Source organism: Mycobacterium triplex, assembly GCF_000689255.1.
Lineage (GTDB): Bacteria > Actinomycetota > Actinomycetes > Mycobacteriales > Mycobacteriaceae > Mycobacterium > Mycobacterium triplex.
In genome coordinates this window covers 1,493,381-1,550,515 of the sequence record NZ_HG964446.1, presented here as the reverse complement: position 1 = coordinate 1,550,515, position 57,135 = coordinate 1,493,381, and the positions used below count along the sequence as shown (strand labels likewise).

General features: G+C 67.4%; 59 protein-coding genes (2 of these 59 only partly in view). 14 read left to right on the top strand and 45 right to left on the bottom strand.

Features of this window, described 5'->3' with window-relative positions:
* On the bottom strand, positions 1–608 hold the 5' portion of the coding sequence (locus BN973_RS07305; RefSeq protein WP_036466912.1) for an alpha/beta hydrolase. Its footprint begins 322 nt before the window's first position; the window shows 608 of its 930 coding nt (coding positions 1–608); the start codon lies at positions 606–608; its stop codon lies off the left edge, out of view.
* A gap of 468 nt (positions 609–1,076) precedes the next feature.
* Between BN973_RS07305 and BN973_RS32170 the strand changes: the two genes are divergently transcribed.
* A complete protein-coding gene (locus BN973_RS32170; protein ID WP_139830209.1) occupies positions 1,077–1,250 on the top strand; it encodes a hypothetical protein in 174 nt (57 codons plus the stop codon).
* A gap of 233 nt (positions 1,251–1,483) precedes the next feature.
* Here BN973_RS32170 and BN973_RS07300 read toward each other — a convergent pair whose 3' ends face one another.
* The 10 genes from BN973_RS07300 to BN973_RS07255 all read right to left on the bottom strand — a co-directional run bounded on the left by BN973_RS07300 (position 1,484) and on the right by BN973_RS07255 (position 11,261).
* Positions 1,484–3,793 (bottom strand): ATP-binding protein, encoded by a 2,310-nt coding sequence (locus BN973_RS07300; protein WP_036466911.1) that lies wholly within the window; start codon positions 3,791–3,793, stop codon positions 1,484–1,486.
* Positions 3,794–3,885: 92 nt separating this feature from the next.
* A complete protein-coding gene (locus BN973_RS07295; protein WP_036466908.1) occupies positions 3,886–5,091 on the bottom strand; it encodes an NAD(P)/FAD-dependent oxidoreductase in 1,206 nt (401 codons plus the stop codon).
* 36 nt (positions 5,092–5,127) lie between these two features.
* Positions 5,128–5,475, bottom strand: coding sequence for a non-heme iron oxygenase ferredoxin subunit (locus tag BN973_RS07290; protein ID WP_036466906.1), 348 nt, complete (start codon positions 5,473–5,475; stop codon positions 5,128–5,130).
* Between the two features lie 41 nt (positions 5,476–5,516).
* Positions 5,517–6,341: a DODA-type extradiol aromatic ring-opening family dioxygenase gene (locus BN973_RS29870; protein WP_051641153.1), complete on the bottom strand. Its 825-nt coding sequence runs from the start codon at positions 6,339–6,341 to the stop codon at positions 5,517–5,519.
* Positions 6,341–6,616 (bottom strand): hypothetical protein, encoded by a 276-nt coding sequence (locus BN973_RS07280; RefSeq protein WP_036466904.1) that lies wholly within the window; start codon positions 6,614–6,616, stop codon positions 6,341–6,343. Before BN973_RS07280 ends, BN973_RS29870 begins: the two co-directional genes overlap by 1 nt.
* The gene (locus BN973_RS07275; RefSeq protein WP_051641152.1) at positions 6,603–7,454 is read right to left on the bottom strand and encodes an alpha/beta fold hydrolase; all 852 of its coding nucleotides are present in this window, start codon (positions 7,452–7,454) and stop codon (positions 6,603–6,605) included. Before BN973_RS07275 ends, BN973_RS07280 begins: the two co-directional genes overlap by 14 nt.
* A 164-nt stretch (positions 7,455–7,618) precedes the next feature.
* On the bottom strand, positions 7,619–8,098 hold the full coding sequence (locus tag BN973_RS07270) for a hypothetical protein (protein WP_139830206.1): 480 nt from the start codon (positions 8,096–8,098) through the stop codon (positions 7,619–7,621).
* A 20-nt stretch (positions 8,099–8,118) separates the two neighbouring features.
* On the bottom strand, positions 8,119–8,931 hold the full coding sequence (locus BN973_RS29865; RefSeq protein ID WP_051641151.1) for a class I SAM-dependent methyltransferase: 813 nt from the start codon (positions 8,929–8,931) through the stop codon (positions 8,119–8,121).
* 110 nt (positions 8,932–9,041) lie between these two features.
* Complete coding sequence (locus tag BN973_RS07260) at positions 9,042–9,908, bottom strand: LLM class F420-dependent oxidoreductase (protein ID WP_407067576.1); 867 nt, start codon at positions 9,906–9,908, stop codon at positions 9,042–9,044.
* A gap of 144 nt (positions 9,909–10,052) precedes the next feature.
* Positions 10,053–11,261, bottom strand: a complete 1,209-nt coding sequence (locus BN973_RS07255) for an FAD-dependent oxidoreductase (protein WP_084163323.1) — start codon at positions 11,259–11,261, stop codon at positions 10,053–10,055.
* A 78-nt stretch (positions 11,262–11,339) separates the two neighbouring features.
* On the opposite strand from BN973_RS07255, the gene BN973_RS07250 reads away from it, so the two are divergent.
* Positions 11,340–12,140 carry a TetR family transcriptional regulator gene (locus BN973_RS07250; RefSeq protein WP_036466896.1) on the top strand — a complete coding sequence of 267 codons (801 nt, stop codon included), beginning with the start codon at positions 11,340–11,342 and terminating at the stop codon, positions 12,138–12,140.
* Here the strand turns inward: BN973_RS07250 and BN973_RS07245 are convergent.
* Positions 12,137–12,787, bottom strand: a complete 651-nt coding sequence (locus BN973_RS07245; protein ID WP_036466894.1) for a class I SAM-dependent methyltransferase — start codon at positions 12,785–12,787, stop codon at positions 12,137–12,139. The two genes, BN973_RS07250 and BN973_RS07245, sit on opposite strands and share 4 nt — an antisense overlap.
* A 59-nt stretch (positions 12,788–12,846) precedes the next feature.
* On the opposite strand from BN973_RS07245, the gene BN973_RS07240 reads away from it, so the two are divergent.
* The gene (locus BN973_RS07240; protein ID WP_036466891.1) at positions 12,847–13,248 is read left to right on the top strand and encodes a hypothetical protein; all 402 of its coding nucleotides are present in this window, start codon (positions 12,847–12,849) and stop codon (positions 13,246–13,248) included.
* Between the two features lie 3 nt (positions 13,249–13,251).
* Here BN973_RS07240 and BN973_RS07235 read toward each other — a convergent pair whose 3' ends face one another.
* From BN973_RS07235 to BN973_RS07185, 11 genes are all read right to left on the bottom strand, one after another.
* Positions 13,252–14,010, bottom strand: a complete 759-nt coding sequence (locus BN973_RS07235; RefSeq protein ID WP_232232034.1) for a hypothetical protein — start codon at positions 14,008–14,010, stop codon at positions 13,252–13,254.
* Between the two features lie 116 nt (positions 14,011–14,126).
* Positions 14,127–15,749: a chaperonin GroEL gene (gene groL, locus BN973_RS07230; RefSeq protein WP_036466888.1), complete on the bottom strand. Its 1,623-nt coding sequence runs from the start codon at positions 15,747–15,749 to the stop codon at positions 14,127–14,129.
* A gap of 89 nt (positions 15,750–15,838) precedes the next feature.
* Positions 15,839–16,141, bottom strand: a complete 303-nt coding sequence (gene groES / locus BN973_RS07225; RefSeq protein ID WP_036466886.1) for a co-chaperone GroES — start codon at positions 16,139–16,141, stop codon at positions 15,839–15,841.
* 239 nt (positions 16,142–16,380) lie between these two features.
* Positions 16,381–17,415, bottom strand: coding sequence for a tRNA (adenosine(37)-N6)-threonylcarbamoyltransferase complex transferase subunit TsaD (tsaD, locus tag BN973_RS07220; protein WP_036466884.1), 1,035 nt, complete (start codon positions 17,413–17,415; stop codon positions 16,381–16,383).
* Complete coding sequence (gene rimI / locus BN973_RS07215) at positions 17,412–17,879, bottom strand: ribosomal protein S18-alanine N-acetyltransferase (RefSeq protein WP_036466882.1); 468 nt, start codon at positions 17,877–17,879, stop codon at positions 17,412–17,414. The genes tsaD and rimI overlap by 4 nt, the downstream gene beginning before the upstream one ends.
* On the bottom strand, positions 17,876–18,571 hold the full coding sequence (gene tsaB, locus BN973_RS07210) for a tRNA (adenosine(37)-N6)-threonylcarbamoyltransferase complex dimerization subunit type 1 TsaB (protein ID WP_198048899.1): 696 nt from the start codon (positions 18,569–18,571) through the stop codon (positions 17,876–17,878). Before tsaB ends, rimI begins: the two co-directional genes overlap by 4 nt.
* Positions 18,556–19,029 (bottom strand): tRNA (adenosine(37)-N6)-threonylcarbamoyltransferase complex ATPase subunit type 1 TsaE, encoded by a 474-nt coding sequence (tsaE, locus tag BN973_RS07205; protein ID WP_036466879.1) that lies wholly within the window; start codon positions 19,027–19,029, stop codon positions 18,556–18,558. Before tsaE ends, tsaB begins: the two co-directional genes overlap by 16 nt.
* Positions 19,022–20,074, bottom strand: coding sequence for an alpha/beta fold hydrolase (locus tag BN973_RS31600; protein WP_084163584.1), 1,053 nt, complete (start codon positions 20,072–20,074; stop codon positions 19,022–19,024). Before BN973_RS31600 ends, tsaE begins: the two co-directional genes overlap by 8 nt.
* A 52-nt stretch (positions 20,075–20,126) precedes the next feature.
* Positions 20,127–21,293: an alanine racemase gene (gene alr / locus BN973_RS07195; protein WP_036466873.1), complete on the bottom strand. Its 1,167-nt coding sequence runs from the start codon at positions 21,291–21,293 to the stop codon at positions 20,127–20,129.
* A 104-nt stretch (positions 21,294–21,397) separates the two neighbouring features.
* Positions 21,398–22,795: a glutamate decarboxylase gene (locus BN973_RS07190; protein WP_036466871.1), complete on the bottom strand. Its 1,398-nt coding sequence runs from the start codon at positions 22,793–22,795 to the stop codon at positions 21,398–21,400.
* A gap of 16 nt (positions 22,796–22,811) precedes the next feature.
* Positions 22,812–24,233: a bifunctional ADP-dependent NAD(P)H-hydrate dehydratase/NAD(P)H-hydrate epimerase gene (locus BN973_RS07185; RefSeq protein ID WP_036472120.1), complete on the bottom strand. Its 1,422-nt coding sequence runs from the start codon at positions 24,231–24,233 to the stop codon at positions 22,812–22,814.
* Positions 24,234–24,303: 70 nt separating this feature from the next.
* Here BN973_RS07185 and BN973_RS07180 point away from each other — a divergent pair, with 70 nt between their 5' ends.
* Positions 24,304–25,227, top strand: a complete 924-nt coding sequence (locus BN973_RS07180; protein WP_036466868.1) for a class I SAM-dependent methyltransferase — start codon at positions 24,304–24,306, stop codon at positions 25,225–25,227.
* On the opposite strand, the gene BN973_RS07175 is transcribed toward BN973_RS07180, so the two are convergent.
* The 4 genes from BN973_RS07175 to glmS form a co-directional block, all read right to left on the bottom strand.
* Positions 25,224–25,937 (bottom strand): rhomboid-like protein, encoded by a 714-nt coding sequence (locus BN973_RS07175; RefSeq protein WP_084163583.1) that lies wholly within the window; start codon positions 25,935–25,937, stop codon positions 25,224–25,226. The genes BN973_RS07180 and BN973_RS07175 overlap by 4 nt on opposite strands.
* Before the next feature lie 39 nt (positions 25,938–25,976).
* Positions 25,977–26,816 (bottom strand): DUF4436 domain-containing protein, encoded by an 840-nt coding sequence (locus BN973_RS07170; protein WP_036466865.1) that lies wholly within the window; start codon positions 26,814–26,816, stop codon positions 25,977–25,979.
* Positions 26,817–26,965: 149 nt separating this feature from the next.
* Positions 26,966–27,889 carry a DUF4436 domain-containing protein gene (locus BN973_RS07165; RefSeq protein ID WP_084163322.1) on the bottom strand — a complete coding sequence of 308 codons (924 nt, stop codon included), beginning with the start codon at positions 27,887–27,889 and terminating at the stop codon, positions 26,966–26,968.
* Positions 27,840–29,708, bottom strand: coding sequence for a glutamine--fructose-6-phosphate transaminase (isomerizing) (gene glmS, locus BN973_RS07160; protein WP_036466864.1), 1,869 nt, complete (start codon positions 29,706–29,708; stop codon positions 27,840–27,842). Before glmS ends, BN973_RS07165 begins: the two co-directional genes overlap by 50 nt.
* 191 nt (positions 29,709–29,899) lie before the next feature.
* Here glmS and BN973_RS07155 point away from each other — a divergent pair, with 191 nt between their 5' ends.
* Together BN973_RS07155 and BN973_RS07150 are read left to right on the top strand one after the other, a co-directional pair.
* A complete protein-coding gene (locus BN973_RS07155; RefSeq protein ID WP_036466862.1) occupies positions 29,900–30,739 on the top strand; it encodes a dienelactone hydrolase family protein in 840 nt (279 codons plus the stop codon).
* 68 nt (positions 30,740–30,807) lie between these two features.
* Positions 30,808–31,851, top strand: a complete 1,044-nt coding sequence (locus BN973_RS07150) for an LLM class F420-dependent oxidoreductase (protein ID WP_036466860.1) — start codon at positions 30,808–30,810, stop codon at positions 31,849–31,851.
* Positions 31,852–31,855: 4 nt separating this feature from the next.
* On the opposite strand, the gene BN973_RS07145 is transcribed toward BN973_RS07150, so the two are convergent.
* From BN973_RS07145 to BN973_RS07105, 9 genes are all read right to left on the bottom strand, one after another.
* Positions 31,856–33,253 carry a hypothetical protein gene (locus BN973_RS07145; protein ID WP_036466858.1) on the bottom strand — a complete coding sequence of 466 codons (1,398 nt, stop codon included), beginning with the start codon at positions 33,251–33,253 and terminating at the stop codon, positions 31,856–31,858.
* A gap of 2 nt (positions 33,254–33,255) precedes the next feature.
* On the bottom strand, positions 33,256–33,573 hold the full coding sequence (locus tag BN973_RS07140) for a type VII secretion target (RefSeq protein WP_051641149.1): 318 nt from the start codon (positions 33,571–33,573) through the stop codon (positions 33,256–33,258).
* A gap of 41 nt (positions 33,574–33,614) precedes the next feature.
* Positions 33,615–34,952, bottom strand: coding sequence for a phosphoglucosamine mutase (gene glmM, locus BN973_RS07135; protein WP_036466857.1), 1,338 nt, complete (start codon positions 34,950–34,952; stop codon positions 33,615–33,617).
* Positions 34,953–35,099: 147 nt separating this feature from the next.
* The gene (rpsI, locus tag BN973_RS07130; RefSeq protein ID WP_407067578.1) at positions 35,100–35,561 is read right to left on the bottom strand and encodes a 30S ribosomal protein S9; all 462 of its coding nucleotides are present in this window, start codon (positions 35,559–35,561) and stop codon (positions 35,100–35,102) included.
* A gap of 50 nt (positions 35,562–35,611) precedes the next feature.
* The gene (gene rplM, locus BN973_RS07125) at positions 35,612–36,055 is read right to left on the bottom strand and encodes a 50S ribosomal protein L13 (protein ID WP_036466853.1); all 444 of its coding nucleotides are present in this window, start codon (positions 36,053–36,055) and stop codon (positions 35,612–35,614) included.
* A 241-nt stretch (positions 36,056–36,296) separates the two neighbouring features.
* Positions 36,297–36,593, bottom strand: a complete 297-nt coding sequence (locus BN973_RS07120; RefSeq protein ID WP_036466852.1) for a WXG100 family type VII secretion target — start codon at positions 36,591–36,593, stop codon at positions 36,297–36,299.
* 12 nt (positions 36,594–36,605) lie between these two features.
* Entirely contained in the window at positions 36,606–36,932 is a 327-nt protein-coding gene (locus tag BN973_RS30350; RefSeq protein WP_139830207.1) for a WXG100 family type VII secretion target, read from the bottom strand.
* A 79-nt stretch (positions 36,933–37,011) separates the two neighbouring features.
* Positions 37,012–38,253, bottom strand: coding sequence for a type VII secretion-associated protein (locus BN973_RS07110; protein WP_036466847.1), 1,242 nt, complete (start codon positions 38,251–38,253; stop codon positions 37,012–37,014).
* On the bottom strand, positions 38,250–41,921 hold the full coding sequence (locus tag BN973_RS07105) for a type VII secretion protein EccC (protein ID WP_036466845.1): 3,672 nt from the start codon (positions 41,919–41,921) through the stop codon (positions 38,250–38,252). The genes BN973_RS07110 and BN973_RS07105 overlap by 4 nt, the downstream gene beginning before the upstream one ends.
* A gap of 161 nt (positions 41,922–42,082) precedes the next feature.
* Between BN973_RS07105 and eccD the strand changes: the two genes are divergently transcribed.
* Both eccD and mycP read left to right on the top strand, forming a co-directional pair.
* The gene (gene eccD / locus BN973_RS07100) at positions 42,083–43,426 is read left to right on the top strand and encodes a type VII secretion integral membrane protein EccD (RefSeq protein ID WP_084163320.1); all 1,344 of its coding nucleotides are present in this window, start codon (positions 42,083–42,085) and stop codon (positions 43,424–43,426) included.
* Positions 43,423–44,730, top strand: a complete 1,308-nt coding sequence (gene mycP, locus BN973_RS07095; protein ID WP_232232189.1) for a type VII secretion-associated serine protease mycosin — start codon at positions 43,423–43,425, stop codon at positions 44,728–44,730. The genes eccD and mycP overlap by 4 nt, the downstream gene beginning before the upstream one ends.
* Here mycP and eccB read toward each other — a convergent pair.
* Positions 44,695–46,059: a type VII secretion protein EccB gene (gene eccB / locus BN973_RS07090; protein WP_036466839.1), complete on the bottom strand. Its 1,365-nt coding sequence runs from the start codon at positions 46,057–46,059 to the stop codon at positions 44,695–44,697. The two genes, mycP and eccB, sit on opposite strands and share 36 nt — an antisense overlap.
* Before the next feature lie 156 nt (positions 46,060–46,215).
* Between eccB and BN973_RS07085 the strand changes: the two genes are divergently transcribed.
* The 4 genes from BN973_RS07085 to BN973_RS07070 all read left to right on the top strand — a co-directional run bounded on the left by BN973_RS07085 (position 46,216) and on the right by BN973_RS07070 (position 50,213).
* Positions 46,216–47,079: a cutinase family protein gene (locus BN973_RS07085; RefSeq protein ID WP_051641147.1), complete on the top strand. Its 864-nt coding sequence runs from the start codon at positions 46,216–46,218 to the stop codon at positions 47,077–47,079.
* Between the two features lie 30 nt (positions 47,080–47,109).
* Positions 47,110–47,772, top strand: a complete 663-nt coding sequence (locus BN973_RS07080) for a cutinase family protein (protein WP_051641146.1) — start codon at positions 47,110–47,112, stop codon at positions 47,770–47,772.
* An 84-nt stretch (positions 47,773–47,856) separates the two neighbouring features.
* Entirely contained in the window at positions 47,857–48,501 is a 645-nt protein-coding gene (locus BN973_RS07075) for a cutinase family protein (RefSeq protein ID WP_036466837.1), read from the top strand.
* A gap of 77 nt (positions 48,502–48,578) precedes the next feature.
* Positions 48,579–50,213, top strand: a complete 1,635-nt coding sequence (locus BN973_RS07070) for a purine-cytosine permease family protein (RefSeq protein ID WP_051641145.1) — start codon at positions 48,579–48,581, stop codon at positions 50,211–50,213.
* Between the two features lie 83 nt (positions 50,214–50,296).
* On the opposite strand, the gene truA is transcribed toward BN973_RS07070, so the two are convergent.
* The 8 genes from truA to infA all read right to left on the bottom strand — a co-directional run bounded on the left by truA (position 50,297) and on the right by infA (position 54,943).
* Complete coding sequence (gene truA / locus BN973_RS07065) at positions 50,297–51,157, bottom strand: tRNA pseudouridine(38-40) synthase TruA (RefSeq protein WP_169718213.1); 861 nt, start codon at positions 51,155–51,157, stop codon at positions 50,297–50,299.
* Positions 51,135–51,722 (bottom strand): 50S ribosomal protein L17, encoded by a 588-nt coding sequence (rplQ, locus tag BN973_RS07060; protein WP_036466834.1) that lies wholly within the window; start codon positions 51,720–51,722, stop codon positions 51,135–51,137. The genes truA and rplQ overlap by 23 nt, the downstream gene beginning before the upstream one ends.
* A gap of 117 nt (positions 51,723–51,839) precedes the next feature.
* Positions 51,840–52,883 (bottom strand): DNA-directed RNA polymerase subunit alpha, encoded by a 1,044-nt coding sequence (locus BN973_RS07055; protein WP_036466833.1) that lies wholly within the window; start codon positions 52,881–52,883, stop codon positions 51,840–51,842.
* Positions 52,884–52,969: 86 nt separating this feature from the next.
* A complete protein-coding gene (gene rpsD, locus BN973_RS07050; protein ID WP_036466831.1) occupies positions 52,970–53,575 on the bottom strand; it encodes a 30S ribosomal protein S4 in 606 nt (201 codons plus the stop codon).
* 10 nt (positions 53,576–53,585) lie between these two features.
* Positions 53,586–54,005, bottom strand: a complete 420-nt coding sequence (rpsK, locus tag BN973_RS07045; RefSeq protein ID WP_036466830.1) for a 30S ribosomal protein S11 — start codon at positions 54,003–54,005, stop codon at positions 53,586–53,588.
* Between the two features lie 3 nt (positions 54,006–54,008).
* On the bottom strand, positions 54,009–54,383 hold the full coding sequence (gene rpsM / locus BN973_RS07040) for a 30S ribosomal protein S13 (protein WP_036466828.1): 375 nt from the start codon (positions 54,381–54,383) through the stop codon (positions 54,009–54,011).
* 191 nt (positions 54,384–54,574) lie between these two features.
* A complete protein-coding gene (rpmJ, locus tag BN973_RS30345) occupies positions 54,575–54,688 on the bottom strand; it encodes a 50S ribosomal protein L36 (protein WP_003879483.1) in 114 nt (37 codons plus the stop codon).
* A 33-nt stretch (positions 54,689–54,721) separates the two neighbouring features.
* On the bottom strand, positions 54,722–54,943 hold the full coding sequence (infA, locus tag BN973_RS07035) for a translation initiation factor IF-1 (RefSeq protein WP_003418601.1): 222 nt from the start codon (positions 54,941–54,943) through the stop codon (positions 54,722–54,724).
* A 269-nt stretch (positions 54,944–55,212) separates the two neighbouring features.
* On the opposite strand from infA, the gene BN973_RS07030 reads away from it, so the two are divergent.
* Positions 55,213–56,898 carry an NAD(P)/FAD-dependent oxidoreductase gene (locus BN973_RS07030; protein WP_036466826.1) on the top strand — a complete coding sequence of 562 codons (1,686 nt, stop codon included), beginning with the start codon at positions 55,213–55,215 and terminating at the stop codon, positions 56,896–56,898.
* Between the two features lie 15 nt (positions 56,899–56,913).
* Positions 56,914–57,135, top strand: partial view of an ATP-binding protein gene (locus BN973_RS07025; protein WP_036466825.1) — the 5' end (the start) only. Its footprint extends 1,314 nt past the window's final position; the window shows 222 of its 1,536 coding nt (coding positions 1–222); its start codon is at positions 56,914–56,916; its stop codon lies off the right edge, out of view.

The following is a 57,135-nucleotide window of genomic DNA, read 5'->3' as shown; positions in this document are numbered from 1 at the left end:
GTGACGAAATGATCTTCCCCGTACCGTCGGTAGCTTTCAGTGGCGCCGACCGTCGCCTGCGTGACTGGGTAGACAAGGACCTGATGAACCAGACCGCGCTCGTGACGAAGCTGCTGTGAAACGACGGCGGCCAGGTTTCCCCCCGCACTGTCGCCACCGACGGCGACGCGGAACCGATCTATGCCATCGATCTCGCCCGCGAGTACTGATCGCGTTACGGCCAGCGCATCGTCGACGGCCGCTGGGTGCGGATTTTCTGGCGCGAGTCGATAGTCGACACTGATAACGACAATGTCGCCATAAATCGCGAGATCCCGAGCGGTCGTGTCAGCGAGATCGAGGTCTCCTGCCACCCAACCGCCACCGTGGAAATATATGAGGACTGGCTGATTCTCGGATTGCCGCGGCCAATATACGCGGACCTGGATTGGACCTTGCGGTGCGGCGAGGGTGGTGTCCTCGACCTTATGTACCTCTGCTGGCGTGCCGGTCAGCGCGATGGCCTGCCTCATCTCCGCTCTGCTCTGTGCTATCGATTGCGAATCGAATTCCGGGGCACCACCAACGATGGACAGAAACTCTTTGGCCTGAGGATGCAGTGGCGCCACGCTTCTCCGCCTTCTTACCTGGTCACATGCGCTTAGGCGTCAACATCGCGCAGTAGAACGTCATGCACCTATATTGACGGACGTCACTGTAACGCGATGCTCCGAAGGTGTCAACATCCCGCGAGGTCGGCGATGTCTTCAATGGACTAGAGAGCTGGTTCACCGTCGGGGACGCAAGGCGATGCCACAAACGAAGCCGCGGCTGCACACCAGCAGCACTCCGGCGGTTCCGAAAATCCATGCACCACAACCAAATCACCACCCACAGTCACACCACGCCCGACGCGTCCGTCGCCCAACAACCCCGGGCAGAGACATTCCGAAACTCCGCGACTTCGCCGATATCCGGGTGGCTCGATCGTCGAACTGTTGGATTGCCGTGTTAACGATCGCAACCGTTCCATGGCGCGGTCCGAAAATGCCCAACTCGAGCCACTCGTCGATCATTAGCGGCGCGCCGGTCGAGGTATCGGCCGTGCGGTAGCGATAGGACTTAGCTCGGAGGGGTACCGCGTCGCGCTCACCTCGCGCAGTGAAGAGCAGCTGCATGAAACAGCCATCTCGTGCTCGGGCGAGACCAGCCATTCCCCAGCTTCGGTACGGGTTTCGAATCCCCTTAGCTCCACCAGAAACTGCAGTTGAGCGGTGCAATCTGAAGTGGCGTCCAGCATTACGTAACCGACGACGGCTTAGCATTGCTGGTTGCGGCAAGCACCCACGCCCAGAAGAATCGCACCGCTACCACCTGCGCCGTCGGTGTGCGTATCGAGGTCATAGAGAGCTGCGTAACTCGGACCCGATGACAAGCGAGCAGGCGTCTGGGAGGTCGCAGCTACCGAAATATGCCGAGATCAGTGGTCGAAGGGCGGCCCGGGTCAGTGCCGGCCGGCGATCCATCCGGCAATCTGGCTGCGCGAGTTGAAGTTTAATTTGCTCAGGATGTGCTGAATATGGCTGTCTATCGTCCGGCTGGACAACACCAATTCGGCCCCGATCTCCCGGTTCTTCATGCCACGCGCTACCAGTTCCGCGACTTCCATTTCCCGTGCCGTCAAAGGGGATTGGTCGCTGGGTGGTGGCGAGACTGTGGTGTCGTCGGCGCCGATGAGGTTGGCCGTTGCCAGATCGGTGCTCAGCAGGGCCCCTCCGGCGATCAATGCGTCCGCTTCCCGCGCGCTGAGCACCGCGCGTAGCCGTGCCTCGGTACCGGCGCGGCAGTTGGCCAGGTCCGCCCCGAATGCATCCATCGAAGTACCCAGGTTGTCCCAGATTGTGCGGGCGGCTCCCAGCAGCCGCGCACTTTCGGCGTATCGCCCGTCGGAGGCAGCGATCCACGCGAAGAGCTCGATCACATGCGCAATCCCGAGATGATCGCGGAACTCGAGCTTCATGCGCAGACTTTGCCGCGCCTGCTCGGTAGCCTCGGCGTACTCCCCCGCCTTCCATTTGGTCAGCGACAGTGCCCATAACGCATAAGACGCTGCCCAGCGTTCCCCGTAACGAGCGCTCAGTTGTAGCGACTTCTCACAGGACGAGATCGCCAATTCCTGTTCGCCAGTGAACAAATAGACCACTGCGAGCTGGAACAACATCTCCAAGACCCCTGCGATGTCACCGCGTTCCTCGTGGCTCGCCATGCCATGCTCGTAGTGGATCCTGGCCTTGGCCGGCTCGCCCCCGAACAGCGCGGCCATGCCGCGCAGCTGCGCGATGTAGCCGCACAGGTCGGGTGCGTCGATCATTCCCGCGAGTTTCTCCGCGTCATCGAGCCTGGCTTGTGCCTCCCCCACCTCGCCACGCAGCAACGCAAGGTACGCGTCGACCCACATGGCATTGGCGCGGGCGCGGCAGGGAGCTTGCTCCGCATCCGGGGACAACGCCTGACGGAACCAGCGGCGCCCCTCGCCGAGGCTGCCGCCCGCGATCCAATACCACTGCAGCGCAGCGGCTAACGCACACGCCTGTTCCAACTGATCGGCTTCGACGCAGTAGTCGAAGGCGCTCCTCAAGTTGGTGTGGTCTTCCCGGAGGCGGGCCAGCCAGCTGGGTTGTTCGGGGCCGCACCACTCGGCGAAACTTCGCTCGGCCAGGCGCAGGAAGTAGTCGCGGTGCGCGAGGTGGAGCCGCGTCAACTCCTCTTTCTTGGTGAGGCGGTCCTTGCCGTACTCCCGAAGAGTTTCGAGCAGCCGATACCTCATCTGCTCGCCGGCTCGCTCGACAATGAGAATTGACTTGTGCACCAGGGCATCCACCAGATCGACTATCTCGTCGCCGGCCAGGCCGTCGCCCGCGCAAACCGCCTCGGCGGCCGCAAGTGTGAAACTGCCCGCGAACACCGACAAGCGCCCCCACAGCGCCTGTTCGTTCGCGGAGCACAAGGCATAACTCCAGTCGATGAGCGCCGCCAACGTCTGATGGCGTGGCAACGCCGAGCTGTTGCCTGCGTTGAGCAGCTGGAAACGACGGTCCAATCGTTCGAGGACTTCACCCACCGACAGTGTCCGCAAGCGAGCCGCCGCGAGTTCGATGGCGAGGGGGATGCCATCCAGGCGTTCACACAGCCGTGCCACGAGGGCGCTGTTCTCCTCGGTGACGTCGAACCCGGAGCCGCTGTCGGAGGTGCGGGCGCGCAACAGGGCGACGGAGTCGAACTCGTCCAATGAGAAGGCGTCCAGACGCGCTCCCGATCTCGGAGTCGACAACGGTGGCACCGTGAAGATGTACTCTCCCAGCACCCCCAGCGAGTGACGGCTGGTCACCAGGAACCGGAGCATCGGCGCGGCGCGGAGCAGCTCATCGACGAGTTCGGCGCAAGCAGCGCTGAGGTGTTCGCAGTTGTCGAGGATGACGAGCATCTGTTTGCCGGTTAGATGGTGATGCAGTTGCGATAGCGGCGCGCGCCGCGTTTGCTTCACCACACCGAGCGCGGTGGCGATCGTTTCGGCCAGCGCCGCGGCATCCTGCAGCGCCGCCAGCTCGACGAACCAAGCCCCGTCTGCGAAGGCTCGTCGCGAATCGGCTGCGACCTTGATCGCCATACGCGTCTTCCCGACGCCGCCGACCCCGGTCAGGGTCACCAGCCGTGACGCGGACAGCTGTGCACGTAGTTCCGCGAGTTCATGGCGACGGCCGATGAAACTCGTCACGTCTGCGGGTAGATTTCCCTCATTTCGCTTCGCGACCATGCCACTGCCTCATGCGACAGCATGATACTGAGCTGGGGTGGTACCGCACAGGAATTCGTCGCAGAGATCGCCCCGAATTGGCTCTGCTACCGCTAGCGGGCCGCGGCATCGAGAAGGTCACCTGCGGCGAACCGCCCAGCCTCGGTGCGCAACAGCTTGCGCGCGGTGCCGAGTGCCTTGCTATTGACACCGAACACCCCGATCGCTGTGCCCTGAGCGGAGTAGACGGCCACGAATTTGCGGCCCGCGACGTCACCGGCGAGTTCCACGCCGTCATGCCCCCGGATATCGCCGACACACCACATGTCAAGGTCGAGTTGCTTGGACCACACAAATGGCAAAGAGTCACAAACCGTGCTGCCACCCAACATATTTCGGGCAGCCACCGCGCCCTGATGCTGCGCGTTCGACTCGTGCTCGACACGCACGTGCCGGCCCAGTAGCGGCGAATACATCGCAGCGACATCGCCGGCGGCGAACACATGAGGATCTGAGGTGCGGCAGTGTGCGTCGACGACGATCCCCCCGTGCGACAGTTCCACGTTGGTCCCGTACAGCCACGAGGTGTCCGTGCGGCTGCCGACCCCGACCACGGCGATATCGCAAGCGATGGTCGCGCCGGAATCCAGCCGGACGGCCCGCACTGAGGAATCGCCGCATATCTCGACCGCCGTGGCGCCGAGATGCGTCTTGACTCCGGCGAGCCGGTGGCTCTCGGTGAGGATCGCCCCGACGTCGGGTCCCACGACCCGCTCCATCAGAAACGAGTCCCTTTCGACGACATGAACATCCGCGCCAAGAGAGATCGCGGTGGCGGCCACCTCGCAACCGATGAAGCCACCACCGATGACGACCACCGTCGCGGAGGCATCAATCCCCTCACGAAGACTCAGCGCGTCGTCGAGACACCGCAGAGTATGGACCCCGTCCAGCGAGAAACCCGGAATATCCAGTGGCGCGGGCGTCACGCCAGTGGCGACAAGTGCTTTCTGGTAGGCGAATTGCGTGCCGGACGACAATGTGACGACGCGGTTGTCGGTGTCCAGCCCGGTGGCGGCGTCACCCAGGACGATCTCGATCCCCTTGTCGCGGTAGTAGTCAGTCTGCTTCAGGTACACCGAGGATGGCTCGGCGTCTCCGGACAGAACCGCTTTCGATAGTGGCGGTCTGGCATACGGAAGATGATTTTCGGCGCAGACCATCGCCACAGATCCGGGAGCCTTCCGGGTCAGCGTGTCGACCGCACTCGCTGCCGCCAGGCCGCCACCGATGATCAAATACCGTGCGCTGCGGGTCATGCACGGACCTCGATGCGATGGCCAGTACCGGACACGCTAGTCGTCATCCGCGGTCGCGACGAAGACTTCACCGCCGTCGATCACGACGTCGTACTTCCGGACCGGTTCGGTACAGGGCTCCGCCGTCGGATCTCCGGTGCGCAGATCGAATTTGCCTTCGTGCAACGGACATTCGATCTCGAGAGTCTCGGGATGAAGCTGGCCCGCGTCCAACCACGCGTCGGCATGACTGCAGATGTTCGATATCGCGTAAACCGCGTCCCCGATTCGCACCAGCATCACTTCGTCGCTGCCGGCATCCACCGCGATCGGTTGTTCGTCGACCAGGTCGCAATAGTCGGCGACCTTGACCAGCTTGCAGCCGCGCGTATTTTCGACGCTCATATCCCTCGTTTCGTTCGTGTTCGATGACGCAGTGCCACGGATCAGACGTCGACTTCCGGGGGCGCGGCAAAAGCAAACGCGCTCATCCCGGTCGCCCACGGTTTGATCGGCTCGTAGTACAGGGTGGCCCCGCCCGCGTCGCCGATGGCGGCCGCCGCGAAGATCCAATTACGGATCTCCAGGCCGCCGTTGCCCGCCTGCTCGATGATGTAGTCGTTGGACCAGGCCGCGGCATAGCCGCCGTCGCCGGCCGACAACAGCGCCAGGAACTCTCGGTCGAATTGTTCGTTGATTCGGCCCATCTGGGCGGTGCCGGGCCAGTGGGACAGACCACCGCAGCCCACGACGACTACGCGTTCCTCGCGCGTCGCCACGTAGCCGGCCAGCAATCGCCCGAGCAGGTAGCAACGAGCCGCGGTCGCGGTGGCGCTCGGCGATTGGGTGCCGATGATCAGCGGTATCACCGGGATGTCGTTGGCCGGAAACATCATCAGGATCGGGATGGCCAATCCGTGGTCGGCACGAATCGTGCTCATCGAGGCGATGTCGAAACCGCGGGTAGCGGTGTAGCGCAGGAAGTTGTTCGCGAACTCTGCGTCCGACCGGATGTCTACCCGGGGGATGTCCATTTCTCCGAAGGTCTGAAACGAGTCGACGACCGGCAAGGTGAACGGCGGTTGCGGACCGCTCGGCAACAGCGTCGGACCATGTTCGGATGACACGACGATCACCAGATCCGGGCCGAGGTCGTATACCCGGCGCCCGAGTTCGCGGAAGCCGTCAACCACCTGCTGCGCTTGGTGCTCGACGCCAGCGCTGGGAAACATGGTGTGCGATGTCGCGAATGCCCCGACAACCTTGCCCATCAATGCTCTCCGTTGGTGGCGGCGAAGTATTCGCGCGCACTCATCGCTCGCTCGAAATCGGGGTTGCAGATGAACGAGCCCCACATTGCCAGCAGCGGCGGAACGCCCAACGGAGCCAACACATCTGGTGTCGGATTGTTCCGCACGATCTCCCACTCGTCGGCCGACAGCGCATACCGCCGCGACAGTGTCGGGTCGGCGGCGCGGACAGCATTCCAAGCGTCCGTGCTGGCGAGCGCATCCTCGAACATGCGGCTCAGCTCAGACGGACTCATCGCCTTCGTCCTCTGCCAGCAGGAAGTCGATCGCGATGCGGGCGAACTCCTTGGGATGCTCCAACATCGCCCAGTGGCCGCAACGGGGAATCGCGTACAGGTGAGACCGGTCGATGAGCTGGTGGAAACGAACGGACTCGAGCAGTGGGACTACCGCGTCCTCGCGGCCGGAAACAACCAGCGTCGGAACCTTGACGGCGGCGATGTCGCTTTCCTCGAAATGCAGCCCGGCTTGGTCGCGAACCCAAGCCATGGTGCGCCGGTAGGCATCCATCACCTTGTGATCGCAGGTCAGGTTGTATCGGTACTCGACGAGACCCTTTGGTGGCACGAAACTTTGGTGTGTCAGCGCGTCGACGATCCGGGCCATGCCGTCCAGGTTGGGTTCGCCGTAGTTCAAGATCGTCTGCAGCTGCGGCGAGAAGCTTCGGTTGAGCCCGGCGCTTCCCATCAGAACCAGCTTGCTGACCCGCGCCGGGTCGGCCATCGCCAGCCCCAGTGCGGTGGCACCACCCATCGAGTTGCCGATCAATGACACCCGCTCCAGCCCCATCGCGTCCAGGAAAGCCGCCAGATGGGCGACGCGGGCCGGTTGGGAATATTCGAACTCGTCGTCGCTGGGCAGGCTCTGCCCGAAACCGACCATGTCGTAAGCGATGGTGCGGAAGTGGTCGGAGAACGTCGGCATCAACGTCCCCCAGTTGCCCCACGCGTCGGCGCCCGCGCCGCCGCCGTGGATCAGCACCACCGGCGCACCGGCGCCGGCTTCCCAGTAGCGCGTGCTGAGGTCGCCGACGTCGATCGAGCTGTCTCGCGGGGTCGTGGTAGCCGCGGTCATTTGCCCACGACCGGTCTGGCGCTCGATTGGCCATCAGCGGAAATCACTGGATTCTTCTCCCCACGCGCACGGATTGCTGTCGATTAGCAAACGACTATGCCAACGCCGCGGTGGGGCGACATCCGTTGAAATACCGAGCCGACTACCGAAAACACGCCGTTGCGCTAACGCTTCAAAGATCCCGCCGCGACGTATCCGAGTGTGACTACGAGCACCGCGAACTTGATTCGCGCGGCGATGCGCGCGCGCCGCGCATTCTCGGCGATGCGGCTGCCGCTGAGCACCTTGAGCAGCGAGACGCCCTCGATCGCGTCGCCGGCGACGGCAACACCCACGACGGCGGGCAGGGCGGCCGGGTGGCCGAGCCGCCGGCGCGCGCGGTCCACGAGTTGGGCCGCGAGGATGCCGTAGGTCGTCATGTAGCCGAAATCCAGCCAGGTGGATATCCGTGCGGCCCGCTGACCGTCGGCGCCCCAGCGGGCCATGATGGCCTCGGCCCGCGAAGCAGTGCCGGCCAGCTCGAACGGGATGATGCCCGGCCCGCCGGTCGCGCGCATGCGCCGCTCCAGCACCAACATCACCGCGGTATAGGCAACGAAGGCCATGACCGATGCGCCGAGCCGGTGGGTCCTCATGACGGTCATGATTCCATCGTTGCTGACGGCTAGGGCTTTTTGGCCCACACCGCCAGGTTCGGGCTCACCATCAACACCGGGTCCGGGCCGCACTCCACCCTGACCCGCTCGGCGAAGATGTCGATGTCGAGTTCATCCTCGCTCGCGATGCCGTTGGCGGTCAGCACACCCGACAGCCCCCGCAGCAGTGTGCTCACGTGCTCCACCACGTCGGCGCCGTGAAAGACGAGCCCGGACAGCTCATACGGCGGCTGCGGGACGAGGCCGACCGAACGCAGCGCCGACGGCAACCGCGACGCGACCCGTTCCGGAACGCCGGTGGCTGCAAATCCCGCGGTCATCCACCGCGAAAGCTGTTCGATCGACGGGCTCTGCGGCGACATCATCACGCCGGCCGATGACATGTGTTCGAACTCGAGGAAGGCCATCACGCCTCCGGCCACGAGCCGGCCGGCGAGGGCACGCAGCACGGCCTCGAGGTCGGGCTGATACATCAACACCAACCGGCCGACGATCGCGTCGAACGGGCCCTGTGGCGGGACGGAGATGTCACCGGTTTCGAAGCGAACATGCGACAGCCCCATGTCGGCCACGCGGCGGTTCGCGGCCTCGACGTTGTCGGGGTCGCGGTCGATGCCCAGGACTTCGCCCGACGACGTGACGAGATCGGCAACAATCAGTGAAACATCGCCGCCGCCCGACCCGCAGTCGAGAACTCGCGCGCCGGGACCGATGCCGGCGGCGCGGAACAACTTTTCCGTGGCAGGTCGCAGCTGTTCACCTTGCCGCGCGAGCCGGTCACGTTCCCGCTCATTGTTCGACCACGCGTACTGTTTGGCCACGCGCCGAATCGTCGCACACCGGTTGTCTTTTCGCTCAACGAAGGGAAGGGTCCTCCGCTGGGTTTAGAGCGAATATCTGCCCGGGGGGCCAGTCGGCGAATGCGGGACGATTAGGCGTCGACGAGCGGCCTGAGCACTTCACCAACCTTCGTGACGACCCCAGGCGTGTAGCCGTGGGTCGGAAGGTTGACGATCACGCCGTCGACGCCTACGTCGAGCACTCGGCGCTTGATCTCGTCGGCCACCTGGTCCGGACTGCCGATGACCGCCCGGCCACCACGCGCCCCGCCGATGTCGCGAGGTGCGTCGTCCAGCACGACGGTCAGCAACGTGCTGGTCTCCAAAGTGGCTGGGTCCCGGTCGATTTCGGCACACCGCCGGCGCAGCACATGTAGCTTGTGCGGTAGCTCGTCGATGTCGGCGATGAGGTTGAGGTGATCGGCGTAGCGGGCGGCCGATCGGAACGTCTTCTTTTCACCGCTGCCGCCGAGCATGACCGGGATGTGGTCTCGGTATCGGGGCTCGTTGATGGCGCTCTCGGTGTGATACCACTTCCCGTCGAAGGTGGGTCGCTCGCCGTGCAGCATCGGCACGATGATCTGCAGCGCCTCCTCGGGCTTCTCGAACCGCTCGGTGAAGGTGTCGAAGTCGAATCCCAGCTGCCTGTGCTCGAGCTCGAACCATCCGGCGCCGATGCCCAGGACGGCCCGCCCCGCGCTGACGACGTCCAGGGTCGTGATCACCTTGGCGAGCAGGGTCGGATTGCGATAGGTGTTGCCGGTCACCAACGTCGACAGTTGCACCCGCTCGGTGGCCGTGGCCAGCGCCCCGAGCGCCGTATAAGCCTCGAGCATGGGTTCGTCGGGCTCGCCCAATCCGGGCAATTGATAGAAGTGGTCCATCAAGAGCACGGTGTCGAAGCCGGCGGCCTCGGGTTCCGCGGCCTGCGCTTTGACCGCGGGAAATAGGTCGGCCACGGGGGTGCCATAGGAAAAATTCGGGATCCGCAATCCGCAGTCTGATAGCCATGTCCTCCTACAACCGCGGGGTTAGGCGATCGCATGCCGGAGGCGAACTCCGGCGTTGCACGAGCCGGCAGATCTGCGGGGCACCCGCGGGCGTCAGGCGGCGTGCACGTCGGGAGTGCGGACGTGTTCGGGCCGGAAGCCGCGCCCGACGAAAATCGGCGGAAGCGCCTGCAGCGGGCCCCATCCGATGATCTTCGGAACCTGGATCGGGGACAGGTCACCGCTCAAATTGGGCGCGACCGCCCTGTCCTGCACCAGCACCTGACCCGCCTGAATGATCCGGGTGGGCAGTTCCCGACGGCGCTGCACCTTGGCCAGGTCGGCGTCGGTCAGCCGGCCCTCGCGCAGCGGGGCGCACAGGATGTTGGCGGCGGCCACCGCATCGGCGACGGCAAGGTTGATGCCGACCCCGCCGGCCGGTGACATCGCGTGTGCGGCATCGCCGATGCACAACAGCCCGGTGCGCCACCAGGTCTCGAGCCGGTCTACCCGCACGTCGAGCTCGCTGGTGTCGTCCCACGAGGTCAAGTCGTTGACATGCTCACGCAGCCGCGGCTGCGCGGTGACGATGCGCTCCTTGAAGTCCTCCAGCGATCCGCCCCGTGGGCTGGCTCCCTTCGGCATCAGATAGGCGACCTGCCAGTAGTCGCCCCGGTAGATCATGGCCATCAGCAGGCCCTTGCGAATTACTCCGAACAGTTCCCGAGGGTCACCGGGGCGCCACTTCAGCCGGAACCACAGCACGTCCATCGGGGAATGCGCGGCGGCGATCGGCAACCCCGCCGCCGCACGCACCGCGGACTTGCGGCCGTCGGCGGCTACCACCAACTCGGCCCGAACCTCCAGATCCGGCGTACGCACCCCGACCACCCGGTCGCCGTCGAAGATCAGATCGGTGACCTCCGCGTTCCTGATCAAGGTGAATTCCGGGTAGGCAGAAGCCTTTTCAGCGAGGAAGTCAAGAAAGTCCCACTGCGGCATCATCGCGATGTAGGGCTGCTTGAAGCCGAGCCGTTTGAGCACCTTGAAGTTGCCGAAGGTGCGAATCGAGCCGCCGGTGTCGAAGGCAAGGCGGTCGATCTTGGTGTGCGGCAGCTTCAGGAACTCGTCGATGAATCCGAGCTCGTCCATGATCCGCAGGGTGCTCGGGTGCACGGTGTCACCGCGGAAGTCGCGCAGGAAGTCGTTGTGTTTTTCCAAGACGACGACCCGGATTCCGGCCCGGGCGAGCAGCAGCGCGTGAACGAGGCCGGCGGGCCCGCCACCGGCAACACAGACCTGGGTCTGCATAACTTGCGTCATGGTGTGCTCCTGGTGAAGTTTTGGAATATACTTACATGTTACATAAAGCAATGTATCACATGGGCGGAGGAGCTGGAAATGGCCCGATCGGTATCTGCACCGGAAGTGGTGGAGGCCGCGCTGCGCGCCGCAGAAAAACTGGGCAGGGATGTGGCCGACGTTCCCGTCGCGATGATCGCCGAGGAGGCCGGCATCTCCCGCAGCACCCTGCTGCGGCGTTTTGACGGATCCCGCACCGCGCTGAACGACGCGGTTCGCGCCGCCGGCGTCGATCCCGGCGGCTTACCTCCCGTTCGCCGCCGGGCGGTGGCTGCCGCGGCAGCGCTGATCAGCGAATCTGGCCTTGCCGCAGCAACATTGGAAGCCGTCGCCGCCCGCGCGAATTGCTCGGTTTACAGCCTGCACGCGGTTTTCGGCGGCCGGGACGAGTTGATGCGAGCGGTCTTCGAACAGCACAGCCCGATCCTCGACATCGAGGAATACCTGGCGGACCCCAGCGATGACCTGCTGGAAATGGTGCGCGGTTTCTACCGGACGGTGGCGAACGCGCTGAGCCGCGAACCCCGCGTTGCGCCGGCGATTTTCGCCGAAGCTTTCGCGCGGCCCGCCAGTCCCGCCGTGCAATCCCTGGCGGCCTACGGTCCGCCGCGCCTGCTAGCCGTGCTCGGCCGGTGGTTCGAGCGCGAGATCCGTGCCGGGCGTGTCCGCGACATGCCCCTACCGCTGCTGGCCCAACAACTGTTGGGCCCCATCCTGATTCACACGCTCACCCGGCCCGTGCTGCCGAACGCCGCCGGGTGGTCGATGCCCGACGTCGACACGGTCTGTGACGTCTTCGCCGAGAACTTCACGCGCGCCGTCACGACGCCGCATCGCTAGCCGGCCCGGGCGCACAGCACGGCCCGTCGGCGCTGGCCGTCGTCGTCGACGATATGGACGTCGACGTCGGCGAATCCCGCTGCCCGCAGCGCGTCGACAATCGGGGCGGGGTCGCCGACGCCGCTGAACGGCAACGCCGCCGCCACGTCGTCGGAGTAGTGATGCGCCGCCACTTGCGTGTTCAGCGAGCAGTCGGCGACCAGCGTCCCGCCCGGTGTCAGGACACGGCGCCATTCGGCAAAGGCCTTGTCGGGTTCGACCAGGGTCCAGATGAAATGCCGGGCCGTCACGGCGTCGAAACTGGCGTCGGGAAACGGCAGTCGTTCGGTCACACCCTCCACGAAGGTGATGGCCATCGCGCGCTCGGCGGCCTTGGCGCGCGCGTGCGCCAGCATCGCCTGCGACGCGTCGTACCCGGTCACTTGGTGACCAAGCTCGGCCAGCAGCAGCGCGACGAACCCCGTGCCGGTGGCGATGTCGAGCACCCGGGAGGCGGGCGGGATCGCACCCAAGGATCCCGTCCATAGCTGACGTTCGGCCTCGGAGAAGATGCCGTGGGCGTCCTTCTGGTCATAGCGTGCGCCCTCTTCCTCCCAGAAGGCGCGGATCGCGCTGTGGGCGGCGTCCAGGGAAGCTTTCGGCGACATGGCAATTCACCCTAGTCGAATCGCTGGCGCGAGCAGCCTGGCGCTCCTACTGTTCTGGCATGCAGAAGGCGTTGTTCGCACTCGGACTGGTTCTGTTTCTGCTCGGCCTGCTGACCGGGTTCGTCGTCCCGGCATTGAAGAACCCGCGCATGGCGCTGGCGAGCCACCTCGAGGCGGTCCTCAACGGCATGTTCCTGGTGGTGCTCGGCCTGCTCTGGCCGCACATCCACTTGCCCGATGGGTGGGCGCTGGCGGCGGTCGTGCTTGTCGTCTACGCGGCCTATGCGAACTGGATCGCGTCGTTGCTTGCCGCGGCGTGGGGCGCCGGGCGCAAACTGGCGCCGATCGCGACCGGCGACCACGAGGCCACGGCGGCCAAGGAGGGGATCGTCAGTTTCCTGCTGGCGTCGCTGTCGGTCTCGATGGTCGCCGGCATCGGCATCGTGATCGCCGGGCTGTGAGAGTCACCGGTTCACGAATTCGGCCAGCTTGGCCTCGACGGCCGCATCATCCGGTTCCGCGTACGCCCTGCGATCGCGCTTGTTGACCCATACGAACATCGGGCAGCTGACTGCGGAAGCGTCGACCGTTCCCAGTTGTTCGATGCGCTTACCGGTCCTCGCCTCGCGCAGTTCCATGTCGTACCGCACGGCGTAGTAGTCGACGTTGACGTGCTCGCCGGAGTCGGTTTTGAAGTCGCAGGTGCGTGACTTCGCCTCGGTTCCGGACTTGCGGGTAAGGCAGGCAACAACATTCGTCGACCCGAAGTCGTCAGGGCTCGCCCGGTAATCGGCACGGGAGTCTAGTGTTACTTCCCTCCAGTGGGTGTTTGTTATTTCGCGCATCGGGTCCGGTTCGTCGTACGGAGCGAACGCGGCGATCTTGTACGGCTTGCCGTAGGTGGCGGCGTTGCTGATCGACCCGCCATCGCACACCGCATCGAAGTCCGTGAGGGAAGCGGCGTTCCTGGTTTCGCCCCGCCCGTCGCGGGCGATGTCGCGGATCACGAAAAAGCCGACCAACGCCGCCGGTATGAGAACGACGATCGCCGCGACTGCAAGCACGACGATCAGCGCGCGATTGGTCTTGCGTGGCGCCGGCGGCGGATAGGGCGGCCGATACGGTCCCGGCGGCGGGTAGGGCGGATACGGTACCGGCGGCGGGGGCCATTGTTGCGGATACCGCGGTTGTTGCGGCGGCGGCCACTGCTGCGGATGGTTCATGTTCGTGCCCCCCACGCCATGGTGCGGGCAGCTTAGCAATCGGCGCGTGCGCGGCGCAGACCCTGGAAACGAAGCACCCCCGGCCGAATGACCGGGGGTGCTTTCGTACTGCTCGGTTAGTGGTGGTGATGGCCGTGGCCGTGGCCGTGGCCGTCTTCCTCGGTGGCCGGCTTCTCGACGACAGCGGTCTCGGTGGTCAGCACCATGCGGGCCACCGACGCCGCGTTCAGCACCGCCGACCGGGTGACCTTCACCGGGTCGATGACGCCCTGCTTGACCAGGTCGCCGTACTCCAGCGTGGCGGCGTTCAGGCCGTGCCCGGCGGGCAGCTCACTGACCTGGTGGACCGCGACCGCACCGTCGAGCCCGGCGTTGACCGCGATCCAGTACAGCGGCGCAGACAGCGCCTCGGCGAACACGCCGACACCCGCGGCCTCGTCACCGGACAGCGATTCGCGCAGCTTCTCCAGCGACTTGCCGGCCTGAATCAGCGCCGATCCACCGCCCGCGACGATGCCCTCCTCGACGGCTGCCTTGGCGGCCGCGACGGCGTCCTCGACGCTTTCCTTGCGCTCCTTGAGCGCGGTCTCGGTGGCGGCCCCGACCTTGATGACGGCCACGCCGCCGGCCAGCTTGGCCACCCGCTCCTGCAGCTTCTCGCGATCCCATTCCGAATCGCTGGCCTCGATCTCGGCACGCAGCTGCTTGACGCGGGCTTCCACCGCGTCCTTGGAGCCGCCGCCGTCGACGATGATGGTGTCGTCCTTGCTGACCACCACGCGTCGCGCGGAGCCCAGCACGTCGGTGCCCACCTCACGCAGCAGCAGACCGGCGTCGGGGTTGATCACCTGGCCGCCCGTCACGATCGCCAGGTCCTCGAGGAAGGCCTTGCGGCGGTCGCCGAAGAACGGGGACTTGACCGCAACCGCCTTGAGCGTCTTGCGGATCGAGTTGACGACCAGGGTCGCCAATGCCTCGCCCTCGACGTCCTCGGCGACGATCAGCAGCGGCTTGCCCGACTCGGCGATCTTCTCGAGCATCGGCAGCAGATCCGGCAACGAGCTGATCTTCTCCTGGTGCAGCAGGATCAGCGGGTCGTCGAGCACGGCCTCCTGCGAGTCGAAGTCGGTCACGAAATACGCCGACAGGAAACCCTTGTCGAAGCCGACGCCCTCGGTGAATTCGAGCTCGGTGTTCAGCGTCGACGATTCCTCGACGCTGACGACGCCGTCGGCGCCGACCTTGTCCATGCCCTCACCGACCAGCGCGCCGATCTGCTCGTCACGCGAGGAGACCGTCGCGATCTGCGCGATGCCGTCGCGGCCGGCCACCGGGGTGGCCGCGGCCAGCAGCGCCTCGGACACCGCGTCGGCGGCCTTGCCGATGCCCGCGCCCAGCGCGATCGGGTTGGCACCGGCGGCGACCAACCGCAGGCCGCCCTTGACCAGCGCCTGGGCCAGCACGGTCGCGGTCGTGGTGCCGTCACCGGCGACGTCGTTGGTCTTGGTGGCCACCGACTTCACCAGCTGGGCACCCAGGTTCTCGAACGGGTCTTCCAGGTCGATGTCCCGCGCCACGGTCACGCCGTCGTTGGTGATCGCCGGCCCGCCAAACGCCTTGGCCAGCACCACATGCCGGCCGCGGGGGCCCAGCGTGACACGCACCGCGTCGGCGAGCTTGTTCACGCCCGCCTCCATCGCGCGGCGCGCGGTTTCGTCGTACTCAATCAGCTTGCTCATCAGGCTCCTTCACGCCCGCTACGAACGCATGCCGCCCCGGAAATCACCCGTGCATGCACACGGGGATCGCCGGGGCGGAACACGGTTCTTTACTTGGATACGACAGCCAGCACGTCGCGTGCGGACAGGATCAGGTACTCCTCGCCGTTGTACTTGATCTCGGTGCCGCCGTACTTGCTGTAGATGACGGTGTCACCCTCCGACACGTCGAGCGGGATCCGCTTGTCGCCGTCCTCGTCCCACCGGCCGGGGCCGACGGCGACGACGGTGCCTTCTTGCGGCTTCTCCTTGGCGGTGTCAGGAATGACCAGACCGGACGCGGTCGTGGTCTCGGCCTCGTTGGCCTGCACGAGAATCTTGTCCTCGAGTGGCTTGATCTTCACCTTCGCCACGATTGGAGCCTCCACTATTTGGATCGGGTCCGGGACGTGCGCCCGGACTGCAGTTGGCGGTCGGTTCAGGCTGGCCCGAACCGTCCATTTACCAGATGATTCGGCATTCGGCCGTGCCCTTGGGCCGTCGTCGCGGGTGCCGACACAGGGGATCGTCCGATTGCCACCTAGCACTCTATACACGAGAGTGCTAGCACTCAAGGCCACCCTCCTGCTTCCCGCGGATTTACGCTCTGAGCTCAGCGAACCTGGCCTTTTACCACCGGCAGCCCCGGATCGCTGGGCGCGTCCAGCGGGGACGGCGCCGCCCCGGCCGCCACCAGGTGCGCGGCGAATGCCGCGATCATGGCGCCGTTGTCGGTGCACAGGCGTGGCCTGGGGATACGCAGCGTCAGGCCCGCCTCGGCGCAGCGCGCGGTGGCCAGCTCCCGCAGCCGCGAGTTGGCGGCCACTCCCCCGGCGATCAGCAGGGTCCGCACGCCCAGCCCGGTCGCCGCGCGCACCGCCTTCATCGTCAGTACGTCGGCGACGGCCTCCTGGAAGCCGGCGGCGATGTCGGCCTGGGCCGCGTCCGGATTGCTCTCCACGTACCGCGCGACGGCGGTCTTGAGGCCGGAGAAGCTGAACGTGTGCGGGTCGTCGCGCGGGCCGGTCATGCCGCGCGGGAACACTGGGATCTCCGCGGCCTCCCGGCCGCAGGTGCGGGCCAGCTCGTCGAGCGCCCGGCCGCCCGGATAGCCCAGCCCCAGCAGCCGCGCCACCTTGTCATAGGCCTCGCCCGCCGCGTCGTCGACGGTGCTGCCCAGCTCGAGGATCGGCTCGCCGAGCGACCGCACATGCAGCAGATGCGTGTGCCCGCCGGACACCAGCAGTGCCACGCACTCGGGCAGCGGCCCATGCTCGTACACGTCGGCGGCCAGGTGCCCACCCAGATGGTTCACCGCGTAGAACGGCACGCCCCAGGCGGCCGAATACGCTTTGGCCGCAGCCACTCCCACCAACAACGCGCCGGCCAGCCCGGGTCCGATGGTGGCGGCGACGACGTCGGGCTTTTTCAGTTCGGCGACGTCCAGCGCGCGGCGCATGGCCGGACCGAGTGCCTCCAAGTGCGCGCGGGACGCGATTTCGGGGACCACGCCGCCGAACCGGACATGCTCGTCGACGCTGGACGCCACCTCGTCTGCCAGCAGCGTGACGGTGCCATCGGCGTCCAGCCGCGCGATGCCGACTCCTGTTTCGTCGCAAGAGGTTTCGATGGCCAAGATGTTGGTCATAGGGCTTCCCGCCGCATCGTGTACGCGTCCGCGCCGCTGACTCGGTAGTAGCGCTTGCGCAGGCCGGTCTGCTCGAAACCCACGCTACGGTAAAGCGCGATCGCCGCCTCGTTGTCGGTGCGGACCTCCAGGTAGACGACACCACCGTCGGCGAACTCCAGCAGCTCACCGAGCAGCCGACGGCCGATGCCCCGGCCCTGATATGCCGGGTCGACGCCGATGGTGTGCACCTCGTATTCGAACGGCGGTGTGCGACCCAACCTGGAGATGCCGGCGTAGCCGACGAGCAGGCTTGCGGTACGCGCACCCACGTAATGGTTGTGGGCACTGGCCAATTCGCGGTTGAACGCCGCGGCCGGCCACGGGTCGTCGCCGTCGAACAGCTGGGCTTCCAACTCCGCACACCGCTGCGCGTCGGCGCGGGTCAGGTCGCCGATCGTGACGGGTTCGCTGCAGGCGGTCATTGCCGGGCCGCCAGGGGCTTGGCGTCGGGCCGGCGCAGGTACAGCGCCACCAGCGGCGCCGGGGCCGCCGACCAGTCGGACACCGCGGAGGCTGATTGCGCGGCTCCTCCTCCCGCCGTTCCGGCCGGCATCGTCACCGCGCGCACCAGCCCGGCCGGTGTCGGGTGGACGGGCTCGCGAACCGGCAGGCCGAACGGCGCCGCGTGCTGGGGCGAGCCGGCGACCGCGGTGGCCGGGCCGGGGTCGACGTCGGCCGGGGCGTTGACCGCGGGGCCGTCGGTGCGGAGCCCGTCGCGGTAGCGGGCCCAGTAGACCTCGCGGCGGCGGGCGTCGGTGACCACCAGGATGTCGCCGGTCGTCAGCGCTCCGATGGCGTCCAGGCTGCACACGCCGTGCACCGGGATGCCCAGCGCATGCCCGAAGGCCGCAGCCGTGGCCATCCCGGCGCGCAGACCCGTGAACGGGCCCGGGCCGCAGCCGACCACCACGGCGTCCAGGTCAGTCATCGCCAGCCCGGCCTCGGCCAGCGCGGCCAGCACGTTGGGGGTCAGCCGTTCGGCGTGGGCACGGGCGTCGACGGTGACCTGCTGGGCCAGCACGGTGTACGCGGCGCCGTCGCGGCGGACCACGCCGGCCGTCACCGCCGGGGTGGCGGTGTCCAGGGCCAAGATGAAGCTCACGAGCGGCCCCACTCCCAGGTCGCGATCCGCACGTCGGAGTGGCTGACCCGCTCCAGCCGGATGTCGAGATGACGGTCGGAGAGCCGTTCGGCAAGGCCCTCGCCCCACTCCACCACGACGACCGCGTCCTGCAGATCGGTGTCGAGGTCTAGCGAATCGAGTTCGCCGAGCAGGTCGGTGCCCTGATGATCGAGCAGCCGGTAGACGTCGACGTGAACCAGCGTCGGTGCACCGGCCTGTCGCGGCGGGTGCACCCGCGCCAACACGTAGGTCGGCGAGGTGACCGGGCCGTCGACGTCCATCGCTTGCGCAATCCCCTTGGCCAACACCGTCTTTCCCGCACCCAGCGGACCGGAGAGCACCACGACGTCGCCGGCGCGCAGCTGCTTGCCCAACCGCGACCCGAGCGCGATCGTGTCCTCGACGCGCTCGCAGGTCGCCGTGCCCGATCCCGTTCTCAGCTCAGCCACGGCGCCGCAACCGTTGTCGAGTTCGCCGATACCACAAGGCCATTCTGCCCGGGACGGCTCGATTGACCAGCCGGACCAGCCCGTCGTTGATGGCCTCGGGCTTGTCCAGCAGGGCCAGGTGGCTGGCTCCGCCGACGATGACCAGCTCCGATCGCGGCAGCGAGGCCGCCATCTTTCGTGAGTACTCGTCCGGCGTGATCAGATCGTGGTCGCCGCACGCGATCAGGGTGGGGATCCGCAGCAGCGTCCACAGGCCGGCGGTTTCGTCGTGGGTTTCCAGCGCGCGCAGGAACCCGACCAGGGTGGGGATCGGGGTGCCGTTCATCATCCGCTGGGAGAACGCGTCCAGGCTGCGACTGACATGCAGGTCGCTGTAGGACGCCGCCCGCAGAATCGGCCCGATCAGCGATCGGGACACATTGCGGCCGCGGTGCATCAGCTTCGGCGCCGAGCGAGCGGTGAACCGAAATGCTTCCACCGCAGGGTTTTTCAGTATCTCGCCCAGCGGTGACCGGGTAACCCCTTCGGCGGCAGTGGAAATCAGCGCCGCACCGACGATGCGAATGCCGTATTGGTCGGGGTACTGGCGGGCATGCGACAACACCGTCATGCCGCCCATCGAGTGGCCGACCAACACGACCACCCCGCGCGGCGCGACCGCGGTCAGCACGCTGTGCAGGTCCCGGCCCAGCTGGGTCAGCGTGTAGGTCTCCGGCGAGGCTTCGCCGGAACGTCCATGCCCGCGCTGGTCGTAGAAGACCATCCGCACCCGCGGTCCCCACTTCTCGGCGAGCCGCTTGCGCTGAAAGTAGAAGGCGCCCATGCGCAGACAGAATCCGTGCACGAAGACCATCGTCAGCGGGGCGTCCAGCGGCCCGACTTCCCGCACGGCCAACGGCACGCCGTCGGCCGTGGTCACCACATAGCTGCGGTCGCTGTTGAGCCGCTCGAAATCCTCGTCGGCATAGGGGTCGTCGGTGAGCATGATGCGTTGCGTCATCGACCGGCGCACCGAAGCGCCGACGATGGTGGCGACCGCAGTCAGCCCCGCCCCTCCCGCAAGCCATGCCCTTCCGCGCTGGCGCCTGCGAGTTTCCTCATCGTCCAACGGTTCCGGCCTCGCGATAGGTCCTGGCGATGCGGCCCCTCGGACTGGTGACCACCTCGTAGTGGATGGTGCCGAGCAAATCGGCCCAATCCTGTGCGGTGGGTTCACCGTCGGCGCCGGGACCGAACAGGATCGCCTCGTCGCCTTCTGCCACGTCGACCGGCCCGGGACCGAGGTCGACGAGGAACTGGTCCATGCAGATCCGCCCGACACCGGGGTGCCGCCTGCCGTTGATCAGCACGTCGAGTCGCCCGCCCAGCGACCGGAAGACACCGTCGGCGTAGCCGATCGGCATCAGCGCCACGGTCGTGTCGTGCGGCGCGACCCAGGTGTGCGCGTACGATACACCTTCACCGGCGCGGACCGACTTCACCAGCGCGACAGTACATTTCACCGTCATGGCCGGGATCAGGCCCATATCGCCGAGCTGGGGAACGGGACTCAGGCCGTACACCGCGATCCCCGGCCGCACCATGTCGAAGGCGAGGTCGGGACGAGACATCGTGGCCGAGGAATTCGACAGGTGAGCGATCTCGAATTTCACCCCCTGGTCGCGCGCCTCGGCCAGCATCTCGTTGAACCTGCTGCCCTGAACATCGTTGACGGGGTTGTCGGGCTGGTCGGCGAACACCATGTGCGACATCAGCCCGCGCAACCGGATCGTCTCGTCGGCGACGGCCTTTCGCATCGCGGTCAGCATGGCCCGGTATTGGCTCGGGGGCACACCGTTGCGGTTCAGCCCGGTGTCGACCTTGAGGCTCACCGTCGCGACCCGGTCGGTCCGCTGCACCGCGTCCAGCACCTCCTCGAGCTGGCGCACCGAGGACACCGCGATCTCCACATTGCCCTGCAGCGCCGGCCCGAAATCCAGGCCGGGCGGGTGCAGCCAGGCCAGCACCGGGGCGGTGATGCCGTCGGCGCGCAATGCCAACGCTTCCTCGACGGTCGCGACACCCAGCTCGGCCGCCCCGGCGGCCAATGCGGTGTGGGCCACCCGGACGGCTCCGTGGCCATAGCCGTCGGCCTTGACGACGGCCATCACCTGCGCGGAGCCGGCGTGCTCGCGCAGCACCCGCACGTTGTGCGCGATTGCGCCCAGGTCCACCACGGCCTCGGCGAGGACGCCCGGCGTCAGTGATATCGGCGTGACTGCCACGGCCGCTATTGTCCCAGAAGCCGGAAATCCGCCGCGAAACTGCAACTACCGACGCCGCTAGTCGCGCAATGCGTCGCCAGTTGCAGTCTCGCGAAAGTGCGCCGTCAGTGCGCGAAGTGCTCGTTGGTGTAGTGCCCGCCCGGCTTGAGCTTGTCCAGCGAGGCCAGCGCGGTGCGGGCGTCGTCGTGCAGGGCCCGGGCCAGGTCGGCGGACAGCCCCTCGCGCACCACGATGCGCAGCACGGCGATGTCGGTGGCGTTGTCGGGCATCGTGTAGGCGGGCACCTGCCAGCCGTAGCCGCGCAGCTCGTGGGAGACGTCGAACTCGGTATAGCCGAGGCCGCGCTGCAGGCGGAAGGCGACCACCGGGATCGCCGAGCCGTCCGAGATCAGCTCGCAGTGGTCCCCGACCCGCAGCTGCTCGCCCAGCCAGCGCGCGGTCGACGACAGCGTCTGCATGACCTGGGTGTAGCCCTCGCGGCCCAGCCGCAAAAAGTTGTAGTACTGGCCGACGACCTGGTTGCCGGGGCGGGAGAAGTTCAGCGTGAACGTCGGCATATCCCCGCCCAGATAGTTCACGTGGAACACCAGGTCCTCGGGCAGGCACTCCTTGCTGCGCCACACGACGAACCCGACGCCGGGGTAGGTCAGCCCATATTTGTGGCCGCTGACGTTGATCGACACCACCCGCGGCAGGCGGAAGTCCCACTTCAGCTCGGGATGCAGGAAGGGCACCACGAACCCGCCACTGGCGGCGTCGACGTGCACCGGGACGTCCACACCCCCGCCGGCGGCCAGTTTGTCCAGCGCCGCGCAGATCTCCGCGATGGGTTCCAGCTCGCCGGTGTAGGTGGTGCCCAGGATCGCCACCACCCCGATGGTGTCCTCGTCGACGGCGTCGATGACCTGCTCGGGGGTGATGACGTAGCGCCCCTCCTCCATCGGCAGGTAGCGGGGTTCGACGTCGAAGTAGCGGCAGAACTTCTCCCACACCACCTGGACGTTGGAGCCCATCACCAGGTTGGGGGTGCGGCCCTGCCAGACTCCCCCTTTTTTCAAGCCGACCTTCTCGCGCCACCGCCATTTCATCGCCAGACCGCCCAGCATCACCGCCTCGCTGGAACCGACCGTGGACACCCCGGTCGCGCTGGACGGGTCGTCGTCGCGCAGGCCGTCGGCGTGGAACAGGTCGGCCACCATGCACACGCAGCGCTGCTCGATGGCCGCGGTCGCCGGGTATTCGTCCTTGTCGATCATGTTCTTGTCGAACGTCTCGGCCATCAGCCGCCCGGCCTGCGGATCCATCCAGGTGGTGACGAAGGTAGCCAGGTTCAGCCGCGAGCTGCCGTCGAGCATCAGCTCGTCGTGGATGAAGCGGTAGGCGGCATCGGGGTCCATCGATTCCTCGGGCAGCCGCAGCGCCGGTATCGGCGCGGTGAACAGCCGCCCGGTGTAGGCGGGGGCGATCGAGTGCCCGGGAACGGATGGATGGCTGCCGGTCATGGCGGATCCCTTTCTGTTACAGCGCGGCCACAGCGGCCCGAATGTGCGGCACGATGCGCGACGCCGAGGTGGGCGCCGCCCCGGGCCCCGGATCCGAGGCCGAGAGCGTCGCGGCGTGCGCGTGCACGTAGGCGCCGGCGGCGGCGGCCTCGGCCGGCGGCAGTCCGGCCGCCAGCAGCGCGCCGATCATCCCGGACAGCACGTCGCCGGACCCGGCGGTGGCCGCCCAGGACTGTCCGGCCGGGTTGAGGTAGACCGGGCCGCCCGGGTCGGCGATGACGGTGACGTTTCCCTTGAGCAGCACGGTGGCGCCGAACGTGTCGGCCAGCTTGCGGGTGGCCGAGATCCGGTCGTCGCCGGGCGGCGCCCCGGCCAAGCGGGCGAACTCCCCCGCGTGCGGGGTCAGCACCGTCGGTGCGCGACGGCTGGCCACCAGCTCGGGGTGGGCCGCCAAAATCGTCAGCCCGTCGGCGTCCACCAGCACCGGCAGGTCGGTGTCCAGTGCGAACCACAAGGCGGCGGCCCCGACGTCGTCGGTGCCCAGACCGGGCCCGACGACCCACGCCTGCACCCGCCCGGCCGCCGCGGCGGTGGGCGTCGCGATGACCTCGGGCCACGCCGCGAGGACCTGGCTGTGCCCGCTGCCCGCGTAGCGCACCATGCCCGAGGTGGCCGCGACCGCGGCGCCGGTGCACAACACGGCCGCACCGGGATACGTCGACGAGCCGGCCAGTATGCCGGTGACTCCCTGCGTGTACTTGTCGTCATGCGGACCCGGCACCGGCCAGCGGGCGGCGACGTCGTCGGCCTCGAACCCCAGCAGATCGGTCTCCGGCAGATCGAGCCCGATGTCGACCAGCGTCACCTCGCCGCAGTCGGCGAGCGCGTGCACGGGCTTGAGGCCGCCGAACGTGACGGTCAGCGCGGCGTGGACCGCGGGGCCGGTGATCGCACCGGTCGCCACGTCGATGCCGCTGGGGATGTCGACGGCGACCACCGGGATGCCGGCTTCCTCGACGGCCTCGAATACCGCGGCCGCCGCCGGCCGCAGCGGACCCGAGCCGGAGATGCCGACCACGCCGTCGATCACGAGATCCGTTGTCGCCGTGACGCTCTCCACGATCCGGCCGCCGGCCTTGCGGAAGGCGGCCAGCCCCTTGCGGTGCGTGCGGTCGCCGCCGAGCAACACCGCATCCGCGGCCGCGCCGCGGCGCAGCAGAAAGGTCGACGCCCACAGCGCGTCACCGCCGTTGTCGCCCGAGCCGACCACGGCGCACACCCGCCGGCCGGCCACTGCGCCCACCCGGGCGGTCAGCTCGCCGATGATCTCGGTGGCCAGCCCGAAGGCCGCACGCTTCATCAGGGCGCCGTCGGGCAGGCTGGCCAGCAGCGGCGCTTCGGCGTCGCGGATCGCATCTACGGAGTAGTAATGCCGCATCACAGCAAGCATTCCATGTCGAGGGGTACAGTCGCGCACGGCTCGATGCAAACGCGGACAGGGGGCGATCGTGGCGCGCACGGATGACGACACCTGGGACCTGGGAAATGGCGTGGGAGCCACCGCAACCGGCGTCGCGGTGGGCCGCGCCCTGGCCAGCCGGGCACCGGCGCCACTGATCAACGATCCGTTCGCCGAGCCGCTGGTGCGCGCCGTCGGCGTGGAATTTTTCACCCGCATCGCCAGCGGCGAGCTGGATCCGGCCGCGGTGGACGACAACGGCGACTTCGGGATGCTGGGGATGGCCGACATGATGGGCATCCGCACCCGATTCTTCGACGACTTCTTCGTGACCGCGGCCGCCGCGGGGGTGCGCCAGGCGGTCATCTTGGCGTCGGGTCTGGACGCCCGCGCCTACCGGCTGCCCTGGCCGGACGGCACGACGGTGTACGAGATCGACCAGGCGCGGGTCATCGAGTTCAAGAGCGCAACCCTGGCCAACCTGGGCGCCAACCCGACCGCCGACCGGCGCGCGGTGCCCGTCGACCTACGCCATGACTGGCCCGCGGCGTTGCGCACCGCGGGATTGGACCCCGGCAAGCCCACCGCATGGAGCGCCGAGGGTCTGATGCCGTTCCTGCCGCCGGAGGCCCAGGATCGGCTGCTGGACAACATCACTGAGCTCAGCGCGCCGGGCAGCCAGTTGGCCACCGAGAACCTGCGGGGAGCCAGCGATGCCGTGCAAACGATGGCCGAGCGCATTCGTGAGGTCACCGAGCAATGGCGCGAACACGGCTTCGACATCGAGATGACCGACCTGTGGTACGCCGGCGAGCGCAACGACGTGGTCGAATACCTACGCTCGCACGGCTGGCAAACATCCGCCACCAAGGTGTCGGAATTGGCTGCCAATTACGGTCTTTCGCTGCCGCCGAGGCCCGGTAACGAGGAGACGGCGTCGGCGCTGCAGTACGTCACCGCCACGCGAAACTAAACGGGTTCCTCGCGGGAGCGAAAGCGCCGGAACGCGGCCCGAACCCGCGCCGGACTCCATGGCTTGTCTTTTTTCGCCCGGGCCATCGGATAGAAGCAGAGCCCGATCAGGATCGACGTGAAGTGTCCTATCGCGGTGAAGTTCAGCCCGTGTTTGGCCATCGTGATCAGCGGAAAGCCGAAGATGACCAGCAGCACGCCGAGGTAGAGCCAGCGCCATGGCCGCGCGATCCGATAAGCCAGCACGGCCATGATGCCGACGAGGAAATAGCTGACCCCGATGTCGCGTGAGCGCACCAGTCGTTCCGACGCGTCGTGCTCCTCGATCGCGAAGTACAGGATGCCTTCGCTGATGTAGGTCGACAGGATGTGGCTGGTCAATCCCACGGTGAGCCAATTCAAATGGCCGAGCCAATGTTCGGCCGGAGCGAGAAACAAGGTGAACAGCAGCAGGTAAGGCTCCAGGCTTTTGCCGTCGATCCACAGCAGGCTGGAAAACAACACGGAGAGCGGATCGGTGCCCAACTCGTGAATGTTGGTGGAGCGGTGCAGCAACACCGAATGCAGTTGCCGCCCGGAAAGTTGACTTTGGATGACCGTCGTGATCATCAACACGAATAGCCAGCCGTAGGTTAGCGGCGCGCCGCTGACGAAATGCCAGACTCCGAGAGCCAAGCTCCGTAGTCGCGCCCCCACCGATCCATCCGCCACGGCGTCCACCTTCGCATGCCCGGCGGCTTCGGCAAACTGTTATGCCGCCTTTTCGGGTTCGGGTCTTAGATGCCGCCACCAGCAATAGACGTAGAGCAGCATGGACATCACCAATGTGACGATGACCCAAAGCGTGACCGTGACGTCGACCCACGATCCGATCGGGGGTGCGTCGGGCAACGCATTTCGCAGTGGTATCACCGCGAAGAGCATTGCCGCATACCACGTTGTCATCGGCGGCTGGAATTTTCGGCGATCACGCGCCGTCTGAATGGCCACGAACGCGCCTACTCCGGCAAGCGCGAGCATCACCACGATAATGACGGCGGCGAACACCGCGATGCTTGGCGAACGACGCATTTCAACTCGGTACGGCGACTGCGGATTTCCCTCGCCCGCAACGGAAAGCTTCCAGCCGGAAACACGGTCGACGAATTTCACCGGGAGTTGTTCGGGTCGCTCGGTGCCGTAGATGAGGTCGACGGTGATCGGACCCGAACGGTACCTGTCGAACGGCCACGCCGACGGATCACCGCTAATCGTCAGCGGGACAGGGTATTCGCCCGGCAGCATTCCCTTCGTCCAGGCGCGCTTGCTGGGCGTGACCGCGGAGTGCACGACGGCGGCGAAGTCGGTGTTGAGGCCGCGGGTCACCGAATCCAGCAGCCCGGGCCCCGGCGTGACGGCGACGTTGGTCTGCACCGCGCCCTTCATCGACTGGAGTTCGAGGAAGTCGATCGTCACGGTGGTCCCGTCGGCCGCCGGCTTGCCCGGGGTCAGTTGCAGCGGGCAGCCGCATCCGGACCTGGCGTAGAGCGCGATCGTGGTGATGTAGGCACCGATGAAGAATATGACCAGACCCATGATCGAAAGCTTCATGAACCGAGTGCCGCTGGCGAAGCCATTCGATGCCAAGGTTGCCTCCCCGCTGAGTGGGCTGCCGCAGACGCGTCCCGGCCAGAAATACTAAACCCGCGCCGCGGCATCGAGACCACCAGCACGGCGGTGATGTCGATCCGAAACCCCGGCTACCCGCGGTCCGTCGAGAAGGACGCGAGCTCATCGGGTTCGGGCCGCAGATGCTTCCACCAGCACGAGATGTAGAGCCCCATCGAGATCACCAAGATGACGGTCACCCAGAGCACGATCGTCACATCGATGAAGACGCCGATCGGAGGCGAATCGGGCAGCGCATTGCGCAGCGGCACCACCGCGAACAGCATCGCCGCATACCACGTTGTCATGGGCGGCTGGAACTTTCGCTTGTCCCGCACCGTCTGCACCGCGACAAAGAGAGCAAAGGCGGCGAGGGCGATCAGCACACCCAGGATGACGACCGCGAACGCCACGGTGCTCGTCGACCGGGCCAAGTCCACCTGGTAGGGACCGGCCAGATCGTCCTCATTGATGCGATCCGTGGCGATATCCCAACCCAGCAGGCGATCGACCATCGTCACCGACGCCGGCACCCGGGTGGAGTCGGGGCCGGAGACGAGTTGGGCGACGATGGGGCCCGAGTGGTATTCGTCGAAGGGCCATTCCGCGACTTCACCGCCGACGGCCAGCGAAATCCGAAACACGTCGGGCAGCGTGCCTTTCGGCCAGGTGCGCTTGCTGGCCGAAACCGCGGAGGACACCGCGATGGTCAGGTCCTCCTTGAGATTGTGAGTTCGCGAGTCCAGCAGCCCCGGTCCGGGATACACGTTGATGCTGGAAACAACCAGACTGTTGGCCGATTGAACTTCCTGGATGTCGATGGTTACCCGGGTCACGTCGGGCACCGGCTCGCCCCGGACAACCACATTGGGGTGGCCCATTCCGCCGTCGACGTACAGCACAATCGAGATGGCATAGGCGGCGACGAACAAGACGACACCGATGATGCCGAGTATCGCGCGCCGGTTACTCAACGGTGACGGACTTCGCCAGATTTCGCGGCTTGTCGACGTCATAGCCGCGCGCCTGCGCCACCGACGCCGCGAACACCTGCAGCGGGATGGTCGACAGCAGCGGTTGCAATAGCGTTGACACCGAAGGGATTTCGATCAGATGATCGGCGTAGGGGCGCACGGTATCGTCCCCTTCCTCGGCGATGACGATGGTCACCGCACCGCGGGTCTGGATCTCGCGAATGTTGGACATCAGCTTCGCGTGCAGCGTAGCCGATCCCTTGGGTGACGGCATCACGACGATGACCGGCAGGTTGTCCTCGATCAGCGCGATCGGGCCGTGCTTGAGTTCGCCGGCGGCGAAGCCTTCGGCGTGCATGTAGGCCAGCTCTTTGAGTTTCAGCGCGCCTTCCAGCGCCACCGGGTAGCCGACATGGCGACCGAGGAACAGCACGGTCGAGGATTGGGCGAACCGATACGCCAGGGCGGCAACCGGTTCGATCGTCGCGAGCACCCGCGACACGATCTCCGGCATCGCTTCCAGCTCGCGGTATTCACGCTCGACTTCGTCTGGGTACTTGGTGCCGCGGGCCTGCGCCAGCGCCAGGCCGACCAGGTAGTTGGCGGTGATCTGGGCCAGGAAGGTCTTCGTCGAGGCCACCCCGATTTCCGGCCCGGCGCGGGTGTAGAGCACCGCGTCGCACTCGCGGGGGATCTGCGAGCCGTTGGTGTTGCAGATCGCGAGCACCTTGGCCTTTTGCGCCTTGGCGTGCCGGACCGCTTCCAGGGTGTCCGCGGTTTCACCGGACTGCGAGATCGCGACCACCAGCGTGCTGCGGTCCAAAACCGGGTCCCGGTACCGGAATTCGCTGGCCAGCTCGACCTCCACCGGCAGTCGCGTCCAGTGCTCGATCGCATACTTCGCCAGCAGCCCGGAGTGATACGCCGTGCCGCAGGCGACCACGAATACCTTGTCGACCTCGCGCAGTTCCTGGTCGGAGAGCCGCTGTTCGTCGAGCACGATGCGGCCGTTGACGAAATGGCCGAGCAGTGTGTCGGCCACCGCGGTGGGTTGCTCGGCGATCTCCTTGAGCATGAAGTACTCGTAGCCACCCTTTTCGGCGGCGGCCAGGTCCCAATCGATATGGAACTCGCGATACGCCCCGGGTCCCAAGTCTTCGTTGCCGTCGAAGTCGGTGATCCGGTAGCCGTCGGCGGTGAGCACCACGCATTGGTCCTGGCCGAGTTCGACGGCGTTGCGGGTGTGCGGGATGAAGGCGGCCACGTCGGAGCCGACGAACATCTCGCCGTCGCCGACGCCGACCACCAGCGGTGTCGACCGGCGGGCGGCCACGATGGTGCCGGGCTCGTCGGCGTTGGCGAACACCAGGGTGAAGTGGCCCTCTAGCCGGCGCAGCACCGCGAGCACCGAGGCGGCGAAGTCGCCGGCGGTCTCACCCTCGCGATAAGCCCGGGCGACCAGGTGCACGGCGACCTCGGTGTCGGTGTCGCTGGCGAACTCGACGCCGGCCGCTTCCAGCTCCTGACGCAGGGTCGCGAAGTTCTCGATGATGCCGTTGTGGACGACGGCGATCTTGCCGGCGGCGTCGCGGTGGGGGTGGGCGTTGCGGTCGGTCGGGCGACCGTGGGTGGCCCAACGGGTGTGGCCCAGGCCGGTGGTGGCACCCAGGTCCGCCATGTCGGCGACGGCCTTGTCCAGGTTCTCCAGCCGCCCGGCCCGGCGGCGCACGGTCAGCTTGCCCGCGGCGTCGACCAGCGCGATGCCCGAGGAGTCATAGCCGCGGTACTCCATGCGGCGAAGTGCGTCCATGACGACTTGGCAGGCAGGGGCCCGCCCCACGTAGCCGACAATTCCGCACATTGTGACCAGGGTAGTGCAGATGCCGGCCCAGCCCGGCCTGCGGCGAGGTCGGTGCAGTGCTCACACCCGCGTTCCGGGCGGTTTTGTGCCGATATGTCGCCCTGAGCACACCCTCGAAGCCCTGGTGCAACAGTCAACGCGGCGACGGTGTCACATGGACTCGTCGGACCCCTGCCCGCTAACGTCAACGGGTGGCCCGCACCCGCAAGCTCGTCAACGCCCTCAGCCGTCGTGGCCCGCACCGGGTTTTGCGTGGTGACCTGGCTTTTGCCGGGTTGCCAGGCGTCGTCTACACCCCCGAGTCCGGTCTGAACCTGCCCGGCATCGCCTTCGGCCACGATTGGCTCACCGGCACCGCCCGCTATTCGGGTCTGCTCGAGCATCTCGCGTCCTGGGGCATCGTGGCCGGCGCGCCCGATACCGAGCGCGGGCTGGCGCCGTCGGTACTCGACCTGGCTTCTGATCTCGGCACCGCGCTCGACATCGTCGCCGGTGTGCGGCTGGGGCCGGGCAATATCAGCGTGCACCCCGCCAAGCTCGGGGTGGTGGGCCACGGCTTCGGGGCCTCGGCCGCCGTCTTCGCTGCGGCCGGGATGCCGACCTCGTTGGCAGCGGCGGTCGCGGTGTTCCCGACCGTCACGACTCCGCCGGCCGAGCAGCCGGCGGAGTCGCTGAAGGTCCCGGGTTTGATCCTGACCGCACCGGGAGATCCGAAGGCGTTGAACGCCAACGCACTGACGCTTTCCAGCGCGTGGAATTCGGCCACGCTGCGGATGGTCAGCAAAGCCGAACCCCGTGGACTGGGCGAGGGCCGACGCCTGGCGTCGGTGTTCGGGCTGCCCGGCTCCGACCGGCGCACTCAACGATCGGTCCGTGCCCTGCTGACCGGATACTTGCTCGCCACGCTGGGCGGCGACAAAACCTATCGCGACTTCGCCGATCCAGATGTGGTGCTGCCCAAGACAACTGCGATCGATCCCGAGGCGGAACCGGTCGCCCTCGAAGAAAAGATCGTCGCGCTGCTGAAGTAGCGTGACGGCATCGACGCTGCTCCGGGGTGGCCGGCGGCCGCGATGCCCGGCGTGATTAAGTGTCGTTCATGCGAATCGGAATCGCGCTGGACTACTCGGGCGGCTTTCACGAAGCCGTCGACCGCATCGTCGAACTCGAAAAGAGCGGCCTTGACATCGCCGTGGTGGCCGAGGCGTATTCCTACGACGCCATCAGCCAGCTGGGGTATCTGGCGGCCAAGACCAACACCGTCGAGTTGGCCACGGGCGTGGTTCCCATCTATATCCGCACGCCGTCGCTGCTGGCGATGACCGCAGCCGGACTGGATTTCGTGTCGGACGGCCGATTCCGCCTTGGCATCGGGACGTCGGGGCCTCAGGTGATGGAGGGGTTTCACGGCGTCGCGTTCGATGCCCCGCTCGGCCGCACCCGCGAGGTGGTGGAGATCTGCCGGAAGGTGTGGCGCCGGGAGCGGGTCCAATACGAAGGCAAGTACTACCAGCTGCCGCTGCCCCCGGACCGTGGGACGGGGTTGGGCAAACCGCTTCAGCTCATCAATCACCCGGTGCGCGAACGCATTCCGATAACGATCGCGGCGCTGGGCCCGAAGAATGTCGAGCTCACCGCCGAGATCGCCGAGGGCTGGCAGCCGGTCTTCTACCTGCCGGAGCGCGCGCACGCCGTCTGGGGCGAGGCGCTGGCCGCCGGCAATGCCAAGCGGGATCCGGCCTTGGGGCCGCTGGACATCATGGTGCACGCGTCGGTGGCGATCGGCGACAACGTCGAGGAGCGGCTGGCCTGGGTCAAGCCGCAGCTGGCGCTCTACCTCGGCGGTATGGGTGCCAAGGGCAAGAACTTCTATCACAACCTGGCGACGCGTTACGGCTACGGCGAGGTCGCGGACAAGATCCAGGAGCTGTACCTGTCCGGCCGCAAGCGTGAGGCGATCGACCTGGTGCCCGACGAGTTGGTGCGGGGGATGTCGCTGATCGGCCCGCGCGGTTTCGTCAAGGAGCGCATCGCCGCGTTCGCCGAGTCCGGTGTGACGACGTTGTTGGCGAGTCCGGCCGCGGCCGACGCAACAGAGGCCGTGCGTTTCGTCGAAGAGGTGCTCGAACTGCGCGGCGCCTGAGGCGTCACTGCCCGGCCTGCGGAACCTGGTCTGCGGCAATCTCGCACGGTGTCGCCCCATCGGTCGGTGGCGCCGGAGCGGCCGCGGGCGCGGGTGTCGCCGCGGGGACGGGCGCGCTGGCGGGCGGTGGTCCGCCGGCCGGTAGCGGTGGCGATTCGGCAGGAGTCGCATCGGTCACCGGTTGGGCCACCGCGGATTCCGTTAGCTCATCGGCCTTTTCGGCGTCGGCCTCGTCACGCTCTTCTTCGTCAGCGTCGTCGTGCTCGTCGTCGGGATCGAACGGATCGTCGTCGTCGAACGGGTCTTCCACCGGATCGTCAGGCCCCGGCGAATCGCCAGGCTCGTCGGTCGCCGAACCCAGCAGACCGCTCAACGCATCGACGATTCGGCCGGCCAATCCGCCGAGTCCGCCCAGGCCGGCGGATCCTCCGCCCAGATCGCCGAGTCCGCCGCCACCCGCCGGTAGGGCCGAGCCATCGCCGAGCCCGGCGCCCACGTCCGACAGCGGTGGCGCAAGGTCAGACAAGGGTGGTGCCGGCTGAATCGGAGCCGCGGCAGGAGCCGCAGCGGTCGGCGCGGGCGGCGGCTCCGCGACGCTGGGAAGCACGGCGGCGGGCGCTGTCACCGCAGGTGGAGAAGGCGCCGGCGAGGGCGCCGGCGGAACAGGCGCTGGCGGAGCAGGCGCCGGAGAGGGCGGTGGAAAACCGGGCCCGAGGTCGCCGGGCAAGTCGAAGTACGCCGCGGGTGCGGCACGCATTCTGTCGTTCACCATGTCGTAGGCGGACCCGAACGCGGCCAGCGAAGAGCGCATGGCGCTGAGCCAGTCGTTACGAATGTCGTTGTCCACGTAGGGCATTACCTGCCCACGAACGACCTGCTCGGCCGTCGACCGCTGTCCCGCCCCGGCCGTCACCGCCGCGGCGGCGGCCAACCACGCCGCCCGCTGTGCCTGGCTGCGATCGTCGATGGCGACGGCGGTGCCGACCTTGAAGTCGAGCAGATGCCACAAGTTGTCGCGTAGCGATTCGCACCGCTGCGCGGCCGAGCGCACTTCGTTGGCCACCATGGTGGCGGTGTCGCAATGGCGTTGCAGGAACGCGATCGCGGCGTCGCTTCCCGTCCCGGTCCATGCCGCCGCGAGCTGCGCAACCTGGTCTTGCTGAATCCGCAAACCCTCCAAGGCCGCGACGTCGGCTGCCCGCAGCTGGGTGCAGTCGCGGTCAAGGACATGAAGATCGAGGCCGTCTTCGCTGTCGAACCAGTCCCGGATCGCCGACGGGTGTGACGTCAAGTCCGGGTGCGCGTATCCCGTTGCCTGACAGGCTCGTACGTAGGCCTGGGTGTGCTCGACAGCTACCCGGCCTTCGGCGAGGCGCCCGGCGACGTCTAACCGCTCGGCCACCGTCAGGCGATCCGCGCGGCGGCATACAGCTCGGCGTCGGCGTAGCGCTGCGCGCCGGACCGTAGCGCGGCGGCGATCGCGACCGAGGCCCGCGACCACTGCGACAACTGCGCCGTCAAGCGTTCCAGCTCGGCCCGCAACGCATCACCGCGCGCGGTGTACGCCCGCCCGGCCGTCGCGCCGCTAAATGCCAAGGCCGCCAAGTGATCACAGACGGCGCTGTCGACCAGTTCGGCGGCGGCCCGCAACTGGTCGGCAACCAGATGCACCGCCGCGACGTCGATACCGGTGCGGTCAAAAGTGGCGTGTCGTATCCCCATGCCTAATCCGACGCCGCGGTCCCCGCCCGGGTTCCGGCGAATTAGCGCTGCGCGCTGACCGCCTCGGCGACGCGAGCGGCCACCCGCTGCGCAATATCCTCTTCGGGCGCCTCCACCATGACCCGGATCATCGGCTCGGTTCCCGAGGGGCGCAACAGGATTCGGCCGGTGTCGCCGAGTTCGGCCTCGGCCTCGTCGACCGCGCTGCGTACCGAGGGCGCCGCGGCCGCGGTGGTCTTGTCGGCAACCTTGACGTTGATCAGCACCTGCGGGAACGGCTGCATGGGCGCGGCGAGGTCGGCCAGCGACGAGCCGGTCTGCACCATGCGGGTCATCAAGCGCAGGCCGGTCACAATGCCGTCGCCGGTGGAGCCCAGCGCGGGCATCACGATGTGGCCGGATTGCTCGCCGCCCAGGCTGTATTCGCCGGAGCGCAGCTCCTCCAAGACGTAGCGGTCGCCGACGCCGGTGGTGCGGACGGTGACGCCCGCCGAGCGCATGGCCTGGTGCAACCCGAGGTTGCTCATCACGGTGGTGACCAAGGTGTTGGACGCCAGCTCGCCGGCTTCCTGCATGGCCAGCGCGAGCACGACCATGATGGCGTCGCCGTCGACGAGCTTGCCGCTGGCGTCCAGCGCCAGGCACCGGTCCGCGTCGCCGTCATGCGCGAGGCCCAGGTCGGCGCCGTGCTCGAGCACCGCGGCGCGCAGCGAGTCCAGATGCGTGGATCCGCAGCGGTCGTTGATGTTGAGGCCGTTGGGCTCGGCGTTGATCGCGATGACCCGGGCACCGGCGGCGCGGTAGGCGCGCGGTGCGGCCGACGACGCCGCGCCGTGGGCGCAGTCGACGACCACGGTCAGGCCGTCGAGGGGTTGCGTGCTGGCCTTGCCGACGTGGCGCAGATAGCGATCGGCGGCGTCCTCGGCGTCGATGACGCGGCCGAGCCCGACGCCGACCGGACGCTGACCCGGGCCGGCGGCGACCAGTTGTTCGATCTGGTCCTCGGTGTCGTCGTCCAGCTTGTGGCCGCCGGGGCCGAAGATCTTGATGCCGTTGTCGGGCATCGGGTTGTGGGATGCGGAGATCATCACGCCGAAGTCGGCGTCATAGGCGCCGGTCAGGTAGGCCACCGCCGGGGTGGGCAGGATGCCCACCCGCAGCGCGTCGACACCCTGGCTGGTCAGGCCGGCGATCACCGCGGCTTCGAGCATCTCGCCGCTGGCCCGCGGATCGCGGCCGATCACGGCGACGTGCCGGCCCGGTTTTCCCGGGCCCGCCAGGCGCCGCGCGGCCGCGCTGCCCAGCGATAGTGCCAGCTCAGCCGTCAATTCGCGATTGGCGACTCCGCGAACACCGTCGGTGCCGAATAGTCGACCCATCGGACAAACCTCTCACAGTGACGTCATGCGCACAAAGTGCACCTACTTTTGTGACCGCAACCGCGCACGTTTGTGCGGCGACACGCCGAGAACGGCGCACAAATGACGCACAACGAGACGCGGTCGCGGCCAGAAAGTGATCGCTGATCAGCGCTTGCTGTACTGAGGTGCCTTGCGGGCCTTCTTCAGGCCGTACTTCTTGCGCTCGGTGGCGCGCGGGTCACGGGTGAGGAAGCCGGCCTTCTTCAGCGGGGGCCGGTCCTCGGGCTGGGCCAGGATCAGCGCCCGGGCGATGCCCAGACGCAGCGCACCGGCCTGACCCGACGGGCCGCCGCCGTGCAGCAGCGCGTAGACGTCGAAGGTCTCCAGCCGGTCGACGGTGACCAGCGGGGCCTTGATCAGCTGCTGGTGCACCTTGTTCGGGAAGTAAGCCTCCAGGCTGCGGCCGTTCAGGTCGAACTTGCCGGTGCCGGGAACCAGGCGCACCCGCACCACGGCTTCCTTGCGGCGGCCGACGGTCTGGATGGGCCGCTCGAGCACGATCGGCTCGCCGGGCTTGGCCGCGGGAGCCTCGGCAGCGGGCTCGGCCGGGGTCTCCTCGGTGGTCACCTCGACAACCACCTCGGTCGTTTCCTCGTTGGTTTCGAGGTTGGGTTCGGTCACTGGGCCACCTGCTTGATCTCGAACGGAACCGGCTGCTGCGCGGCATGCGGGTGCTGCGGGCCGGCGTAGACGTGGAGTTTGCGCTGCATCTGCTTGCTGAGCTTGTTGTGCGGCAGCATGCCGACGATCGCGTTCTCGACGACGCGGGTGGGGTGCTTTTCCATCAGCTCACCGATGGTGCGCTTGCGCAGACCGCCGGGATACCCCGAGTGGCTGTAGGCCAGCTTGCTCTGCAGTTTGTCGCCGCTGATGGCGACCTTGTCGGCGTTGACGACGATGACGTAGTCACCGCCGTCGACATTGGGGGCGAACGTCGGCTTGTGCTTACCGCGCAACAGGGTGGCTGCCGCGACGGCAAGACGGCCAAGCACTACGTCCGTGGCGTCGATGACGTACCACGACCGCGTGGTGTCACCCGCCTTTGGCGCGTAGGTGGGCACAGCGCTTACCACTTTCTCTTTGCGAGCCGTTCAGCTCGGGGTCGGATCCCGGTTCGAGCCGGGTGCCGGTCAGGCGTCCACGGTTGGGGTTTGATCTCGGCGACCGACATTGACCCGAGGCCCCGGCGTACCGCACGCCAACGGAGCAGCTTACCGACCCACATCCCCGCAGGTCAAAATGACTGTGTGGTCCCGACGGCTCTCCATTCCGCCGGGACCACACAGTGGATCGTGATCGCGGCTACCTTGCCCAGGCGCCGGCCGCCCGGCGGTCGGCGCTTGCCACCTCGTCCGCGCCGTCGCGCACCGCGTTTCCCAGATCCACCAGGATCTCGTTCAACGCGGTGGCCGCCTGGTGCCAGCTGAGCTGCTCAGCCTGGTAAGCGGAGGCCGCCTCGCGGGTCCAGAACTGCTGCAGCGGGGCGATTTGCGAGCGCAGTTCGTCGAGAGCGGCGTTGAGACGAGCCGCGGTGGTGTGGATCTCCTGGCGCACCGAGTGTTCGATTTCGCCGAAGTCATAGGACAGCACTGGGTCCACCGGAACGTCCTTTCACAGCTCTGCGCCGGCAACGCCGATGTGGTGGGCATGGTTCTGGCCGGCAGCCTGCAACGTGGCCTCGTTGTGCCGAATAGTGTCGGCGATCGTGTGCAACACCTGGTAGAGCCGCAACGACTCGGCATTCCAGCGCTCCACCACATCCTTGAAGCGGGCGGCCGCCAGTCCGCCCCACACCGATGGCGGCACGCTGCTCATCCGGCCGATGAACGCCTGCAGCATCGCCCGGATCTCTTCGTTGCGGGTGTCCGTCGTTCCCGCGACCGAGCGCATCAGACCAAAGTCGGTGCTCAACGTGTTCGCACCCGTCGGTGTACTCACCGTTCTCCTTTCCACTCCGATACCAACTACGACCACGCGCGGCCGCCTTCGGTTCCATCCGATTTCCCGTCGCGAAGACTCATCCGATCGCGTGGGCTGACCGCACCGCCTCCTCGCAGGCGTCGCGGACGGCATCCTCTCCACCCGGCCGGCTCTGGCATCCGACACCGATCCGAACCGGTCCGTCGACCAGCACCGCCCACCGCACGTGATGGTCGACGCGGACTTCGCGATACGTCACTGCGGCGCGTCCGGCGATGAACCCGGCGGGGTTGAAGTCGACGAACACACCTGCGGGCTCGATATCGATGGCGCGCTTCAACCGGTCCGCGGTGACACTTAGCGTCTCGCCGGGAATCCGCGACTGTGTGATGTGCAATGCCACTTCGGGGTCTGACGGCGACGTGACCTGCACCCGTGCCGAACCCCGCCCGGCGATCACCCGTTGCGTCGGCCAGTTCGCCGGCACCGTCAACGCAACCCGGCCTTCGACCAGAAATGTCGTCTGCGCGGTCACGGGCGCAACTGGGCGCTGACCGCCTGCCGCTATCGCCGGCACTGTCGCGGCCAGTACCGCGGTGGCGGCCACCAGCCCACCGAACACCCGGACCCGTGATCGCCGACCGGCATCGGCCCCGCCCTGCGGCTGCGGCGCGTTGTCCCGAGGCTTGACGGTCGCCGAAAGGGCCAGCCGTGACAGCCGCGCGTCGTCGATCCGCATGGTGCTCTGACCGCGTTGGCGCAGACTCCCGGCGATCAACGTGGCCAGCGCCTGCGCCCCGGCAATGCTGCCGGGCATGTCGATCAGTACGGTAGTTGTTGCACCGCAGACTATTTCGCCGACGCGGCGCGCGACCTCCTCGGCCACCGTCGACGGCTCTGCCCTGCGCGAGACAGCGACGACATCGTCACCCACGATCGCCACCAGCCGCTCGGCGATCTCCACCACCACGGTTTCCGGCTTGGCGTTCGACGCCCGCCGAAGCAACCACGATCGCGGGCGCACGTCGACGTCGTCGGACAGGGCCGCGACCGCCGTGGTCACGACGTCGAGCCGTGACGACGGCCACCACGACGGATGCACTATCTGAATAGCCCTGCACCCCTGCGTGTTTCCACAGTCCAGGGACCGCAGTGCGCTGCACCACAAGGAATCGACCGGTACCGGCAACCCGTCGACCAACGCCACATGGTCATCGATGGCCTCCAGCGGCGCGTAAAGAATTTCGGGCGTCTCGCCGTCGACCAAACCCGCGCCGCCACAACACAGCCGGTGAATCGCGCCGGGCCCTGTCGCAATGACGGTGCGGTGCCCGCTCACGGTGCCGGACTCCAGCCCACCTGGATTACCAGTTCGTCGCCGGCATCGGTGACCAAAACACCACGCCCGGCGGGCAGTCTCGCCGGGCGTCGGCGGCCCAACAGTGAACCGTCATCCGGACGCGCGCTCATCATCAACCCCAGGCAGCCGATCTCCCGCAGGCCTGCCAGAAGCGGCTCGAACAGGCCGCGCGCCGCTCCCCCGCTGCGCCGGGCCACGATCACGTGCAGTCCCAGATCCCTTGCATGCGGCAGGTATTCGAGCATGGCCAGCAGCGGGTTTCCCGCTGGCGTGGCGACCAGGTCATAGTCGTCGACGACGACATAGACGTCCGGGCCCGACCACCACGACCTGGTCCGCAGCTGCTGCTGAGTCACGTCCGCCGGGGGCATCCTGTCCTGTAACCGATCGAGTAAGTCCGGCAGCAGCGCCCGCAGCGCAGTCGGTGACATTGCGTAACCGCCGAGATGCTGCGACTCCACGACTCCGAGCAGCGTGCGCCGAAAGTCGACGATCAGCAGCTGTGCCTGTGCGGCCGTCTTCGTCCGGGCGACTTCGCGGCACAACGTGCGCAGCGTGGCGGTCTTTCCGCATTCGTTGTCCCCGAGGATCAGCAGGTGCGAGTGCCGCTCGAAATCGATTGCGACCGGGCGTAGTCGGCGCTCCTCGAGACCGACAAGGATCTGCATATTGACCCCGTCGTCCGCCTGCTCTACGACGACATGGTGGCTGACACGAGTGGGCAGCAGCGGTATGGGCGGGGCGGCCGATTCAACGTTGCGGCAGGCCAATTCGTCTGCGTCAATCGGCCGGGCGACGACCATGTGCAGACCGTCGTGGGACAGGCCGCGGCCCGGCCGGTCGCGGGGCACCTCGTGCGCCCGTTTCCGGTCAAGCTCGGAATCCGCGGGATCGCCCAGTCGCAATTCGATGCGGGTGCCGATCTGATCTTTCAGCGAAGGTCTGATCTCCGCCCAACGCGATGCCGAGAGCACCACGTGGACGCCAAACGAAAGGCCCTGCGCGGCAACGGCAGTGATCGTCTCCTCGGCTTCCGGGTGCTCCTTGCGCAGGGACGACCAGCCGTCGACGACGAGAAAGATGTCGGCGGACCGCTCGCAACAACCGATCTCGCGGGAGCGCAGCGTGGACTCGGTCTCGGCGACCATCCGCGCGACGAGCTGCGGCTCGGCTCGGCTCGCGACCGCTCCGACGTGTGGCAGCGTGCGCAGCGAGGCGAGCGTTCCACCGCCGAAGTCCAGACAGTAGAACTGCACCTGGCCAGGGTCATGAGCGGCCGCCAACGCGGTGATCAGCGTTCGCAGTGCGGTGGATTTGCCCGCCTGGGGAGCGCCGACGACCGCGACATTGCCTGCCGCCCCGGACAAGTCGACCATCATCGGTGCCCGGCACTGATCGAGGGGCCGATCGATGATGCCGATCGGCACCCTCAGACGTCCCGATCCCGCGTCGCCCAGCAGGCTGTTCAGTGGCGGCGCCGACCCCAGCGGGGGCAGCCAGACGCGGTGCGCCGGCGGCCCGTGTCCCGACAGGCGCTGCAGCACGGTCCGCAGGATGGTGGGCGCGGACGAACATTCTGAGTCGGCGGCACGGGCGATCGGTCCCACGGCTTGCGCGGTGAACAGCTGGACGGTCGCGGGCGCCGGCGGGCGCGGGGGTGCTGCGCCGCGGGCCAAGTCGCCCGGCGCTGACACGAACGCGGTTTGGAAGCGGATCAGCTCCCCGCTGCCGGAGCGCAGAAATCCCGCCCCGGGTGTGTTCGGCAGCTCGTAGGCGTCGGGTGTTCCCAAGACGATTCGTGATTCGCCGGCGGACAGCGTCTTCAGGCAGATACGGTACGACAGATGGGCTTCCAGTCCACGCAGCCGGCCCTCATCGAGTCGCTGGCTGGCAAGTAACAGGTGCATGCTCAGGGACCGGCCGAGTCGGCCGATCGCGACGAACATGTCGGCGAAATCCGGATGCCGGCTGAGCAGTTCGGAGAACTCGTCGACGATGATGAACAGTGCCGGCAGCGCGGTCATTGTCGCTCCGGCGCGCCGCGCCTGCTCGTAGGCCGCCACGCTGGCACACCCCGCCGTGCGCAGTAGTTGTTGGCGACGGTTCATCTCGCCGACCAGAGCGTCTCGCATCCGGGCGACCAGCGGCGCTTCGTCGGACAGGTTGGTGATGACCGCGGCGACGTGCGGAGCATCGGCCAGGTCGAGAAATGTTGCGCCGCCTTTGAAGTCGATGAGCAGCAGGTTCAGTACTTCCGGGCTGTTCCGCGCCATCATGCCGAGCGCCACGGTGCGCAACAACTCGGACTTGCCGGATCCGGTTGCGCCCACGCAGAGCCCATGCGGCCCCATGCCGTGTTCGGCGGGTTCCTTGATGTCGAGCTCGAGCGGCAGTCCGTCGACAGTGTTTCCGATCGGCGCGCGAAGGCGATCCCGGTGATCTCGGCTGCGCCACAGCGTAATCGGATCAAAATGCGCGACATCGTCGAGTTTGACCAGGCCTGGCCAACCCGAATCGCCTACCCGGTCGGACGCCGAGCCGACCCGGTACGCGGCGAGCCGGCGCGCACATATCGTGGCGTCCAGCGAATCCATCTGATCGGGGCGCGCCAACGCACGAACCGACCCGGCCTCGGCGACCGTCACCGGCGAACCGACACGGCCGGGACCGGTCTCGATGACGGTCGCACCTGCCAGGTCACCCGCGCTGCCGAATTCGCCGCGCCTCGCCTGCTCGACGATCACCACCACGTGCGACGGTCGCCCGGTATCGGCCAGTGCGCTGCGCGCCTCCGCCACGCTTTGATACATCATGCGGGCAGTGCCTACCGAATCGGTGGCGGCCGGATGTTGATTGTGCGGCAACCACTTCAACCAATCCCAGTGTGCCCGGTTCGGACCCTCGATCACCGCGGCGATGAGCAATTGGTCCGGGGGGTGCAGCACAGCCAGCTGGCAGATCATCGCACGCAGCAGTGCGCGCACCTGCGCCAGATCACCGTCGACGGTAAGCGCCGCGGTCGCAGTCAAGTCGACGGCGATTGGTACATCCGCGATAGCCTCGTGGGTGCGCACGAAGCGCTGCGCGGCCGCGGCGGTGACCGGATCGGTGCGCTGCCCGGCCTCGATTTCGGGGGCTATCAGCCTGCCGGAAAGCGGCCGAGTCCCGATGCCGACGCGAACCAGGCAGAAGTCGGGATCGGACGATCGCCGCTCCCACATCCGCGGGCCACCGATCAATGCCCACAGCGCTGCGGGGTCGGGGTGGTCCCAAGTGAGTGAAGCACGCTGTGCTGCAGCTGTTTCGGTTACCGATCGGCGCAGCCGGGTCAGGTAGCCCAGGTAGTCGGCCCGGCCCGCGCCGATCCCGCCACCGTGCCGACGACCTCGCTGGGCGATGGAGGTCAGCACCACTGAAACCAGCATCATCATCGGAAACGCCAGCCACGCCGGGTTGCGGGTCGCGGCCGGGCTCGACAGCAAGGCCAGTGCCATCACCCCCAGCGTTGCGATCGACATGCCGACCGGCAGCAGGCGCATCAGCGGGCTTGTCGGGTGCGGCAGCTCGGGCGGTGCCGCAACGACGATGTCCGCGGCCGCGACCTGCGGCGGCAACTGTCGCACCGCAGGCACGAACACCTCGGTCATACCGGCCCCTCCCCGCGTGCGACGACGGTAAGCCGCGACTGAATTGGCCGCAACTCGGTTGTGGATAACCGAATACCGCCGTGCCGACCTTGCTTTAGCGTCCCCAACGTCCGAATCCGAAGAGGTTGACGTTGTCTGTTTGCGATCCGGGGCTTCGCCGCGTGTCCGTGCATGCCGGCACGGCCGTCGTCGACTTGGCTCTGCCGTCCGGCATGCCCGTTGCCGCCCTGCTGCCGCCGATCGTCGACGCTCTGAAAGCCCACGGTGTCAGCGGATTGACGGCGACGCGGTACCGGCTGTCAATTCTCGGCTCGGCAGCCTTGGATTCCTCCACGACCTTGGCGCGCAGCGGTGTCCGCGACGGCGATGTCCTCGTCCTGAGCCAGTCTGCGACGCCGCCGCCCGCACCACGATTCGATGATGTAGCAGAGGCGGTGTCGGAGACGCTGAACGGCAGGTGCTGGAGTTCAGCTGAGAATGACCGGGCAACACGGCTTACCGCCGCGCTGGCCGCCGGCTTCGTGACCGGTGTCGGGTGCCTGACGCTTGTCCGAAACGCGTTCACCGCCAACGGTGTTCGCGGACTGGTTGACACCGCGGGAGTCGCGGCGGGCCTCGCGGTCGCGGCCGTGCTGCTGGGGGCGCTCGCCAATCGCGCATACCGTGACGCGATGGCAGGCCTCACGCTGAGCCTGGTGGCGACGGCGTTCGCCGCGGTTGCCGGTTTCCTGGCGGTGCCCGGCAACCCGGGCACGCCGAATATGCTGCTGGCCGCTGCCGCGGTGGCGGTCACGGCCGTGCTGGCGATGCGCGTATCCGGTTGCGGGACAGTGCCGTTGACTGCCGTAGCCTGCTTCGCGACGGTCGTCGCCGTCGCGGCGTTCGGGGGTGTCGTCATCGGCGTCCCGGTGCACGCGATCGGCGCGTTGTTGGCGTTGGCATCGCTTGGGCTACTCGGGGTGGCGGCGCGCGCGGCGATCCTGTTGTCCGGATTGTCGCCGAAGTCAGTCGACCCCCGGCCGGCCGCGGACGATCTGGTCGCCGGTGCCACGCGCGCCGATGCCTGGCTTGCCAGTCTGGAGTCCGCGTTTGCGTCGTCGGCGGCCAGCGGCGCCGTCATCACCGTCGTGGCGGGCACACCGCGGCTGGGCTGTGCTGCACTTGCGGCGGCCACCGGTGCGCTACTGCTGTTGCGCGCCAACGCGGTTGACAAGAGAAGGACGCTGGTGGGAGTCGTCGGCGCAGTGGTCACCGTCGGAACGACACTCGGAGTAGCCGCGCGGCAGGCCGCAGCGCACGGCCCGTGGATTGCCGCGGCGACAGCGTTGGTGGTGGCCGGCGCGGTCTACCTCGGGTTCGTCCTTCCCCGGTCGCCGCTGTCACCGATCACGCGGAAGGGCGTCGAGCTGGTGGAGTGTTTGATCCTGATCGCGATGGTGCCGCTGACCTGTTGGATATGTGGCCTCTACGCGGTGGCCCGCGGTCTGCACCCGACATGGGCTTGAGCGCCTCGGCCACCGTGCGGCTGGCGGCGGCATCGGTCCTGGTGGCCTTGTCGAGCTTCGGAATGCCTTCGGCACAAGCGGTTTCGCCGCCAGAAATCGACGACAAGTTGCTGCCGAAGCCGGCGCGGCCGGCGCCGCCGCGGCCCACCGCTCAACGCGAGGTCTGCACGCTGGCAAGTGGGAATCCGGGGCCGGGGCGAAATCAGCTCGCAGATCTGGATTTACCGCGCGTCTGGCAGCTCACCCGCGGCGCGGGCCAACGGGTCGCGGTCATCGACACCGGTGTTTCGCGACACGGCCGGCTGCCCGATGTGGTGCCCGGGGGCGACTACGTGTTCACGGGCGACGGCACTCAGGACTGCGACGCACACGGTACGTTGGTCGCCGGAATCATCGCCGCCGCAGCCGATTCCAAGACCGACAGTTTCAGCGGTGTGGCGCCCGACGTCACCTTGATCAGTATCCGGCAGTCCAGCTCGAAATTCGCGCCCGCCGGCGACCCGTCGAGCTCCGGCGTCGGCGATGTTGACACCATGGCGAGCGCGATCCGGACCGCCGCCGACCTGGGCGCGTCGGTGATCAACATCTCGTCGGTGGCGTGCGTGCCGGTCACCACGGCGCTCGACGATCGCGCGCTGGGCGCCGCGCTGGCCTACGCCGTCGATGTCAAGAATGCCGTTGTCGTGGCCGCGGCCGGAAACACCGGTGGCGGCGGACAGTGTCCACCCCAGCGCCCGGATGCGACCTGGCAGACCGTCTCGGTCGCGGTCAGTCCGGCCTGGTACGACGACTACGTGCTGACCGTCGGTTCGGTGAACGCCGACGGGGTGCCATCGGCGTTCACGCTGGCCGGCCCCTGGGTCGACGTCGCCGCAATCGGGGAGGCGGTGACGTCGTTGAGTTCCGCGCCGTTGTCCGGGACCAGTTACGCCGCACCGGTTGTCAGCGGTCTGGCCGCCCTGGTCCGGGCCCGATTCCCGGCGCTGACGGCGCGGCAGGTGATGCACCGCATCGAGTCGACCGCGCATCATCCGCCGGCCGGATGGAATCCGTTGGTCGGCAGCGGCACGGTCGATGTACTCGCCGCGGTGAGCACCGACTCGAGCCCGACCGCCACTGCCGCCAAACCGCCTCCGGCCCGCGTGCGGATGGGCACACCGCCACCCAGGGCGGCGAATTCTGGTGCGCGGGATACCGCGTTGCGCGGCGCGGCCATATGCCTGGTCACCCTGATGTGCGCGGTGATCATCGGTGCGGCCAGGCGGCGGCTACGAGGATCCCGCGACGACGTCGCGGGCGACTGACGCGTTCGCCCGGCTCAGTTCCGGCCCGGACGGCAACACCGCGAGCATCGGCCACGGCACGGGGACCGGATCGGTCTGCAGGCCGAGGTCATGCGCGGCGTCGTCGTCGTGAATCGCGAACCGCACGCCGGTGTCGGTGACGAGATAGCGGGCGCCGGCCCGCACGTAGGCGCTGCGGCCGGGGGGCAGGTAGACAGCATCGAGCGCGGGACCGCGACCGTCGGCTTGCGACAGGGACACCGGCGCCTGACCGGCCGGGAGCGGCAGGCCCGCCGCGGTGAGCAATCCGGCCCCCGGCCCCGAGCTCACGCACACGGTGGTCGGGCGTCCGCTCGGGCCGGCGGCGCGGGGTGCGACTTCGGGGAACGTCCGCACCGGCAGCGTGTCGACGATCGGTGCGCCCCGGATCAGGTCCGGTGCCACCGCGATGATGTTGGCGCTGCCGCGCGAGTCGCCGAAACGCAAGAGGTCCGCGGCTACCTGGCCGATGCGCTGGACCCCGGTGCTCAACACGGCGTAGTACTCGTCACCGTCCCCCCGTGTGATGCGCAGCACGCTGCCGACCGGAACGTCGGCAAGTCCGGCCGCCTTGCCGCCCGCGCCCCGAATTCGCGGTGTCGTGATCGGCGGCGCCTCCGGCACCGCGTTCAGCAACGACTGCGACACGACCAGGGGCGCGCGGCCCTCCAGCCGCAATGCACGCACGACCGCCGTGTCGGCAAGATCCACCACCGCGCGCTGGCCGTCGTAGAGCAGGTAGGCCGGTGCACCGGTACCCGCAGCGACCAGGAGGGCCTGGTCGCGGGTCAGGCGGTGGACCGACGGCCCCTCGATGCGTCCGACGACGACCGTCGTCGACGACTCCCCGTCCGTATCGCAGATCGTCCAGCCCGCGTCATCGCCGGACAGCGGAGCGGCGAGCAGCTGGGGTGCGCCCGGGATGCCAAGCAATGGACCACGTTTGGTGCGGCGCAATTCGGACTCGGGCACCGGCCGGGGATTGGCATCCGTCGCCGCGACCAACCGCGCCGAAGCCAGGTTCAGCACCGGGTGCCAGGTATCGCCGACTCGCACAAACAGCGCTCCGCTGTCCTTGCCCATCACAATCTGGGCGTGATCCAGCCGTGCCTGGGGCCGCAGCAGCCCCAAGAATGCACACCCCGCCACCGTGATGGCCGCCAGTACGCAGCCGACCGTCAGGGGTCCGGTACGCGCCCGTAGCGGTTCGCCGGACGTCGCGGTGTCACCGTTGCGCAGTGCCCGCTCGATACGACGCAGCAGGAATCGGTGCCCGCTGATGTGCGCCCAAGTCGCCGGTTGGTGGGGCACTGGCCTCCCAAAGTCCGCGAATCCGCTGGTCAGGTTAACCGCCTCCGGGCGCCGACGGCTCCCGTTATCCACAGCCGCACAGGTTTGGCCAGGTCTCGATTTGGGTACAGTGGCGACGTGTTTTTTCACCGCATCCGTACCCGTCGAGAGGGCAGCGTGCGGTTAGCCGGTCGCTTCGTCGGCCTGGGCGCCGCCCTGGTCACGGCCGTGGGCCTGCTCGCCACGCCGAGCGCTCCCGTCGCACGCGCGTTCGACTGCCCCGACGTCGAGGTCATCTTTGCCCGCGGCACCAACGAGCCGCCCGGCCTGGGCCGCGTCGGCGACGCATTCGTCGACTCGCTGCGCCAGCAGACCGGCGGGCTGAACATCCTGCCCTACGGCGTCAACTACGCCGCCAGCAAGCTGCAGCTGCACGGCGGCGACGGCGCCAACGACACCATCGACCGCGTCAAGAAGAGCGTGGAAACCTGCCCCAACACCAAGATCGTGCTGGGCGGCTACTCCCAGGGTGCGTCGGTGATGGACATCGTGGCCGGCGTCCCGATCGGCGGCATCAGCTGGGGGAACTCGCTGCCGCCGCAGTACGCCGACAACATCGCCGCCGTGGCCACCTTCGGCGACGTGGCCGACCGCGCCGGCGGGACGCTGCCCAGCCAGAGCAAGTTGCTGGGCTCCAAGGCCATCGACCTGTGCAACCCCAACGACCCGATCTGCCACGCCGGACCGGGCAACGAGTGGAGCGGGCACACCGAGGGGTATGTCCCCGTCTACACCACGCAGGCCGCGGCGTTCGTCGCGTCCAAACTGCTCGGCACCGGCCAGTCGGTGCCCGGCTATGGGCCCTCGGTGCCCGGGTACGGGCCGTCGGCCCCGGGCGCCGGCCCGCAGTATCCCGGCTCCGGCCCGCTGACCCCGGGACAAGCACCCGGCCCGGTCCCGCAAACACCGAGCTATGCCCCGCAGGCGCCGGTGCCCGGGCCGACCGTGCCCCAGACCGATGTGGTTGCCGCGGTCCACTGACACTCGGTCAATAGCCCGTACCATCGCGGCATGAGCTTTGCCGCGAAAAGACCACGGGCGCATAGGTATAGCGGTTTCGTAACGGTCGCGCTGCTCGCAGCGGCCACGATGCTGCTGGGAAACCCGCTAATTCCGCGCGCCTGGGCGGGCTGCCCCGACGTGGAAGTGGTGTTTGCCCGGGGTACCAACGAGCCGGCCGGCGTCGGGAAGGTGGGCGGGGCCTTCATCAACTCGCTGCGCCAGCTGACCCACCGCAATATCGGGGCGTACGGGGTCAACTACCCCGCCAACGACGACTTCCTGGCCGCCGCCGACGGCGCGAACGACGCCAGCGCCCACATCCAGCACATGGCCGGCAACTGCCCGAACACCCAGCTCGTGCTCGGCGGCTACTCCCAGGGCGCCGCCGTCATCGACATCGTCACCGCCGCACCGATACCCGCCCTCGGCTTTCGCGACCCGTTACCCGCCGAGGCCGCCGATCACGTCGCCGCGGTCGCCCTGTTCGGGAACCCGTCGGGCCGGGCCGGAAATCTGATGACGGCCCTGAGCCCGGATTTCGGCGGCAAGATCCTCAACCTGTGCAACCCCGGCGACCCGATCTGCTCGGACGGCAACTCGTGGCAAGCCCACCTCAACTACGTGCCCGGATTGACGACCAAGGCCGCGCATTTCGTCGCCGCCAAGATCTAGCGGCACAAAGATCCGGTCACACCGCGATCGCGCAGTGGTCTCAGCCGTTCACTGGTACCCGCCGGAGATGCGTACCATCGGCTCATGGGCGTTAGACCGTTCGGCAACGCGTTGCTCGCAGCAGTCCTGACCATCGGCCCGGCGGCGGCCCTGGCTCCGGTGGCGTCGGCGGCGCCGCCGTGTCCGGGCGCCGAAGTGGTGTTCGCCCGGGGCCGCGAGGAGCCGCCCGGCGCCGGCCTGGTCGGCGATGCGTTCGCCAACTCGCTGCGCTCCAAAACACAGCTGCCGCTCGGCGTCTACGGCGTCAACTACCCCGCCGACGTGGATCCCGCCAAGGGCGCCAACGACATGAGCAGTCACGTCCAGTACATGGCCAAGCATTGCCCGAACACCCGCGAGGTGCTCGGCGGCTACTCGCTCGGCGCGGTGGCGGCCGACCTGGTGATCGCGGTGACCCAGCCGTCGTTCGGGTTCAAGAACCCGCTGCCGCCGGGCATGGATCAACACGTCGCGGCCGTCGCGCTGTTCGGCAACGGCACCCAGCGCGTGCTTGGCCCGGTCCCCGGCTTCAGCCCCGCCTTCGCCGGTAAGACGATCGAGGAGTGCGCCCCCGGCGACCCGATCTGCAACGGCAACGGCAAGGCGGTGTGGGCGTCGCATCTGCAGCCGTCCTACATCGATTCCGGACTGGTGGATCAGGCGGCCAGCTTTGCCGCCGGCAAGCTGTAGTCGTAATCCACAGGCGCACAGCCAATTCCCAGGCGCTTCAAGTGGCGTTTGCCGTCGCGTCACCGGACAATGCAGGCGTGACGACCACCGCCGCGACCGACCGTGACACCTCGCCCGCCGCCCGGGAGACGCTCGAAGACTACACATTGCGCTTCGCCCCGCGCAGCTATCGCAGGTGGTCCACCGCGGTGGTGGGGATCTCCGCCCTCGGTGGCATCGCGTATCTTGCCGACTTCGCGATCGGCGCCAACCTCGGCATCACCTACGGCACCGCAAATGCGTTGTGCGGAATCGGGATTTTCGCGGTGGTGATCATCGCGACCGGACTGCCGCTGGCCTACTACGCGGCGCGCTACAACATCGATCTGGATCTGATAACTCGCGGCAGCGGTTTCGGCTACTACGGCTCCGTGGTCACCAACGTGATCTTCGCGACGTTCACGTTCATCTTCTTCGCGCTCGAAGGCTCGATCATGGCGCAGGGGCTGAAGCTGGGCCTACACATTCCGCTGTGGATCGGCTACGCCTGCTCGACGCTGGTGATCTTCCCGCTGGTGATCTACGGCATGAAAGTCCTTTCGCAGCTTCAGCTTTGGACCACACCGCTGTGGCTGCTGCTGATGGTCGCCCCCTTTGTCTATCTGGTCAGCAGCCACCCGGAGTCGGTCGACGAGTTCTTCTCCTACACCGGCAAACAAGGCCACGGCGGGGTGAACGCCGGTTCGGCATTGATGGCCGCGGGGGTCTGCCTGGCGCTGATCGCCCAGATCGCCGAGCAGATCGACTACCTGCGGTTCATGCCGCCGCGCACGCGAAAGAACTCGCGCAGCTGGTGGACCTGGGTGCTGTTGGCCGGTCCCGGTTGGGTGCTGTTCGGCGCGATCAAGCAGATCGTCGGGCTGTTCCTGGCCGTCTATCTGGTCTTCCACCTGGCGGGTTCGCTGTCGATCGCGAATCAGCCGGTGCACCAGTTCGACGAGATCTACGGCAACTTCATGCCGGACTGGCTGGCATTGACGCTGGCCGTGATCCTGGTGGTGCTCAGCCAGGTCAAGATCAATGTGACGAACGCGTATTCGGGCTCGCTGGCCTGGACCAACTCGTTCACCCGCGTCACCAAGCACTACCCCGGCCGGGTGGTCTTCCTCGCCGTGAACCTGACGATCGCGCTGATCCTGATGGAAGCCAACATGTTTGACTTCCTGAACACGATCCTCGGTTTCTACGCCAACTGCGGCATGGCGTGGGTGGTCGCGGTGGCCTCCGACATCGTGTTCAACAAGTACCTGCTGAAGCTTTCGCCGAAGGCGCCCGAATTCCGCCGGGGCATGCTGTACGCGATCAACCCGGTCGGCTTCGGCTCGATGCTGCTGGCCGCGGGGCTGTCGATCGCCGCGTTCTTCGGCGGCCTCGGCGAGGCGCTGCGGCCGTATTCGCCGTTGGTGGCCATCGTTGTCGCGCTGGTGATGTCGCCGATCCTGGCGATCGCGACCCGCGGCAAGTACTACCTGCGGCGCACGCACGACGGCATCGATCTGCCGATGTACGACGAGCACGGCAACCCCGCCGCCGACCAGTTGACCTGCCACGCCTGCAACCACGACTTCGAACGCCCGGACATGCTGGCCTGCGTGGCCCATGACGCCCACATCTGCTCGCTGTGTGTGTCCACCGACAGGCGCGCCGAGCACGTGCTGGCCGCCCAGCCTTAACGCGAGACTTAAGCCACGGCGACGCTTTTCGGCGTGCCGTGTATGAGGTTTAGGTGTCGCGGCGGTGACGACCGCGGCGGCCGTTAACGGGTGCGCAGATCCCGGGTGATCAGGATGCGCGACGCCAGCTCGTCGTCGGGCGGATAATCCACCCCCACCAAGGTCAGGCCCTGTGCCGGTGCGGCCGCGAAGTCGCTGGATCGTGCTGTCGCGCTGAGCAATTCACGACACCACTGCGCCGTGCGCCGGTGTTCACCGACGGCCAGCAGCGCGCCGACCAGTGAGCGCACCATCTGCCAGCAGAACGCATCGGCGCTGACGTGCGCGGTGATCAGGTCGCCATCGCGCGACCAGTCCAGCCGCTGCAGGTCGCGAATCGTGGTGGCGCCGGTGCGATAACGGCAGAAGGCCGCAAAGTCGTTCAACCCCACCAGACCCCGAGACGCCTCGCTCATCGCGTCCAGGTCCAACTCGCGCGGCCAGGCGGTGATGTAGCGCGCCTGCTGCGGCTGGACGCCGTAAGCGGCCGTCGACAACCGGTACTCGTAGTGACGCCGCAACGCCGAGAACCGTGCGTCGAAACCAGCTGGGGCGCGGGCGATTTCGAGCACGCGAACGTCGGTGGGCAAGAAACGGCCCAGCCGGCGCAGCAGCGGCAGGAATTCCGGATCACCGGGCCGCGGCGAGCGCGGGTAGGCGTTCGGTAAGGCGGCGGCGGGCACATCGACATGGGCCACCTGCCCGGTGGCATGTACACCCGTGTCGGTGCGCCCGGCCGCCCACAGCCGTACCGGCGTACGGAAAACCGTCGTCAGCGCGTCGTCGATGACGCCGGCGACAGTGCGCTGCCCGGCCTGCGTCGCCCAGCCCGCGAAATCGGTTCCGTCGTAGGCGATATCGAGCCTAAGACGGACGTCTCCGCTAGTTGTCGTCTGACTCGTCACCCTCGTCGGCGGCCTGCGCCTCGGACTCCTCGGCAGCCGGCTCGGCCGCAGCCTCTTCGACGTCGGCAACGGCCTCTTCGGCCGTCGGGCCGTCGGCTTCCTCGGGCTCGACCGCCGCCTGCGCATCGGCCGCCGCGACGACCGGCGCATCGGCAGTCTTCTTCGACGCCTTCACCCGACGCGCGCGGTCGGCCTCAGAGGTGACGGTCTTTTCCTGCACCAGCTCGATCACGGCCATCGGGGCGTTGTCGCCCTTACGCGCCTCGACCTTGATGATGCGGGTGTAGCCGCCGTTGCGATCGGCGAAGAACGGTCCGATCTCCGCGAAAAGGGCGTGCACCACGTCCTTGTCGCGGATCTTCTTCATCACCTCTCGACGGTTGTGCAGGGTGCCCTTTTTCGCGTGCGTGATCAGCTTCTCCGCATACGGCCGCAGCGCACGCGCCTTGGGCTCGGTCGTCTTGATGCGGCCGTGCTCGAACAGCGACGTGGCCAGGTTGGCCAGCAGAGCCTTCTGGTGCGAAGACGACCCGCCGAGGCGAGGGCCCTTGGTGGGCTTGGGCATTGCACTATCTCCTATTTAGGGGCCGACCCCCGTATCAGGTAGGGCCGGGACGGCTTCGTTCAATTGTGTCCGGTTCCTCAGCGGCCGCTGCACGGCCGCATCGTCACCGGACGGGCGTTAGAGCTGTTCGGTTTCGGCGTAGTCCTGGTCGTCGTAAGCACCCTCGGTGGACCAGGTGCCGGTGGCGACGTCGTAGCCGGCGACCTCGGACGGGTCGAAGCTCGGCGGGCTGTCCTTGAGCGACAGGCCCAGCTGGTGCAGCTTGACCTTGACCTCGTCGATGGACTTCTGACCGAAGTTGCGGATGTCGAGCAGGTCGGACTCGGTGCGGCTGACCAGCTCGCCGACGGTGTGCACACCCTCGCGCTTGAGGCAGTTGTAGGACCGCACGGTCAGATCCAGGTCGTCGATCGGCAGCGCGAACGAGGCGATGTGGTCGGCCTCGGCCGGCGACGGCCCGATCTCGATACCCTCGGCCTCGACGTTGAGTTCGCGTGCCAGGCCGAACAATTCGACCAGGGTCTTACCGGCCGACGCCAGGGCGTCGCGCGGGGTGATCGAATTCTTGGTCTCGACGTCCAGGATCAACTTGTCGAAGTCGGTACGCTGCTCGACCCGGGTGGCGTCCACCTTGTAGGTGACCTTGAGCACCGGCGAGTAGATGGAATCGACTGGGATACGACCGATTTCGGCACCGGAGGCCCGGTTCTGCACGGCCGGCACGTAGCCACGGCCACGCTCGACGACGAGTTCGACCTCGAGCTTGCCCTTGTCGTTCAGCGTCGCGATGTGCATGCCGGGGTTGTGCACCGTGACGCCGGCGGGCGGCACGATGTCACCCGCGGTGACCTCACCCGGGCCCTGCTTACGCAGGTACATGGTGACCGGCTCGTCCTCCTCGGAGGACACGACCAGACCCTTGAGGTTCAAGATGATGTCGGTGACGTCCTCTTTGACGCCCGGCACGGTGGTGAACTCGTGCAGCACGCCGTCGATCCGGATGCTGGTGACGGCCGCGCCGGGAATCGACGACAGCAGCGTGCGCCGCAGCGAATTGCCAAGGGTGTAACCGAAACCCGGCTCCAGCGGTTCGATGACGAACTGGGACCGGCTGTCGGTGAGGATTTCCTCGGACAGTGTGGGTCGCTGAGAAATCAGCATGGTGTTTCTTCTCCTTCTCGGCACCCGCTATTTGATGCCGTTAGGGTTTTCTCTCGGGCGGGATGCCCGAGAGAAGTCTGGGCCCGTTACTTCGAGTAGTACTCGACGATGAGCTGCTCGGTGAGCGGCACGTCGATCTGCGCGCGCTCGGGCAGCTGGTGGATCAGGATGCGCTGACGCTCCCCCACCACCTGCAGCCAGCTCGGGATCGGACGGTCGCCCGCCGTCTCCCGCGCGATCTGGAAAGGCACGGTGTTCAGCGACCCCTCCCGCACGTCGATGATGTCGTACTGCGACACCCGGTAGCTGGGGACGTTGACGTGCACACCGTTGACACTGAAGTGCCCGTGGCTGACCAGCTGGCGGGCCATCCGGCGGGTCCGCGCCAGCCCGGCGCGGTACACGACGTTGTCCAGCCGGCTTTCGAGGATCTTCAGCAACTCCTCACCGGTCTTGCCGGTCTGGCGCACGGCCTCTTCGTAGTAGCGACGGAACTGCTTCTCCATCACGCCGTAGGTGAAGCGGGCCTTCTGCTTCTCCTGCAGCTGCAGCAGGTATTCGCTTTCCTTGATCCGCGCGCGGCCGTGCTGGCCGGGCGGGTAGGGACGCTTCTCGAAGGCCTGATCCCCACCGACGAGGTCGGTGCGCAACCGGCGCGACTTGCGGGTGATGGGTCCGGTGTAACGAGCCATGGTTATCCTCCTAGACCCTGCGTCGCTTGGGCGGGCGGCAGCCGTTGTGCGGCTGGGGGGTGACGTCGGAAATCGCGCCGACCTCCAGGCCCGCGGCCTGCAGCGAACGGATCGCGGTCTCCCGGCCCGAGCCCGGGCCCTTCACGAACACGTCGACCTTGCGCACGCCGTGCTCCTGGGCCTTGCGCGCGGCGTTCTCGGCGGCGAGCTGCGCGGCGAACGGCGTCGACTTACGCGAGCCCTTGAAGCCGACGTGACCCGACGACGCCCAGGCGATGACGTTGCCCTGCGGGTCGGTGATGCTCACGATCGTGTTGTTGAACGTGCTCTTGATGTGCGCGGCGCCGTGCGGGATGTTCTTCTTTTCCCGCTTGCGGGTCTTCTGCCCCTTCTTGGGCGCGGCGGCTGCTGCCTTCTTGGCGGGTGGCATGGGTTACCTGGCCTTCTTCTTGCCGGCGATGGTGCGCTTGGGGCCCTTGCGGGTACGCGCGTTGGTCTTGGTGCGCTGGCCGCGCACCGGAAGGCCGCGGCGGTGCCGCAGACCCTGGTAGCAGCCGATCTCGATCTTGCGGCGGATGTCTGCCTGAACCTCGCGGCGCAGGTCACCCTCGACCTTGAGGTTGCCCTCGATGTAGTCGCGCAGGTGGGTCAGCTGGTCGTCGGTCAGATCCCTGGTGCGCAGGTTCCGGTCGATCCCGGTCGCTGCCAAGATCTCGTTAGAGCGGGTACGGCCGATGCCGAAGATGTACGTCAGCGCGATCTCCATCCGCTTGTCACGCGGCAGATCGACGCCTACTAGTCGAGCCATAGGTGGCGTTTCCTCTTTTTTCTATGCGGAGGTCTTTTCCCAGCCCGTTCCCGAATTGATCGGGGCCCGGCCTCCGTCCGGACGTGGATGAGCGACCTATTCGCTCAGTGGTGCTGGAAGGTCATCATTTAGTTGTGTGGGGCTGGGGCAAGGCTCGCAACATTGCGGCTACGCCGCGCTTGCGATCGCCGCTAGCCCTGGCGCTGCTTGTGGCGCGGATCGGAGCAGATCACCATGACCCGCCCATGCCGACGGATCACCCTGCACTTGTCGCAAATCGGCTTCACGCTGGGGTTGACCTTCACGGCTTTTCGATCCTGTTCTCGTCTGTTGGTTGGTTACTTGTACCGGTACACGATGCGGCCCCGGGACAGGTCGTAGGGAGACAACTCCACCACCACCCGGTCCTCGGGCAGGATGCGGATGTAGTGCTGCCGCATCTTGCCGCTGATGTGGGCAAGCACCTTGTGACCGTTCTCCAGCTCAATGCGAAACATCGCATTGGGCAGGGGCTCGACCACCCGGCCCTCGACCTCGATGGCGCCGTCCTTCTTGGCCATAACTACTCGTCAAATCCTCGTCGTTTAGTTTCGTTGTCGTCTGCGCCAACAACGGCACAGCATTCACACCGACTTTCCGAACGTGAGCCGGTGACAGGAAATTCCTAGGGAACGGACACACAAAAAAGCCGGCGCGAAAGACGCACCGTCGGTCCATGGTACCCGCTTGGGCGGCGCGGCCAAAATCCGTGATCCGAGCGCTCCCCGGACCAATCTCGCCGCCACCTCGACCCACCATAGGCCGCCTGACAAGCGCATACTTGACCCCAATGACAAATCCCGCACGTCCCCTTGATGGCGCCGCGCAGTCACGCAAACCGGTGATCCTGACCGTCGACGACGATCCCGCCGTGTCCCGCGCCGTGGCCCGGGACCTCCGGCGCAAATACGGCGAGGAGCACCGCATCGTGCGCGCGGAGTCGGGACCCGAGGCGCTGGAAACCCTCAAGCAGCTCAAACTGCGCGGCGAAACGGTCGCGACGCTCGTCGCCGACTACCGGATGCCGCAGATGACTGGCATCGAGTTCCTCGAGCAGGCGATGGACCTGTACCCGGCGGCGCGACGGATCCTGCTGACCGCCTACGCCGACACCCACGCCGCGATCGACGCGATCAACGTCGTCGACCTCGACCACTACCTGCTCAAGCCGTGGGATCCGCCGGAGGAAAAGCTCTACCCCGTCATCGACGCGCTGCTGGAAGCCTGGCGCGCGAGACCCGAGCACGCCATCCCGCACACCAAGGTGATCGGGCATCGCTGGTCGGCACGGTCCTGGGAGGTCCGCGACTTCCTGGCCCGCAACGGGCTGCACTACTCCTGGTTCATGGCCGACGAACCCGAGGGCGAGCGGCTGCTCAGCGCCGCCGGCGCCGACAATCTGCGCCTGCCCGTCGTCGTCACCGAGCAGGGTGACCCGCTGGTGGAACCCACCGACGCCGAGCTGGCCGACAAGCTGGGTCTGTCCTCCACGCCGTCGCAGGAGTTCTACGACCTGATCGTGATCGGCGGCGGGCCCGCGGGCCTGGCCGCCGCGGTCTACGGCGCCTCCGAGGGGCTGCGCACGGTGCTGATCGAACGCACCGCGACCGGCGGGCAGGCGGGCCAGAGTTCCCGGATCGAGAACTACCTCGGCTTCCCGGACGGGGTGTCGGGCGGCCAGCTGGCCGAGCGGGCGCGCCGGCAGGCCGAGAAATTCGGCGCCGAGCTCATCACCGCCCGCACGGCGGTCGCCCTCGAGGTGAACGGATCCAAGCGCACCGTGCGGTTCGCCGACGGCGGCTCGATCGGCGCGCACGCGGTCATCCTGGCCACCGGGGTCGCCTACCGGAACCTCGACGCCGAGGGATGCAACGAGCTCACCGGCTGCGGCGTCTACTACGGCGCCGCGGTGTCGATCGCCTCGGACTGCGAAGACGAAGAGGTCTACGTGATCGGGGGCGCCAACTCCGCCGGCCAGGCCGCCATGTATCTGTCGCGAACGGCCAAATCGGTCAACATCGTGGTGCGCGCCCCGTCGCTGGAAGCCTCGATGTCCTACTACCTGATCCAGCAGATCGAGGCGAACCCCAAGATCAAGGTTCTGACCTGCACCGAGGTGCGGCGCGCCAGCGGCGACGGCCACCTGCAGAAGCTGACCCTGGTCAACAACCGGACCGAGCAAACCGAGGAAGTTTCCTGCGGCCGGATGTTCATCTTCATCGGGGCCGCCCCGCGCACCGAGTGGCTGGACGGGGTGCTGGCCCGCGACGACCACGGCTTCATCCTCACCGGCCCGGACCTGCGCAACGTCTGCGGCTGGACGCTGGACCGCCCACCGCATCACCTGGAAACCAGCGTGCCGGGCGTGTTCGCCACCGGCGACGTCCGCTCCACGTCGGCCAAGCGGGTCGCCGCCGCCGTCGGTGAAGGGTCGATGGCCGTGATGCTGGTCCACCGCTATCTGGCCGAGTCATAGAAGGGTCGCGTGTCAATGACCGCCACTACGCCGTGTGAGCCCGACGAGCTGCGCAGCCTGTTCCTGTTCGAGGCGCTGACCGACGAACAGCTCGCGGTGCTGTGCGCCAACGGCTGCATCGAGGAGTACCAGCCGGGGCCGATCTGCGTGGAAGGCGAACCGGCGACCTGCTTCTACGTGCTGATCGAAGGCGAGCTGGCGATGTCCAAGCTCTCCGGCGGCCAGGACATCGAAACC

Coding starts and splice junctions, on each gene's coding strand:
- BN973_RS07300 (WP_036466911.1), bottom strand. CDS start 3,793: ATGGTCGCGAAGCGAAATGAGGGAAATCTACCCGCAGACGTGACGAGT.
- BN973_RS07295 (WP_036466908.1), bottom strand. CDS start 5,091: ATGACCCGCAGCGCACGGTATTTGATCATCGGTGGCGGCCTGGCGGCA.
- BN973_RS07290 (WP_036466906.1), bottom strand. CDS start 5,475: ATGAGCGTCGAAAATACGCGCGGCTGCAAGCTGGTCAAGGTCGCCGAC.
- BN973_RS29870 (WP_051641153.1), bottom strand. CDS start 6,341: ATGGGCAAGGTTGTCGGGGCATTCGCGACATCGCACACCATGTTTCCC.
- BN973_RS07280 (WP_036466904.1), bottom strand. CDS start 6,616: ATGAGTCCGTCTGAGCTGAGCCGCATGTTCGAGGATGCGCTCGCCAGC.
- BN973_RS07275 (WP_051641152.1), bottom strand. CDS start 7,454: ATGACCGCGGCTACCACGACCCCGCGAGACAGCTCGATCGACGTCGGC.
- BN973_RS07270 (WP_139830206.1), bottom strand. CDS start 8,098: ATGACCGTCATGAGGACCCACCGGCTCGGCGCATCGGTCATGGCCTTC.
- BN973_RS07255 (WP_084163323.1), bottom strand. CDS start 11,261: ATGACGCAAGTTATGCAGACCCAGGTCTGTGTTGCCGGTGGCGGGCCC.
- BN973_RS07250 (WP_036466896.1), top strand. CDS start 11,340: ATGGCCCGATCGGTATCTGCACCGGAAGTGGTGGAGGCCGCGCTGCGC.
- BN973_RS07245 (WP_036466894.1), bottom strand. CDS start 12,787: ATGTCGCCGAAAGCTTCCCTGGACGCCGCCCACAGCGCGATCCGCGCC.
- BN973_RS07240 (WP_036466891.1), top strand. CDS start 12,847: ATGCAGAAGGCGTTGTTCGCACTCGGACTGGTTCTGTTTCTGCTCGGC.
- BN973_RS07235 (WP_232232034.1), bottom strand. CDS start 14,010: ATGAACCATCCGCAGCAGTGGCCGCCGCCGCAACAACCGCGGTATCCG.
- groL (WP_036466888.1), bottom strand. CDS start 15,749: ATGAGCAAGCTGATTGAGTACGACGAAACCGCGCGCCGCGCGATGGAG.
- tsaD (WP_036466884.1), bottom strand. CDS start 17,415: ATGACCAACATCTTGGCCATCGAAACCTCTTGCGACGAAACAGGAGTC.
- rimI (WP_036466882.1), bottom strand. CDS start 17,879: ATGACCGCCTGCAGCGAACCCGTCACGATCGGCGACCTGACCCGCGCC.
- BN973_RS07190 (WP_036466871.1), bottom strand. CDS start 22,795: ATGACCGGCAGCCATCCATCCGTTCCCGGGCACTCGATCGCCCCCGCC.
- BN973_RS07185 (WP_036472120.1), bottom strand. CDS start 24,233: ATGCGGCATTACTACTCCGTAGATGCGATCCGCGACGCCGAAGCGCCG.
- BN973_RS07170 (WP_036466865.1), bottom strand. CDS start 26,816: ATGAAGCTTTCGATCATGGGTCTGGTCATATTCTTCATCGGTGCCTAC.
- BN973_RS07165 (WP_084163322.1), bottom strand. CDS start 27,889: ATGACGTCGACAAGCCGCGAAATCTGGCGAAGTCCGTCACCGTTGAGT.
- glmS (WP_036466864.1), bottom strand. CDS start 29,708: ATGTGCGGAATTGTCGGCTACGTGGGGCGGGCCCCTGCCTGCCAAGTC.
- BN973_RS07150 (WP_036466860.1), top strand. CDS start 30,808: ATGCGAATCGGAATCGCGCTGGACTACTCGGGCGGCTTTCACGAAGCC.
- BN973_RS07140 (WP_051641149.1), bottom strand. CDS start 33,573: ATGGGGATACGACACGCCACTTTTGACCGCACCGGTATCGACGTCGCG.
- glmM (WP_036466857.1), bottom strand. CDS start 34,952: ATGGGTCGACTATTCGGCACCGACGGTGTTCGCGGAGTCGCCAATCGC.
- BN973_RS07105 (WP_036466845.1), bottom strand. CDS start 41,921: ATGACCGAGGTGTTCGTGCCTGCGGTGCGACAGTTGCCGCCGCAGGTC.
- BN973_RS07080 (WP_051641146.1), top strand. CDS start 47,110: ATGAGCTTTGCCGCGAAAAGACCACGGGCGCATAGGTATAGCGGTTTC.
- BN973_RS07075 (WP_036466837.1), top strand. CDS start 47,857: ATGGGCGTTAGACCGTTCGGCAACGCGTTGCTCGCAGCAGTCCTGACC.
- rplQ (WP_036466834.1), bottom strand. CDS start 51,722: ATGCCCAAGCCCACCAAGGGCCCTCGCCTCGGCGGGTCGTCTTCGCAC.
- BN973_RS07055 (WP_036466833.1), bottom strand. CDS start 52,883: ATGCTGATTTCTCAGCGACCCACACTGTCCGAGGAAATCCTCACCGAC.
- rpsD (WP_036466831.1), bottom strand. CDS start 53,575: ATGGCTCGTTACACCGGACCCATCACCCGCAAGTCGCGCCGGTTGCGC.
- rpsK (WP_036466830.1), bottom strand. CDS start 54,005: ATGCCACCCGCCAAGAAGGCAGCAGCCGCCGCGCCCAAGAAGGGGCAG.
- rpsM (WP_036466828.1), bottom strand. CDS start 54,383: ATGGCTCGACTAGTAGGCGTCGATCTGCCGCGTGACAAGCGGATGGAG.
- infA (WP_003418601.1), bottom strand. CDS start 54,943: ATGGCCAAGAAGGACGGCGCCATCGAGGTCGAGGGCCGGGTGGTCGAG.
- BN973_RS07030 (WP_036466826.1), top strand. CDS start 55,213: ATGACAAATCCCGCACGTCCCCTTGATGGCGCCGCGCAGTCACGCAAA.